Here is a 57671-nt window from a genome sequence, read left to right on the forward strand (position 1 = left end):
AAATTGAATCACTTGCGCAGTAAAAACTGGAAAGACAACATTTGATCCACCAGGAAGCTGCGGCTGTACAACAACTTGTTCAAAATAAGGATTATTTTCTAACGCCGCTTGAAATAAATGAGCAATTTCAAATGCATCTAGTGGACATGGAAGTGGATTTACAATGTTATTTTCATTATTAGTTACAATAACTGTTACACTTACATTCCCAAATTCTACAAAAGATTTTAGAAGCGTTGCTAACGCTATCGCTTTTTCATTACTTAACGCATGCACTAAAATAATATAATTCCCGCCAACTGGAATTAGCGGACCAACTGAAACAGTTGGATCAGCACCAATTGAATTTTTTAACTCATTGAAATATGTGATCCACGGTGGTGAAAGCTGAGCTTGTACATTTTCTTGCACTCTTTCATTACCTCCTAATACAATTCTTACTACTATAATATGTATCAAGGAAAAAAGTGTATTAGATAAATTACTTATTTTTTGCTTTTACCTATTATATCGATTAAACATTTTATAGAACATTCTCAGTTTCCTATGCATTTCCCACATTTTCACCACGGCATAAAACCCCATATTATTATCAACTCAACTAAAATTTCATATTATATTAATACGCCTTTATAATCTGAACGAAAAAGTGCAGAATAAGATGCTGCATATGAGGAGCTGATTTTATGAAAAAAAAACCTATCGTGGTTAAAGTTCCACCAAACTCAAAACTAAAAATCACATTTTTCGGTCCATGTAACGAGGTAATTACAAATGTTTCTATAATTAACCAACTTTCCACACCTAAGTGTCAAACTATTACGCAATATCCAAACTATAAGAAATACGGAACTGAAGTACGATCATTATCCAGTTGTTAATCCATTCTATTCACAATCCTTACAATTTGGTTAGCTCCGCGACGACGGGAATAGACCAAAATTACTCATTTCATGTTATTCCATTGATAATCTATTGATTTTTCACACGTTTTTATTAACCGAGCATATATTATCGTATGGAAATTATCCACTCATAAAACCTATCTTTCTTTAGAGCGTACTTTTTATGTATGCTCTTTTTTTTATTTATCTCTCATTCTGTAAACATAAACCTGCTCACTTTTATATTTCACGGGCGATCAACCTATCTGCTGCTTATAAACAATTTAATCAATGTGTAATCAACAATACTCCTTTATTTATTATACGTTCACTATTCTGTTAAATTAGTGTATTGATTGATTCAATCATCATTCATTAATATATTCCCCTTCTAAATTGACCAAATATGTATTAAAATTCTTTATATACTCAAGGAGGTCAAAAATGTTCAAGTTGCATCCCATACTACTCATCTTAGGATTTATTTTATTTTTATATAGTGTAATCGTCTTAATGTTTTTCCTTTCTATACAATAGCAATACCTACACAAACCTATGTTAAATATGTAATTTCTATATAGTAAAGAAAAAGCCCGTAATTATACGGCCTTTTATGTATTAATAAATTTAGATATCTTTTCTATTCCATAAGACTACTAGCAAATGTAATGCCTAAGAACTTTCACAACCATGTTACTTGTTTCGTTGTACTCTTTTTATTACCTGCAGAATATCTAATACTCATAATAAGCTAGCACTTTCAACCTTACATCCTAGCATGTAAAATTCTCCTGAAACAAACTATATTTAGCCTATTTACTTATATATTTTAGAAAAATAATAATAATCCCCCACCATTTGGTGTAGGGGATTAACTAAACCTACTGAAAAGTATTTTATTCTCTTCGTTATTTAATTGGAGAAGGAAATCTTGCAGCTTCAAAATGTGAGCCGTCTTCTGAAGGACTTAAAACTCCGTCTATGCTACTTTGTGCATAAACCTCAACTTGATCTCCTTCATTCAATTGAATAATCGTCGAAACACTTACTACATTTCCAAAACCTATTGGACCGAAAAAGTCATTATCTATAGCTATTGCTGCGTTTCCATTTACACGAATTTCTACACGAGCTCTATAATTTAAACTAGGATCGTTTGGAAAGAAACCAATCGTTCCAATAATAGAGTAAACTCCCCTAGTCTTCGGAATAAAAATAGACGTTACTGGATTATACTCATTTGCTAAATCAAATTGTTCATTTTGGAACAATACCTTTACAAAAGTATTGGCAGGAACCGTTTGATTCACCGTATTTCTAGCTCTAAATGCAGATGCCCTAACAAGCTTCTCCTCGTTGTCATTACACTTACTCGTGCTCTTACAACAATCATGCTGTTTCTTTTTATACTCTTTACAATACTTACAGTAGTAATAGCAAGACATGCTAGTTCCCCTTTCATGCTTATTACTACATATTATGTAAGGGGGATTCGCAATGTTTGGACGAGCTATTGTTTTAGCACTATACTTATCGCCTATTTATATACACTTGAGAGGAAAACATATTAATAAAAACACAACCTAGATGTATCGTGCAATCCATTCAAATTTAATGGATTCTTCACTTAGCTATTTCACTTTCAATACAAAAAAGAGCGAATCTACATTCGCTCTTTTTTTATGGCCCAAAGCTTATCATCCAACCTAACATAAATCCAAATACAGCAAACAACAGCATAAAAACAAATAAACTACATGCCCACAATGCATATTTTCGACTTTTGCTTTTTGTGATCATACCTACGACTGAGCACACCACGCCAATACCAACTATTTGCAGAAAACCTTTACCTATAAATGTTTCTTGAGTAAGCAATATAATGTTCAAATACAATAACGCTAGAAAGGCAATAATTAATGAAATAGTCCCCATCCACGTTTCCTGTTTATACATATGATTCTTTCTTTTTTTTAAGAATGCCAATTCCATAACCTCGCTTCACCTACTTTCAATTTTCTAACTTTTTCGTGGCTCATCAATTTTTCAACTTCTACTTTAGGCCCAGTTACAACTGCCCCGTATGTTTTCACCCCATTTTTTTCAAGGAAAGAAATACGCTTTGACAACTCTAATACTTTCGCTCTAGATAGCTTCACAGCTAAATCTTCATGCTTCTGTAATGACTTTAAAACATCAATAAATTGTTCCTCATGAGGTGAATCACTTTCAAAAGCACCACTTGGCCTTGAAATCATTTCTGCTGGAAAGCCAATCGGGGCTACATACATACCCTCTTCATTCGTTTGCTTCTCCTCTAATCCTGTATTAATGGCATACCACACAATATCAATAGTAGGAAACATATCCGTTACCTCTTGTACACTTAATAATTCTCTAAAAGATACAAATGCTTCTACAACAGATTCTTGCGGAAGACCCTTTAATACTTGCACTTCTTCGCTACTATTATAGGACGCATTATAATTATTAGGATGAGACAATACTTCGTTGTCTATATACGGGATTTTCGGAATTTTTTCATCTGTTGTATATTCACGGCTTACTTTCGTTGCTCTACTAAATACATAATCTGTTTTCTCTTCTCCTATTCGAATATCTTTCTTTCCTACTCTTTTATACAAATCAAAATGCAATTGCAAACTAAGCGGTATCAACGTTTGCTCCATGTCCCTATCTTTCAAAAATACATTTGGTTCTGTTACACTTAACGTTTGATTTACTACATTCCGTATCTCCATTGCGTTTGTAGGTGCCAATGTATAATATAAGAGTGTTGATATATATATAATAGGTTGAATAAGTAATAAAAAAGTAAATACAATTAAAACATTCGTAATACGTGCTCTTTTTTTACCTATTTTCAACAATTGCTCTTGTTTTCCATCAGATAGTGAAGCCGGTCTTTGATGAATAGCTTCTTGTAACAGTTCTTTATAATCATCTTGTTCAGAATGAGGTTTATCATTTGTCATTTTGACTCTTTTCCTCCTTTAACAATTCTTTTAATCTCTTTCTCCCGCGAAACATGTGACTTTTATACGTATTTAACTTTAAATCTAATACAGAAGCACCCTCTTCGTACGTTAATTGATGTACGTCACATAATAAAATAGCTTGTGCCTCTATTACCGGTAAAGTATGAATAATCTGAATTAACTTTTCATAACTATTTTTTGCGACTACATACTCTTCTGTAGATTCCTCCGCTTGTATTGTCTCTAATTCCTCCGTTCCTACAAAGGTTACTTTTTTCTCTTTCCTAACATAATCAATAAACGTATGATATGCCACTTTAAAAAGCCATGATTTTACCTTTTGATTTTCATAGTCTTCTAAATAAAGATACGCCGATAAAAAGTCTCTTGCATCAAGTCCTCCGCTACGTGATGGCTACGAGAAAGGGAAAATAAATACCGGTACACATCGTTTATATAAACCTTATATATTTCTTCAATCTCCATCCCCCTCCTCCTTTCATATATAACACGAATAAACAAATTCAAAAGTTGCATTATTTTTCCTTTTTTCTTTTTTATTTATAAAAAAACATCTTTTATACATTTTAATAACTATTTACAATTATAAACAAAATACTAGATATTATGGCTGTAAATATCTTTCAAAACCAGTAAAAAAACGATTCAGATGTTCTCCTACTTTTTGTAAGTTGATAGTTATATGACAATCATCCTGTACGATATACCCGCAGATAGGACTTCGTTGTTACATCTGAATCTGGTCCGCGTAAATAAATGTTCATGTATCCTTTCATACAGAGCCACTAACCATCATTTTTCATGATAAATTAATCCCCACTTTTTCTTTAATCGGTATCATCTCATCAAAAAACATTTGTAGTATGTACGGAGATTATCTCATCGGCTATTTACAAATTGTAGGTGAGGACTATTTGACGCTTACATATCCCCCTCTCCATTTGTGGGTAATAAGACTCCAAAAAAATTTCGGAACATGCAAGAAAGGTAGGTAGGAGCCAGATCGTCCGTATATGTCCAATTGGCGAGGACTAATAATCGGTTTGGGATACCTGCCCCCTACTGATTAAACTTTCAATTTATAGATTAAATACAGTTCCATATGGGATAGTAAGAAAAGAACTTCCATACGGTGTGATTTGATGCACTGGGTAAAAATACTCCATAGATGAATAATACGGCTGGATACCTTGTTGCTGCATTTGCATTTGTTGTTGCATTTGTAATGCTTGTTGAACAGCTTGAACTGTACTTTGTGCTCCACTAAACGTTATTGATGTACCATACGCTGGTCGCATACCAGCTTGAGTAGCAAAATAAGAATAAAACATTACTTTCATCTCACTTCCCTAAAAGTAATTACAAGTTATGTTATGATTCTTTATTTCAGTGGGTGCGGAGAGTTAATCTATTAGCTTTGATTAGGTTTAAAGATTTTTATTATCTGTTACACTTTCATATTTCATTTACAAGGTTCATCTACTAATACTAATTTAATTTTTGAAGGGGCATTTCATTAACAAGTTTCTGATAACTATTTTTTAAATTCGACTACTTTCAAAATTTTAGAAATGAATGTTTAAGATTACTAAAAATAGATTACTTATCTATACAACCTTCACAAAATAAAAACACCCTAAACGGATGCTTTATTTTTCACTACTTTTATTCATTAACAATAATTCAATTGTCCTCGTATTTCACCATTAGAATGTTGTACTGTATGAACATTAATATATATGTTTCCAGATATGATTTCATTTACAAGAGTACCTAATGTTTGACCCGCTAACGGCCCGACCAAATCTTCTTGAGTAATCATTCCCGTAAGAGTTGCACACTCTATTGAAACTGGATTTGTTATAGGTCCAAATAAAAAGCTACAACAGGACCGTTCGTTCCTTTTGACCCAAGATGCAGATGGGCAGCTACTACATCCTCTATATCGAATAAATCTAGCTTGAATTTTAAGCTAAGCTTGTCCGGGCTTAATTTAAAGAAAGCCTCTCCTCGAGCACCTGTTTCTACTGGTGGAACTTCATTCCTACCGCGTAACTTTGCAAAGAACATATTTACCACTCCTACGTTGTTATATACTCCTAATATATTCTTGTCCTTCATATATAGTGTTAATAAATCAGGTATTAGTCTACTTAATTTTTTTATACCATAGGTTAAATTATCAATTTCTATTAAATCCATTAATCCGACTATTACGTATTTGAATTTTATTCATATACTATATTAGATTACTCGGAAGGAGGCGAAAGTATGGAAAGCTGTGTTTTGTTCGTTAATGGACAACCTCTTTTAGTGGTCTCAGTCGCTGGAATCGAAATTGCTAGATTAGAACTTTCTCTTCAAGTAGCATTGACCTTAATAGCATTAGGAATTCCAATCTGTGCATAAACGTTAGGTATCTATTCAAAAGAGAGCTTAGGCTCTCTTTTTTATTTATATCTTTCCTTCACAACAAAAAAAGACACCACTAAAAGCACGGCATCGCGTAAAATAACTGCTATTTGTTTAATCATTTCTTCACTAGCAACCCTAATTCATGTAGAATTTCTGAGAACGAATAGCCATATGCAAAACCTACAATACGAATCCCTGGAATCCATCTATGTTCTAAATTTTCATTGTATGTTTTCTTATAATACTTTAATTTAGAGTCTATACTGTATTTGTCGTTAATAATTACTTCATCGCTATGAAATCCATCCGTTTCAATCTGAACAGCTACGTACTCTGCTCCCTCAATAAAGGCTTTGTTATAACACTTTTCTAATTCTTCTAATGTCACTCCCATTATTAACCTCCTTTCCAAATGGGTGTTTTGTTCAATAAAAAAAGAGCATCTAGATCAGTAGATGCGAAGATATATATAAGGTAAGCTCTTGGAGTATTTAATAGATTATAAACTGGTTGCTTGTCCTACAATATATTATATGATTTTCATATAAAAATGGTTCATCAAAAAACAAGGTGAAAATTACTCATTGTCATTTTAGAAAATAGTTACATTTTACTTTTTTAAACTAGTCTATCAATCGCTCCCTTCCAACTCCTCATTTTCTTCACGTATTTGTCCAATTAATGAAATTACGGAACCGACGGCCTGTATCCAACTTCCTGCAATTTCTATCAGCTGTCTTCCTTTATTTTTTCATTCGGTTCGCTATTTATTTGAGTGTTTAAATTTTTTCCATTTATATTACTTTTCCTATAAAACAAAGTAGTTTTTGCAAATAGATGATTTCTTCACTAAAACACTTAATAAATTACTCTTTTATGTTTTAAGTTAATAAAAATATATTTCCATTTTGTTTTCTAGCCTTACTTACACTTCTTGTTAATAACCAAGTATTAATTATACGTCCCATAAGAACGTCTTGATTTTCTAAACATATACTTAGAAGAAAAATATTCCTGAACATTACACAAATACTTACAAATCCTTTAAATGCAGAAGAAAATACAAACTCTTAAAGCATACTTAACGATGATAAAATTTTAAAAAGGAGGTAATTATGAAAAATAATCAAAACTCAAACGATCCGTGCAAAAAATTCCAATTTCCCTGTTTTATTTCTATATCCCCTTGTGATCAAAGTAATTGTTGTACACCTGTTTTTTTCTCATTTTCTCAGCAACAAGAATTATTGTCCCTAATTAACCAATTAAATCAAGCTATCCTTTCTTTCTTTACCACGCCAAATCCGACAACTATACAAATACTCCAATCATCATTACAAGCGTTAAATGATTTAATCATTGCAGTACAACCAAATACTCCAAATAAAAATTTAGTTATACGAACTATCACTCAATTAATCAATTCTTTGCCCACTGCATCTCTTACTCAAATCTCTGCGTTATTCCAATTTCTATTCCAAAATTTATCTTCGCTCATTAGTTGTTCCAATATATCGGACCCATTGTTACAACAAACATTCAACTTAATTTTGCAAGGAATATTGAATAGTTCTCTATTAAATATTATCGGAATACCCGGTCCTACTGGAGCGACAGGACCTAGAGGATTTTCAGGACCTAAAGGAGCTACTGGTCCTCAAGGTGTGCAAGGAATTCAAGGGCCAGAAGGACCAGAAGGAGCTACTGGTCCTCAAGGTGTGCAAGGGCTTCAAGGACCGGAAGGACTTGCAGGAGCTACTGGACCTCAAGGCGTGGAAGGGCTTCAAGGGCCAGAAGGACCGGAAGGACCGACTGGACCCCAAGGTGTGCAAGGGCTTCAAGGACCACCTGGACCACCTGGACCCACTGGCTCTGGGACTGGAATGGGAGTTCCTGGACCCCCAGGACCGACTGGACCTCAGGGAGTACAAGGAATTCAAGGGCCGGAAGGACCAGAAGGAGCTACTGGACCTCAAGGTGTGCAAGGCATTCAAGGGCCGGAAGGACTCGAAGGGCCGACTGGACCTCAAGGTGTGCAAGGTATTCAAGGACCGGAAGGACCAGAAGGGCCGACTGGACCTCAAGGTGTGCAAGGTATTCAAGGACCGGAAGGACCACCAGGACCGACTGGAGATTGTGAGTGTCCAACAGGACCTACGGGACCGACTGGGCCAACCGGCCCCACTGGACCTGCATGTAATTTCCTTGTTTATGTTACAAACGCAGGAGCCATAGACGATCCCACAGATGATACAGTATCTGTAATTAATACCGGAACAAATACAGTTGTTGCTACAATTACTGTAGATAATGCTCCTCTTGAAGTAACCGTTTCACCAAATGGGACTCGCGCTTATGTTACTAATATTTTTTCTGATACCGTATCCGTTATTAATACTTCTACAAATTCTGTTATCGCTACCATTCCTGTTGGAAGCGACCCGATTGGTGTAGCTGTTTCTCCAAATAATACAACTGTTTATGTTGGAAATCACGGTAATAATACTGTTTCTGTTATAAATGCTGCTACTAACACAGTTGTTGCTACCATTCCTGTTGGTAACGCTCCGCAAGGAATCACCGTTTCTCCAAATGGAACCTTTGCATATGTCGCAAACGAATTAAGCAACACAATTTCTGTTATTAATACTGCTACTAATACAGTTAGCGCTACTATCCCTGTTGGCATTCGTCCTAGAATAATCGTCTTTACACTAGATGGCACTCGTGCCTATGTCACAAATCAAAACAGCAATACTGTTTCTGTTATTGACACCGCTACTAATTCCGTAATTAATACAATTAACGTAGGTACTGAACCGGTTGGTATAGATATTACACCAGATGGCACACGTATTTACGTTGTAAATAAAGTTAGTAATAATGTATCAGTAATAAGCGTGGCGACAAATACTGTAATTAATACAATTCCTGTTGCCTTATCCCCGGATCAAGTAACCATCATACCAGATGGCACTCTCGCCTACGTTACAAACCAAGGTAGCAATACTGTTTCTGTTATCAATACTGCTACAAATATGGTTATAGATACTGTTCCAGTAGGCGTTGCTCCAACTGGTATAGCAACTGGAACTATTTGTGAATAAAAAAAACAGAGAGACAAAAATATATGTCTCTCTGTTTTTTTGCGTTCCTTAAAAACTTCATATTCAAAGTCCCCCTTTGTATGAAATGAAGTAACTGCTTAACTTTACGAACGTGAAAAACAGTCACAAATTATCTATATCACGCTCTAATCATATTTTCTAATCTTCTAAAATTCTTTTATAAAATAAAAAAGCAGCTGTTAAGCTACTTTACATTCGTTTTATCCCCAAGAGAAATGATATATATATTCTCCCGTTACACTTTGATTAATCCCATTAATTCTAGCAAACCGCATTAAGTCCGCTCCTTGAAGAAAATACATCGCAAGCATTACTGGCACTTGTGACCACATAAACTGATAAAGCTCCTCGGCTCTCAAGTTTGTCGAAACAATTAAATCATTTACAGGTCCTTGATTCCATACAGAAGTTCTAACTGAAATAAACGGAAGATCCTTTCCATTTACCACTATTCTTGCCATACTTTGAGTTATGTCCATATCAATGCCCTCCATCATTACAAAAATCGGACCTGTGTATTTACTCCTATGGTTATAAATATTCTTGACTTTCATAAATGACTAAGGCAAACCTCTATTTTTCGCTTCTATTCAAATAAATTTATTTATTACAGTAAAAAACAAATGAAATTTTAGTATTACTCTCCCTCAACTTCCGTATTATTTAAATATTCCATACCCTTGTTCGCTTTAAAAATCTGGTATGCAAAATTACATATCTTATTATCTCAATATCACTTTATTAACTACAATTTGATAGAAATTCATTTGAATCACCTGATAAATCAACATTTGTAATTTAATTCCTTATTTAAAATTCCACCTTATTATTCTTAAACACTATATTCAAATAATTATATTGGAATTTATTGTTGTATACACATCTATCTTTTTCATGTATTATATACGAGAAGAGTAAGGTAAGAGTTACTCTTTGCCATTTTAGGAAAGGTCCTGTTGGAAACAACAGGACCTTTCTTCATATAATTGCATTTCCGTTTATTTCCATAATATTATTTATCAAAAACACTATGCCCACGTAACAAATATCTGTAAATCCATGAATATGCATGCGCTTTATGAAAAAAATAAAAAAGCACGTTATTCGTCATTTTAACGATAGCGCGCTTCACTCATCTTCTTTATTTGCTTTCTTTGATTTTTCATTCTCTTCTTTCTGGGCTTTCTCCACTGCTTTTAAAAACCCTTCCAATGCTTTTTTCGGATTATTATCATTTAGTGGGTGTAGATCCATTCCAGTTTCCTCCTCTTAGAAAGTATTCCATGAATACCAAGCTCAATAAGAAATACAAAAGCCACAGCACTCACACACCGTGGCTGAATATATAAAATAAATTGGGATTTTCGTCATTTTTGCGAACCAGCTTTACAATTACCATTGTGTATGAACATCGGTTTTTCTAGCATCTAGTTCACCTCCTTAAAAATGCAGGATTTCCCTTTCCAATATTGAATTAGTAACATTTGGAAAGGAGGTGTAACATGGCGGAAATTAAAGTGGGACTTACACAATTTTTAGACTTCACACTGAAAAGTAGTGCAGCTAAAACAAATTTTGTAAAGAATTTAAAATCTCAACCTGAATATCACCCGGTTTTTGATTACTGGAAACAATTACGAGAAACTGTTATTAAATTTCATAAAAACGAACTACCTTTTGATTGTTTTGAAACATTAGTACAAACTGTTGATCAGAAGAAAAAGCAAAACTACATTGATGTTATAAAGCAGTACAAAAAATTTATTAAAAACAAAGAAGTCTCTTGGTTTGATCCAGGTAAATCACATTGGTTATCAGATAATTTAATCGTCCGCTCATCACCTGAACTCGGTTTGCTCATTAATGATGAGCCGCATCTTATTAAACTATTTTTCAAAGGAAAAAAAGAGCGAATTGATAAATATAACATCAACTCAACACTGACATTATTAAATGAATCAACATTTTCAAATAAATATAACGATGTGAATTATACTGTCCTTAACATCCAAAAGAACAGAATGTATACGAATAACTCTATTAATAATGATCATTTAATAGCTCTTGAATCAGAAGCCCACCAGCTTTGTTATTTATGGAATAAGATATAAAGGGTATAGGTATCTCTTTCAATACCTTGTTCATGCGTAATTTGGGCACAATTTTCACAAATCCAATTCGTTTCTTTTAATTGAAGCTCACCTTCTTGTTTCTCACAAACAATGCAAGGTGGGCGTTTTTGTTTCTTCACCCATTTCAACATCCTAATTCCCCTGACTTCTTAACCGCTAAATAATTCCTAAGATGTTCTTATGATCCCTTTCGCGTTCCACATCATGTTTTTTCTTTCACTCTATACAGTGCAGCAATTTCCCCTCTTGTTAGTCACGCTTCTTTCACCCATATTACTTTTTGGGGTTGTGATTATTGCTGGAACTCATATAACGCCGCCCTAATCTCTTCTCTCACAACTTCACGAATACGTTCTTATAACGATTCCTCTAAATTCATACATGCATCCCCTACATCTTTTTTTGAATTTCCTGCTTGTTGTTTAATTCACTCATAAAATTTATGAGTAATGATTATCCACCGTTTACCTTCTCTAAGTACCAGAAAGAGATTGCTTGTTTTATCCGACATTACATTTCAGTCGCTTCATAAGCATCTCATAAAAATATGTGAGGAAAAAAAGAACGTTATAGCAATGGCTATCATGAATACAATTTGAATTACCCTACTTATAATAGTAACCTTACAATTCAGAAGTTTGACACAACCCTAGAAAAAGCTTATAAAGAAAAGTGAGGTTCCTAATATTCGTTTCTAGTTTCTAAAGTATACATCCGAAGATCATTAGCGAACGTTTAGGACTTAACAGAGTAGGTATCACATTGGACAATTACTTCCATGTTGTACCAGGACTTCAAGAAACTGCGGTGGATCAATTTGCAAACGAATTATTCTGAAAGAAAAGCTCTCGTTTGAAGTTTTCATTTCACAGCAAATACACCAACTAAACAATCAAAAATATTGATAGTGAAAAAGGAGAAACAAAACATGAAAGAAATCAAATCTGAACAGGAATTCAAAGACATCATCGCAAGTGAGGAGCCAGTAGTTGTAAAGTTCTTTACTACATGGTGCCCAGATTGCGTTCGTATGGATAACTTTATCGGAGATGTAATGGAAGAGTTCAATAAGTTTGAATGGTATTCTATTAATAAAGATGAGTTCCCAAGTATCGCTGAAGAGTATCAAGTAATGGGTATTCCAAGTTTACTTGTATATCAAAATGGTGAGAAACTAGGCCACTTACATAGTGCTAACGCAAAAACTGAAGAGCAAGTTACTGAGTTTTTAGAAGCATACTAAGATTAAAACCCTCTGAAAAATAATTTCTAGAGGGTTTTAATCTTTTTTCACAATTATCTTTTGTAGTTGTTTCGTCATTTCTTCAGAAGTGTAGTATACAGTTTCTTCATGACCAATGTACATAATTACACTCCTTTCCCCTTCATCTCCAAGGCATAAATGGATACCCTTCGTATCACTATTTTCATATGTAATTAATATATCGTATTGTGGTGTTTCGCCTCTTCTCTTTTGTTTTTTCATACCATTAAACATATTATTAATCCCATTGATTATTTGTTTGTCTTCTATGTTTAGAAAATAATTTTCATTTAATCCACCGTAGCCATTAAAAGTAGATATGGATACTTTAGAAATATTATGTTCCTTCACATTTTCGATATTTGATGAATTACACCCAGTCATTATAAGAACAATACATAGTAAGAAAAATATTAGTTTTTTCATCCTCTTACCCTCCCACCTTTTAATTGTAAATAAACTCCAATTATTTTTATCCCCTAACTTTGCACTTTACAACATATTTTTCCTTCACGAAACTTTGTTATCCCCTTCTTAAAAACCTAAAAAACGTCAACAATGTTTGTATAGACCCACACGAGTTTCGTTTGGTACTCTATTTATAGAAAGAAATCCCTTGTAGAAAGGTGAGTGATYAWAATGRATACTCTTTCTMATAAAGAAGCTGATAAAGGWGCTATTGTCAGCATTATGGCCTACATATTTTTATCCTCTATGAAAATTATCATCAGTTATATTACCCTCTCTAGCGCATTACGTGCTGACGGTTTAAATAACTTAACGGATATCGGTGCTTCTTTAGCGATATTAATTGGTCTAAAAATCTCTCGTAAACCTCGTGACCCAGATCATCCTTATGGGCATTCACGCGCAGAACAAATTGCATCACTTGTTGCTTCTTTTATTATGGCAACGGTCGGATTAGAAGTTATTATTAGTGCTATTCAATCTTTTTTAAATCCGAAACAAGTAGCGCCTAATGTACTTGCTGCATGGGTAGCCTTATTTTCTGCTGTCGTTATGTACTTTGTGTATTTGTATACGAAAAAGATTGCAGCGCGCACAAAAAGCAAATCATTAGAAGCCGCTGCAAAGGATAATTTATCAGATGCTCTCGTAAGTATCGGTACAGTAGTAGGTATTGTCGGTTCGCAGTTCCAAATGCCTATTTTAGATCCTATTGCCGCTTTAATTGTCGGCCTTATTATTTGTAAAACTGCATGGGAGATTTTCGTAGAAGCTTCTCATATGTTAACGGATGGAATCGATCCAGATAAGATGGAAGAGTACGCTGGTGCTATTGAACATATTGGTGGCGTGGAAAACATCGTAGATATTCGCGCTCGTATGTACGGGAATCAAACGTACGTTGATATTACAATCGAAGTAGATGCTCGTATGGATGTTGGTGAAAGTCATTGTATTACTGATAACATCGAGGCTATGCTCCGGAAAAAGTTTGGCATTTACCATGCACACATTCATGTTGAACCAATGGAAAAAGAACCTATTATGACATAGGTTCTTTTTTAATGAACGCTTTATGAAATATAACACATAAAACGAGCCAGCTACCGCCAGCTGCCCATCCTGCTAATATGTCAGATGGATAGTGAACGCCAAGATATATTCGGCTAACTGAAATAGATAATACAACAAAGCTCGCTATAAAAATAATCAACAATTTTTTATGCAATGTAATACGTTCTTCAGTAATTGTGACGTATGCAATAAATCCTAAAAAAGCAGTAGCATTCATCGTATGACCGCTCGGAAAACTATATCCAGTTGCAGTAACAAGCTGCGTTACATCAGGTCTTGCTCGTTCGTACCATAGTTTAAGCATACTGTTTAAATAACGAGATCCATAATAATTAATTGTTAGAAGTAATGCACTAAGCAACTTTTTTCTAACGAGAAAATACATTACAAGAATGATGAGTAACGGAAAATATATTCTTTTGGAACCGATAAAAGATACCCAAGTAAAGTAGGCTGTCAAGTAATCGTTTCGAAAGCTTTGAATAAAATGCGCGACTATATTGTCAAATTTCTCAATACAAGCGGTATGATACGAAAGTGATAATACGACAAAACAAATGAGTAGCGTAAAACTTAACAAGTATAAATGTCGATATCGTTTCACATACATAACCTCACTATACAAAAAAATGGAGCGGTTGTTTTAGTTTTCCTCTCCATTTCTTTTTTATGCATAGTTTATTTAAAAATATAATTGTTAATTTTTTCTTGCATTGTTTGAATATCTTCATTCGTTACTGTAAAGCGAATCACTTTCTCGTCAAGATCAAGCGCTTCTGCAAATAAACCTGCTAATCCGCGAGATTTTCTGTCTACTTCCATAATAATCTCTAGGCGATCGTAAGCGCTTGGTAAGATTAATAATTCTAGTTCATCTAATTTCCCATAATACTCTCCGGAAACAGGAACAAACTCAAATTCTTGTGCAAACGGAACTTGCTTACGTAATCGATACGGTAATTCTTCACATTCTATATGACGCGCTTTAAAACCTAATTGATTTACACTCTCTAACACACTATTTAATAGTGCATTGGGCAACACTTGAATGTAATCACGATCACTTGGATCTATACTGCGTTTAATATCAAGACCTGTATGCACCCAAACTGTTTTCATTCCAAGTGTAAGCGGGGTTTCAACTGGCATTATAAATGAAAATGGAATTTCTATTTTTTCATTCGGCTCAACAGAAAAAGGTTCTGTTAAACGAACTCGCTCTAAATCATATGTTGCTGTTACTTTTTTATCATCCACTTCTCGTACATACGACGTCGATAATGTTAAGTAAATGCTTTCAATTTGTTGGCTAACTGAACCACCAGTTATATGAACCTTCCCTAGTATCTCTTCTCCAACAATATACTCATCTTTTTCAAGAACTGTATCTACTTTTGCATTACCAATACCAACACTTGCTAAAAACTTTTGAAACACGGAACCTCCATCCTTTCTAAAGCAAAAGCTATATCTTTTTTTAAATCTTGTACATTCTCATAGTACGGCGTTTTTATTTGTAACATTCGCATAAGCATTTCACGGTTATAATTTTCCAAAGTTAATTCGTCATACCATGGTTTTTCATGTTTTTCATTAGATTCATAGCCTGCATATAATAAAAATAACGAGAAATGACCAAGCGCATAAAAATCGCTACGAAAGTGAACTTCTCGCATCAAAGCTTGTTCACCTTCATAAGCTGTAGCTCGTTCATCACCCTCACCCTTCAATTTAGCTAATCCAAAATCAATAATACTAATTTGGTTTTCTTTCATTAATATGTTTGGAATGCGTAAATCTCGGTGAATTATACCTTTATTATGAAACACCGATACAATTTCTAATATTTCATATAAAATTTTTAAAACTTCACGTTCTGTATATACATGCCCATCTAAGAAAATATAATCTTCGAAATTTTTACCAGGCATATATTCCATCACGAAAAAGCTTTTTTTCTCCCATACGAAATGATCATATAAACTAGGAATTGCATGATGATTTAATGTTTGTAAAATCATTTTCTCTTGTTCAAATGATTTTCTACCTGACTCATACCTTTGTTTACTCTGTCTTAATTGTTTTAAGACTTTATTTCTATTTATTTGTAAATCATTAACGACATATGTAACCCCATAACTGCCCATTCCAATTACTGATTCAATTTTATAACGTTCTGCAACGATTGTATTTTTTCGCAGTGGTCTATCAAATAAAGCTAGTATACGACGCCATTTCATCAGCTACTTGAAAAGAAGCTACGACTTTTACGTTTTCTTTTATAATGCTGATGCCCATAACCAGATGAACGTCGTTTATAATCGCTACTTGAATAAGAGCGACCTCTATGGCGATAATCACTACTAGAATACGAACGATTTTTTTTCCTACCTAATAAAGAATCAATAATTTTTTTGAACATCCCTTCACCTCTTGAGTAAAATTTCCTTTTAATTATACCAATAATTTCCGAATATATTTGTGACAAGTTTGTAAAGAGTAAAAAACGACGAGTTAAGCCCGCCGTTACTTTCACTCATCCTCTTCATCAAAAACTTCATCAATCATACATTTCTCTAATAAATACTCAAATGTAATATCTGCGAGATCTTCAATTTCTTCTCGTTTTGGGACGTACCCTCTTTCAATTAGTTGCTCATAAAAAAACTCCGCAATCTCTTCCGTATCAATTACGACCTCAATTTCCTTCATGAGCATCACTCCTTTATTTCTGTTTTATGAAAAAATCTCAAAATTATGTATATGAGATTAGAAAAATAGTTTTTCTTTTTTTATAGGTCATATCCTTTGGACGAGATGCATACGATGGTAGTACAAGCTATCAAAAAGGGGGATTTAATTATGGAATACCAATATGAGGTAGAACAAGAAGTAGGGCAAACAAAAGAAGAGTTCATGCATGAAGATCAATGGGCAGACTCTCTTATTAAATGGCTTTTTATTTTTTTAATAATTGTAGGCATACCTTATACTGCATATGTTGTTGTTCAATTCATTCTCTCTTTCTAGTTAACTATTTTTTCTCTGTCAATTTAACTAAATAATTATGAACAACATCCATAACAATTTTGTATTCTTCATCTTTAAATGTATCGAATAACAATTGATAATCGTTATAAATATCAAGTAATCCATCAATGATCTCTTGACGATTTGTCTTAACACTCACTTTTTTTGAGTTGTTAATTGACTTTAATTTTCCTAAATCTAATTTATTCATACCAGCTTTATCTTGTTTCATTTTCTTCAAAATTGCATTTGCCGTTTGAGCATTAGCAAGTAACGTTAAATCTGACTCATCCGCTTCTAACCATTCACCATCCGTAATTCGTGACAATTCGTATATAGTATCTTCCCATGCGTCATTTTTATATCTCCATACTTCTGTACGAAAACCAACAATTCGAAACACATCTTTATCGTATCCTGTTACTTGCACGAGATCACCAAATGTGAAATTATAATTTAATTCAATCCACTCAGTTTCACCTTTTTTCATATCTTGCTCTGAAACGTGCTGCAACGTTTGCTCTACGTAAAACCCATCGTGATTATTGACTTCGTAAACGTAAACTCCATCTAAAACCTTCATATTTGTGATTTTACCAACGGTTCCATATAGCGTAATCACGACTATGTCCCCTACGTTATATTTAGGTTGCTTTTTTCTCGCCATCTATATCTCTCCTTTTTTTGACGTCGTGATTTTGATAACAGTATATGCAACCTACATAAAAACGCTTATCACAGAAGCGTATATTCATAAATTTTTTCAATAAAAAATATCACCGTATAAAAAAATTATTTACAACGTAAAAAAAAGCTAGCAAATAGACTAGCTTCACGTCAAAAAATTCATATAGTTCTTATCTCTCTTGTATGTATAAATCCCAAGCTTCATCAAATATAGACATACTTTCTAGCAATCCACTTAACTCTAAGTATGAACTAATTTCATCATAATCTTCAGATTGCTTTGGAAAGCTTAAATCATCATACATTGCTTCTGCTAAATTCGATACTTCATTACTAAATAAAGCTGCACGATGCTTCATCATATAGTGGTAAAATGTCTTTTTCAAAAATATTCCCTGCCTTTCTAACTTGGATACATTATACAAGGCAAAAAAGAAAAAAACCAGCATAAAAGCTGGTTAAAAGTCGAAATAATTTCTTTTTAATAGACGTGGTCTTCCCATTAATTCTTCATATGTTAGTTGTTTTGGTAGATCTTTCGTATAAATTAGAAACAATTGATCTTCTATTTCTTTCACTGTTTGATCTGCTTGATAGTCCATACCACATGAGGAACAAGAAATGCATGGTGTCTCTTGGATTTCAATGGCTTTCGTACCATCTGGTAATTCCCAATATACAGTATTCAAGCTTTCTTTCGCTTCTGTACTGTCACACCACATACAATTCATACTGCATCACCCTCATTTTTTTTGTCGTTTTCTTCTAATTTAGCCATTTGCGATTGATACTTTTTATCTTTAAGTTGATCACGCTTATCACGTTTATCTTTTAGTGATGCATGAGTGTCATTATCTTCATAGTCTTTACGACGGCTCATACGCTGTAAGTCGTCTGGAACAAGGTTAAATTTCTTATCACTCATAAGACCTGCGATACCAACATCTGAACGTTTTTCTTCGTAGTTTGGATAGATTTCTTTAAAGTACCCTTCTGCTCTTCCTGGGATATAGCTCTCTGGCTCTGGATACGTTGTAATAACACCTTCAAAGTTACGAAGCACAACTTTATCTGCACTTTGCGAAATTAAATAGTTTGGTTGAAGCGCAATTTTCCCGCCGCCTCCTGGTGCATCTACAACGAATGTTGGAACCGCATAACCAGATGTATGACCGCGTAAACCTTCAATAATTTCAAGACCTTTAGATACTGGTGCACGGAAATGACCAATACCTTCAGATAGATCACATTGATAAATGTAGTATGGACGTACACGGATTTTTACTAAGTCATGCATAAGTTTTTTCATAATTGGAACGCTGTCGTTAATACCAGCTAAAATTACTGCTTGGTTTCCGACTGGAACACCAGCATTCGCTAGCATTTCACATGCTTTTTTCGATTCCTCTGTAATTTCAATAGAAGTATTGAAATGTGTATTTAACCATACTGGATGGTATTTTTTAATAATGTTACATAAGTTTTCTGTAATACGCTGCGGGAATACTACCGGTGCTCTCGTTCCGATACGAATAATCTCGACATGCGGAATCTCTCGTAAATTTTTTAATACATATTCTAAAATTTTATCGTTAATAAGAAGACCGTCTCCACCAGAAATTAATACATCTCGTACTTGTGGTGTATCACGAATGTAACCAATTGCATCATCTAATTGTTTCTTCGGCACACCCATTCCAATTTGTCCACTAAAACGACGGCGTGTACAGTAACGACAATACATAGAACATTGATTCGTTACTAAGAACAATACGCGGTCTGGGTAACGATGTGTTAGACCTGGAACTGGTGAATCTTCATCTTCATGAAGCGGATCTTCTAAATCATATTTTGTTTTATATAACTCTTCCGAGATCGGTACAGATTGCATCCGAATCGGACAGCGTGGGTCATCAGGATTCATTAGCCAAGCATAGTACGGTGTAATATTTAACGGGATCGTTTTTGTTGAAATTTTAACGCCTTCTTCTTCTTCAGGTATTAAATTAATCACTTTCTTTAAGTCATCCAAAGTTTTGATCGTATTCGTTAATTGCCAAACCCAGTCATTCCATTGCTCTTCAGTAACATCCTTCCACAACTCGATATCCTTCCAGTGACGATTTGGTTTGTATACATCATGTAACATTGCTATTCCCCCTTTTTATACGCTCATCCTTTATATAAGCAATAGTTATGCCAACTTTACATTATTGATAAGTAAATGTACGGTGAACGCTATTACATAAACGAAAAAATATTTGTAAGCACTGTATAAAATCCATACATACTATCATATTCATTACTTTTTATATATGTAAACGCTCTTTTATTGGTGCAAACACACAAAAACCGCCAATTATTCGGCGGTTTTGTCGTACTTACTCAATTTATATTGAAGCGTTTGGCGAGGGATACCTAACATTTTTGCAGCTTGTAATATATTCCCTTCCGTTTCAATTAACGCTTGATCTATTAATTCCTTTTCTGTTTGATGAAGTGCTTCTCTAAGTGGCAATATGCTCTTCTTCTTTGGCAAATTCTCTTTCCGAAATGTACGCGGTAAACAATTGGCTGTTAGTGTATCCCCTTCTGCAATAATGACAGCATGTTCAATCGTATGTTTTAGCTCACGAACATTGCCAGGCCATTGATAAGCTTGTAGTCTTTCTTTCGCTTCCTTATCCATTTGAAGTACACCTTTTTTATAACTTTTATTATATTCGTTCAAAAAATAAGACGCTAATAATAAGACATCCTCAGTTCTTTCACGTAGCGGCGGAATATACAATGAAAAGACATTTAATCGATAATATAAATCAGTACGAATTTTATTCTCTCTTAAACATATTTCTGGTGGCTGATTCATTGCAGTAATAACGCGAACATCTACTTTTCTCGTCTTATTATCACCAATTCGACGAATAACACCATCTTCTAATACACGTAGCATTTTCGCTTGTAAATCGAGAGGCATTGAATTCAGTTCGTCTAAAAACAATGTCCCACCATCTACAAGTTCAAATAATCCCGCTCGTTCAATTGCCCCAGTATAGCTACCTTTCGTCGTTCCGAACAATAAACTTTCTAATAGCGACTCTGGCAAAGCTGCGCAGTTTTGTGCAATAAATGGCTTGTTCTTCCGTTTAGAAGCTTCATGAATCGCTTGTACAAATAACTCTTTCCCTGTTCCTGTTTCCCCATATATTAAAACATTTGCATCAGTTGGCGCTACTTTTTGTGCTAATTCTTTCGTCTGTTTAAATCGAGCATCATCCGTCACAATCGTCTCAAATGCAACATGCTTTTTAATTACTTTTTTTCTAGATGACCGCTTTATTTTTGACTGCAAATCTACAATTGTATCCGTAAGTTTTTGAACTGTGGAATAATCCTTTGCAATTTCAACAGCCCCAGCAATATTTCCATCTATAAAAATAGGTAACGTCGTATTTACTGTACAAATGTCTTCCCCATTTAAATTTTGATAATGCTGAACTTGATGAACGATTGGTTTTTTTGTATCTAACACTTTCATTAACGTACTCGTTTCCCTAGATAAAGAAGGAAACGCTTCTAACAAATGTTTTCCTAACACTTTTTCAATTTTTGACCCATCGTGTTTTGCAGCTACAGTATTATAGAAAATTGTAATACCATTTTCATCTACTGCGTGTATAGCCTCATCAATACTGCCCAAAATCGCTTCAATGACTTCTTGTGTCGAAACTGCTAGCAATGTCATCCCCCCTTTTGCCGAAAATCCAGCAATCACATGCCGAATTTCCGGCATACCTATATGCGATTATAAGCATGACGATTCCGTTCTATTTTTTATACCGTACTATTTAGACAAATCTTTCACCCATATATTCATATCTTCCAGCTTATCGAAAATGTAGCAGTTGTTCGCCAGTCTTCCTGTATACGTATAACCTAACTGATGAAAGGCCGCATTCATTCCGAAAGAAAGCGATCGAGCAATTGTATAGGAGCAGAAAATCGATTTTTCTTGCAGTTCTTCTTCTAACTTAATTAGTAAACTTTTCATAAACCCATGCTTACGATATTCGGGTAAAGTAGCACAATTCGTTAATTCTGCATTTCCTTCTTTTATATTCATTTCTGCAGATGCTGTACTAATTATTTCCCCCGCGAATTCGTACACATAGTATATTGTATCGTCTTCCTTCATCGTTTGTTTTACATAACTCGCTTCGTTTAAAGGAGTCGGATAAACTTCAAATACTTTTCCAAAGACAGCCGCTAATTCTTCCGCATCCTCTTCTGTCGCTTTTCTTAATAAAAATTTCTCTGGTACTATTTTTTCCTTTACTTCTTTTGCTTTAACACCGCTTAAAATGGTATCTTCCTCAGCCCAATGAATACTATTTCGTCTTTCATCATTAATAAATTTCACGAAGAAGTATGCATCGTGACCTTGAAAATAATGCGGTATTGTTGCTTCCAATAAAAAACCGAAAGAGAGCCATGTAGAAACATGCTCTCCCTTTCCTTTAATAATACATTTAGTGAAAGAATGCTTCTCTGCTAATTCGTCAATTGTTTGGATAATCCTCTGAATATTTCCTGTGTAGTGGTCTACTCGAATACGTTTATTAAAATAGTCTAAAACGCCTTCTACTGTATAGCCATTCGTCTGTTCTCTAAAAGATTCATAGTATTTCATTTTTTCACCTCACACCAATCTAGTAATGTACATGCAATAATTTTTGCGGCAGCTATCATTTTATCAACTTCTATATATTCGTTTGGATAATGTGCTACTTTCGTCTCTCCTGGACCAAATACTATCGTTGGTACACCTGAGATTTGTGTAAATAAACCTCCATCAGTCCCCCACGGAGATGCTTCAATAATCGGTTCATTCCCTTCGATTTCAACAAAATTATGCTCTAGTGTTGTAATTAACTCATGATTTTCTTCTAGTTCACCAGGAACCCATCTCGCTCCAAACCATTCTACTTCTACAGGATTTTCAACAAACCAATTGTCCACATTATTTAATTCAGCGATCCAATTCTCGAACTCTTCTTTTGCTGCCTCTATAGTCTCATTCGGCGCAATACCATATCTTCCTTCTAAATTTAATGAATCAGGAACAGAACTTGGCCAACTCCCACCTTCAATTTTCCCAATATTAATTGGAATTGGAATGGGGATTCCTTTAAATAACGGGTCTGTAATTCGGTCATTTCTCTTCACTTCCAATTTTCTCAAATGATCTACAACAAACATACTTTTTTCAATTGCACTTACTCCTTCATAACGCGTTCCACCGTGTGCTGCTTTGCCTTTCACATGTAGACGAAACCACATGGACCCTTGTTGTTTCGGGAAAAACTTCATATTTGTTGGTTCTGGAATAATGACACCATCTGCTTTATATCCTCGTAATATAGTCGCTAATGTTCCTGCCCCGCCACTTTCTTCTTCAATTACACTTTGGAAATAAATATCTCCTTTTAATTCAATACCAGATTCAATAATAGCTTCCATCGCAAGCATCAGTGCGACATTGCCGCCTTTCATATCCGTTGTTCCACGACCATATATACGATTCCCTATTTGCTCACCACTATAAGGGTGATGGTCCCACTGATTCACATCTCCTTCTGGTACGACATCAATATGTCCATTTAATATCATAGATTTCCCGTCGCCACTTCCTTTTAAAGTTGCCACTATGTTCGGGCTATCTGAAAAACTTGTACGCGGTGATACAAAATAAGGATGATCTTTCATTTTAGAAAATGAAGGTTCCCAAATATCAAGATCTAAACCTAGCTCACGTAATTTTTCAATCACAATTGCCTGCGCACCACTTTCATCACCAGATACGCTTTTTTCTTGAATTAATCGTTTTAAAAATTTTACGCTTTCCTCTTCATGACTCTCGATATAATCACAAATTTTCTTTTTTAATTGCTCCATATATTACATCTCCCCTCATTCGATTACTAGTAAGTTAGAGCCAATTTTGAAATCAGCTTCTGTATGTTGTTTTATATCTTCCACTGTGTATGGACTCATTAATTCTTGTAAAACGAGTCCACCCTGCGTCACTTCCATAACTGCCATATCCGTAATAATTAAATCTACACATTTCTTTGAAGTTAATGGTAATGTACACTCCGAAACAATCTTTGCATTTCCGTATTTATCGACATGATTCATCACAACAACGACCCGCTTCGCTTTTTGTGCCAAATCCATCGCTCCCCCAATACCTGGAACGCGTTTTCCTGGTACAATCCAGTTTGCTAAATCACCATTCTCACTTACTTGTAATGAACCAAGAATCGTTATGTCTAATAAACCTTTTCGAATCATCCCAAACGCTGTGCAACTATCAAAATAACTCGCTCCTGTAATTAGAGAAGTCGGTAAACCTGCTGCGTTACATAAATTTTCGTCTTCATTCCCTTTTCTTGGCGTAGGTCCCATACCTACAATTCCATTTTCCGCATGAAACATAACGTTTATATCGTCAGGAAGATGATTCGGTACAAGCGATGGTATACCAATACCTAAATTTACAATCATACCATTTTGTATTTCTTTCGCCGCACGCCTAGCAATCTTATCTCTCACTTCTACGCCCATACCCATTTCCAATTCACTCCTTCCGACGGTACGATATAATTTACAAATACTCCTGGGACAACAATTTCTTCTGGATCTAAACTTCCAAGTGGAACGATTTCTTCTGCTTCTACAATCGTTATATCCCCTGCCATAGCTACGTGAGGATTCATATTACGAGCACTTTTATCAAACACAAGATTACCAAACGGATCCGCTTTTTTCGCATATACAATCGCAACCTCAGCAGTTAATGCTGTTTCAACTAAATATGTCTTGCCATTCATTTCAACTGTACGTTTTCCCTCTTCTACAATCGTATCAACACCTACATCAACTAATACACCTCCAAGTCCTACACCACCAGCACGAATACGCTCTGCTAATGTTCCTTGAGGAGAAAACTCGATTTGTAACCTTCCTTCGTTTAGCTGTCTTCCTGCATTTGGATTTGAACCAATATGTGAAGTAATTAATGATTTTACTCTTTCATTCGTAACAAGACGACCGATTCCTACATCAGGAAATCCCGTGTCATTTCCTATTAAATTTAAATTTGTAACTCCTTTTTCTAAAATCGCCTGTATTAAAGATGGAGGGGATCCAATCCCCCCAAATCCTCCAAACATTAATGTCATATCATCGTGGAACAAAGAAATTACTTCCTCTATCTCTTTTAATTTATCGAATGTATTCGTAATAGTTGTCATGCGATACTATGCCCTCCTTTTTGCATCATTTCTTCTACACTTTTTGCAAAAATTGAAAGTAATTCATCTAACTCGGAATATGTAGTTGTCATCGGCGGTGCTACAAGCAGTGCACTATCTTCTTTTCCTGCTTGCCCTGAAACAGCTTGGTATAAAAGAAGACCATTTTTAGCTGCAACCGAAATAAGTTCCGACGCTTTTGTAAACGGTTGCAATTCTACACCAATCAGCAACCCTTTTCCGCGCACATCAGCAATGATTGTCGATTGTTGCTGAACTTTCTGTAGTCCTTTTATTAAATACTCTCCCTTTTCTGCTGTTTTTTCAGGTAGATTATGTTTCTCCATATATTCAATAACAGCTAGAGCTGTTGCTGCAGATAATGGATTTGCACTTAACGTATGCCCACTCATTACAGAACGCGATCCACGTAAAATTGGCTCCATAACACGGTCACTTACAATCGTCGCTGCCATCGGTGTATATCCAGCTCCTAAACCTTTACCAAGAGTCATAATATCCGGTTCTACACCCCAATGCTCCATCGCAAACCATGCGCCAGTACGACCAAGCCCTGTCATTACTTCATCAGCAATAAATAAAATATCGTAATGACTACAAATATCTTTAATGACTTTATAATATTCTTTCGGCGGAACGACTGCGCCTCCAGCTGCTCCTATAATCGGTTCAGCGATAAAAGCTGCGATATGTTCTGCACCAATTCTTTCAATTGATCTTTCTAGTTCAGTCGCACAAGCAAGCTGACAAGTTGGATATACCTTTTGCACCGGACATCTAAAACAATATGGAGCTGGAATAGTTGGATAATCTTCTAAAATTGACACGAAACGTTGTCTGCGCAGTGGATGCCCAGACATTGATAAGGCTCCCATCGTAATACCGTGATAACTCATCCATCGTGACAAAATTTTATGCTTCCCTTGAATACCTCGCTCTTGAAAATGCTGGATTGCAATTTTCATAGCTGTTTCATTTGCTTCCGTACCACTATTTACAAAAAAGCTCCAGTTCAAATCTCCTACACTTAAATCGCTTAATTTCTTCGCTAATTTTTCAGCTGGTTCACTCGTAAACTGTGATCTATAAACGAAAGCAATCTCCTCTGCTTGCTTTTTTATAACATCTGCAATCTCCTTTACGCCATGCCCAATACCTGCCGTAATTGCCCCTGACGAGCCATCAAAATATTTATTTCCGTTTTGATCATACAAATACACACCTTTTCCATGTGAAATCATTGGATACGGCTGACCAACAAGTGGTTTAATTAAGTAATCGCGCATAGCGCTCCCCCATTTCTCCAATTTGTATATATATATGAAGAAAATTGACGTTTCTTTCATAAAAAAGAACCCTCTGCGAAAGCAGTGATTTTATCAAAAAACTATTATAAAATATACAAATGAGTACTAAATATTAATTTAGAAAACAGAAAATTCAGAACTTAAAACGAAGACCAACCCTTATCTATACGCTCCAATAACCCTCCTTTATATAAAATAAACGCTTCACTACATATTTTCTTAACATAATATCAGCTTCCCTCAATTGCCGACATTGTGTAAACTTCGACGAAACTCCCTTTAAACTCCTTCCTATTCTCCTACTTTATATTGCATATTTTCAAACAAATATCGACAATTAATCCTACTAAATACATAGCAATTATTTTTATAGAAACCTATATTTTACATACATTCTCCTCAGTTTTATACAATAAAAAAAGAACCGATTAACCACATTAATCAGTTCGGCACGACGCTCTTTTATCGGTTAATACTGCCACTTGCTAACGTAAATAGAAAAAATAATGTTACAAATTCAAAATTCATCCTACATCGTAAAGCACAAAATCGTCCATAACTCCATTCACAATTCCTTTTTGGATATCCCCATCCCAATATTTTATTCCTTTCCTTATGTTTAAACTACCTTTCCTTTATAATTTATGTAGGACAATTATCACTTTGTATGTGTATTTGCCCATTATTAAAAAAATCCCTAGTTTCCTAAGGATTTTTGGACATGTTTTCGATATGTTACTTCATACGCTCTTAAGGTTTTTTATTTCGAAATATACATTGTAATCGGTACATCATCATCTAACATAGATGATATATTGCTGTATACTCTAGAAAATTATAAGGCTCTTTCGCCTAAAAAACACTTATCCTTAAGCAATACTCTTTATTAATTTTCAACTTTTCTCCTTCAAAAAACAATTTTTTCGCATAACCTCTTTCTTGTTAAGCATATAGTTTTAATGATGACAAAGGAGGAATATTCATGTCTCAATCTGAAATCGAAAAATATGGACAAGAAGCTGCACGTTACGAACAGCTCGCTCGTTACTATCAATTTAAAAATCCGAAAAAATATGTAGAACTATATATGAAATATTACGATGCGCTTACGAAACTTGTACAGGCGTATGAAAAAAGAGATTCACAAGAAGCTGCTTTACCGTCACACATACGTTTTTTTCACTCTGCTTCCAATACACCTGCGGTTGACATTTTAGTAAACGGGCAAAAGGTTATTAAAAATATTTCATTTAAACAATTTAGTCCCTATTTAACATTAGTGCAAGGTAAATACCGTATAGATATTGTCCCTGTTGGAGATGAAACTCCCATCTTTTCAGCTTTAGTACCAATAATGGGGAATCACACTTATACTTTTGCCGCAATAAATAGTGACAATCATCTACAATTACAACCTATGCTTGATAATACACATTTACCAGCTGGTCAAGCAAAAATACGCTTTGCACATTTTTCTCCAGATACCCCTGTTGTAAATGTAGATTTAAAAGGTGGAGATCATTTATTTGAAAATGTACTCTTTAAACAAATAACAGATTTTTTGGAAGTTAGTCCTGGTACAGCAGATATTGAAGTTTCACTCGCCGATAATCCCAGCGTCTTACTAACTATACCGAATTTCAAAGTCGAACCGAACATCATATATACAATTTCACTTTTAGGTTATTCAACTAAAGATCCTAAATTAGAAGCCGTTATACTTACGAATTAAAACAGTCTACACCATTCATTTGGTGTAGACTGTTTATTTTTGAAATACAATTTGAAATTCTGTCCATTCGTTATCTGAACGGCACATGATGGACCCATTATGTTTTTCTACAATTTGTTTACATACAAATAATCCAATACCAGTTCCTAACTTTTTAGTAGTTACAAATGGTTCGAAAATCATTTCTACACTTTCAGCTGGAATCATTGGCCCATTATTTTTTATCACAATTCGAATCGATTGATCTTCTTCAAATACATCAATGATAATTTTCCGTTCTTCTTTCATTGATTCTAGAGCGTCAATTGAGTTCATTAATATATTTAAAAATACTTGTCTCACTTCACTCCGATAGCCAACAAGTGGAATTGGATACGGTAAATTCTTTTCAATCGAAACATTTGCATTGACCAAACTCGGATATAAGAACTGTATAATATCTTGAAACAAATCATTAAGCCAAAATTGTTCTGATTTATTCCACATTTCTTTTTTCGATACGAGTAAAAATTGCGAAATACGAAAATTTAATTGGTCTAATTCATGCGAAATAATATCTAAATAAGATAAACTTGGATGATCTGCCTTTAATAATTTAACAAATCCCATAATTGAAGTGAGTGGGTTACGGAATTCATGTACAAAACTTGCTGACATTTGCCCTAAAATCGTCAGCCTTTCTTTATGTGTTTCGTTAATATATTGCTGTTTTTCCTCTAAATTTTTTGATATAATTTCCGAGTATTTTAAAACAGTATAATAAATTAATTTATCAAAACAAGTATGTATTTGGGCCATAATCGGTTTCAATTCACGTGCGCTAACATCTAATTCACACATCGCTTCGAAAAGTTCATTTCTTCCCACATTTGCATTATAAACAAAGTCTCCAATATTCGCATCTGCCCCTGCACGTTCAATAGCAATTTTCTCGCATAATGGCTGAAGATAATCTATATCTTTTTCTTCCATAGTAAGTTCGATAATTAACTCTAATAAATCCTCTCCATTTTGAACTGCTTCTAGTTTAAATGGATCTTTATCGGAAATTATCATTTTGTTTTTCCAGTTCTCAACGAATTGGTGCCTGTTGTTTTTCAAGTGCGAACAAAATACTTCTTTAATATCCTTATCGATTGGAAAAACCCCCATTCCCTCCATTTCCATGCGACGAACACCCTTTATATTTTGAATATTAACACAAAAAATGCGATTCGTTAATAGATTATTGTCACATTTTGTTAATATGTGTTGATAAAATTTTTAATGTCCTTATTAATTGTTTAGATTGATACATTCCATTTTCCTTCCTTTCATTCAAAATTTTTTACATTCGATGCGACTTTTTTTTGCATCCTGCTTCATTCTTTCGTACAATAGAAAATGAAAGGTGTGAAAAATATGGTAAATAAAAATGTGGAAGATTATCTCCAAGAAGGCATTTACGGCCAAAAGCAGAACAAACCAGAAGAACGTAATATGTATTTAACTACGTTACGTGAGCGTGTAGAAATCGCTTTAACTATCGGTCAAGTAATGCAAAGTAATGTATATTCTGAAGTAGCTAGTAGCATGCGCTCTTCTCAATCATTACAAATATTCCTAAATGGTGGCATTGCTTACCCACATTTATCAAAATACATTAAATTAGCAAATGAAAAAAATGTTCCTTTTACAATTGTTCAAAATAAAGGTATAGAAACACCAATCGGTTTAGTATTATCTCATAGCACTGCTGTTGACAAAGAACAAATTTATGTAGAAGATGCTATTTTCAAACAAGAAATGAAGTAAAAGGTACACTTGGTTAAATTAAATCGTTCCGAGAAACGTAAAACAAACAATAAAAAAACGAGTATGGAATCGTAAACATTTCCAGCTCGTTTTTTATTAGGATATTTAAGCTCGCTCTACTTTACTTTTTAATACACACTAATTTCATTTCTGTCATTTCTTCTATTGCATATTTAATTCCTTCACGCCCCGTACCACTTTCCTTAACACCACCGTAAGGCATATGATCTACCCTAAACGTTGGAATATCATTAATCATGACACCACCAACCTCTAGCTCATCAATTGCACGCATTGCTTTAAACAAATTATTTGTAAACACACCTGCTTGTAGACCGTAACGTGAATGATTTACTTGCTCAATTGCCTCATCAAATTCTTTAAATGTATTTACTGTCATGAGTGGACCAAATACTTCTTGGCACTGAACAGATACATACTCTGGAACATTTGTTAATACAGTTGGTTCAAAAATCCTTGCATCACGTTTCTTACCACCGTATAAAACAGTAGCACCTTCCTTAATAGCTTCCTGCACCCACATTTCTATTCGCTCTACATCTTTTTTCGAAATTAAAGCCGATACGTCCGTTTCTTCCAGCAATGGATCACCAACAATAACTGTTTCCATCGCTATCTTTAGCTTTGAAAGAAATTCATCCATTCTCTTTTCATGTACAAAAACACGTTGTACCGAAATACAAACTTGTCCATTGTTTACATATGCTCCCCATTTTACACGTTCAATTACTTCATCTGTTAATTCTACATCTTCATCAATAATAACAGCAGCATTTGATCCCAGTTCCAACGTAACTCGCTTTAACCCAGCCTTTGCCTTAATTCCAATTCCAACTTTCGGACTTCCCGTAAAAGTAATGGAAGCAACATCATCATTTGTAACTATCGCCTCACCTACAGTTGAACCGGGACCAGAAATAATATTTAAAGCTCCTTTTGGCAATCCTGCCTCTTCAAATAATTCAACTAATGCGTAAGACGATAATGGCGTTTGATCAGCTGGTTTTAACACAACTGTATTTCCGGCAGCAATTGCAGGGCCGACTTTATGTGCCACTAAATTTAATGGGAAATTAAATGGTGTAATAGCTCCTATAACCCCTATCGGTTTTCGTATTGTGTATGCAATACGCCCATCTGCACCAGGTGCTGCATCAAGTGGCAGTGTCTCGCCGTATATACGCTTCGCTTCTTCCGCTGCAAATTTGTATGTCTGAACGGTACGATCTACTTCTCCCCTCGCAGCACGAATTGGTTTTGCAGCCTCTTTTGCAATAATCTCTGCAAATTCTTCTCTTCTTTCATCCATTTTTTGTGCAACCTTCTCTAAAATAGTCGCACGATCATATGCAGATAATGTATTCATTTTTTTCATTGCATTTTTTGCAGCAGTAACAGCCTCTTGTACATCTTCTTCCGTTCCTTGTGCAATTTCCGCTAACGTTTCTTCAGAATATGGTGCGTATAATGGTTTATAAGTGTTTACAGACTTCCAATCTCCATTTATATATAAATGCTTTTTCATAAATCTTCTCCTTCCAAATATATGTATACAACAATATTTCACCTAGTGAAAGGTCTGGCTTATGCCATTGTATCATAGCCCTTATTCTGCCAAAAATATTATGCTCAAAAAAACCCTGCCATATAGCAGAGTCTACGAACTAATTTGTTCTTGAAATGGAATTTGTTTTTCATCTTCTAAAATAACAATTGATTCTACAGTTTTTGTAACTTCTAATCTCTTTATATAGTGTCCATCTAATTCTTTTACACAAAACTTATAATTTTCAATTTCAATGAAATCCTCTTCAGCAATTTCTATATTCTTCGTTAAAATCCAACCACCGATTGTATCAACACCATTATCATCAATTGTTAAACCTAATAACGTATTCACTTCACTAACAAGTACTTTTCCCTCTAGTATTGTTTTCGTTTCACTAACTTGTTGAATTTCTGGCTGTTCATCCGTATCAAACTCATCTTGAATATCTCCCACTATTTCTTCTAAAATATCTTCAACTGTAACAAGTCCAGACGTACCACCATATTCATCTATCAATATAGCAATATGCGTTCTTTCTTTTTGCATTTTTAAAAATAAGTCGTGTATTGGGATAGAGTCGATAACTAAAATGATTGGCCTAATATATTGCTCTACTTTCTTATTACTTACTGCATTATGCTGCACAAAATCTGTGAAAATATCTTTAAAGTTTACAAAGCCTATTACGTGATCTTTGTCCCCATCTACAACTGGATATCTCGTATATTTTTCCCGAGACATTTTTTGCAAAGCTTCTTCAGCAGGCATTTCTTTACTTATAATATGCATCTCAGTTCGGGGGACCATTATTTCTTTCGCTATACGATCATCAAATTCAAAAATTTTATTTACATATTTATATTCAGATTGATTAATCTCTCCATTTTTGTAACTTTCTGAAACTAACAACCGTAATTCTTCTTCTGAATGAACCTCATCATGCCCTTTCGGTGGTTTCAGCCCTAACAACTTCGTAATAATTCGAGCTGATCCATTTAGGATCCAAATAAATGGAAACGCCATACGATAAAAGAAAATTAACGGTTTAGCAACAAACAAACTCACTTGTTCAGCTTTTTGAATCGCGAATGTTTTTGGGGCCAATTCCCCTATTACAACATGTAAAAATGTAATAAACAAAAACACTAAAATTACAGCAAAAATGTCTGCTAGTTGAGTAGAAATGTTCAAATTTACAAAAAGCGTGTCAAACATTTGCTTTAACGCCGGTTTACCAAACCACCCAATCCCCAGAGCTGTAACTGTTATTCCTAGCTGACAAGCAGATAAATATTCGTCTAAGTTTGTAATGACTGTTTTGACAGATGTTGCGCGATTATTTCCTTCTGCAATTAAATAGTCAATTCGTGAACTTCGCACTTTAACAATTGCAAATTCTGCTGCGACGAAAAATGCCGTTAAGGCAATTAAAACAATCACTATACTTATACTATATATGTCCAAATACTTCTCCTTACTTACATTGTAAGCAAGGAAGCCACCTCCTACTTAATTTTATTCAAGTGAAGTAAGCATTCTAATACTCTAACAAAATTCTACATTAGCAACCACCTTTTTATATATTATATGCATACATAAAAAAGATATTTATCATTATGATAATCTAATTCATTTCCCTTAGTCAAATAGTTCTAAATCTTAAGATAAAATATTTTATATAAACGATATATTCTTCACAGGTTCATTTCGTGAAAAAACACTTTCTTTGCCGATTCCACACTTCTTTTGTCACACTAGAAGGGAACTTCCTTCATAGATCGAAATCATTCAACAGGATATATATAGGAGGGATTATTTTGGAATATAAAACACCATTTATCGCAAAAAAATTAGGTGTTAGCCCAAAGGCTGTTGTCCGGATTGCACAACAATTAAATCTTACGATAGAAAAAAATAAATATGGTCACTTTATTTTCACACAAGAAGATTTAGATCAAATGTTAGAATTCCATCTTTCACAAATAGAGCAGTCTCAAAACTCTCACCCTACTCAAAAAACATCATCAAATGATGTTGAAGAATTAAAAACTCAAGTAAATACAATCGTTCAAAACAAATCATCACATGAATTTGAGCAATTAGCAGCTCAATTAAACACTATTACGAGAAGGCTAGATCGAATGGAAGAACAAATGCAAGATAAGGCAAATGATGTTGTTACGTACCAACTTTTACAACATCGCCGTGAAATGGAGGAAATGTTAGAGCGAATTCAAAAGCTAGAAGCTTCCCTCAAGAAAGAAGAACCAATATATATTACTCCCGATTCAAAACCAACATATGAACGAGAAAAGAAGCCGAAGCGCCGCAAAATGATTTTTAGTATATTTGGATTATAATTTTTAGACCCTTATTAAAATAATAAGGGTCTTTTTTCATGAAGAATGACTTCATATTAAAATAGTATTCTCTTTATTATATATATTCATTTCGCCTTATTTTGTTAACATAATATTCTTACTGTATTCTGCGATTAATGCCTGTGCATGAGCATTCCCTTGAATCACATCTCGAAATTCTTTTAAAGAATACAAATGCGTAGCCCCTTTTCGGGCATGAATTCGCACTGGTACACCTTGTAAAGTATCATGAAACTGAAATGGCTTATCTACCGGTTCAATTGGGAAACCGAGTGTTAATAAATACATATACATTCTTTTTGTCACTGCTGCAATATACCATTCTGCTTTCGTTTCTAATGCATGCATAAATAAAATAGCTGTTAGTCTTTTGAAGTGTCCTCTCCCACGAGACGTTTTCGCAATACTCAACTTGCCTATTTCATACACATTTTTTAAATCTTTCACTAAATCATTTTTAGAAAACGGATAGAAAAACTCAGAATTCGATTGCTCTGGTTCCGTATACTTAATACATTCTACTGTACCAATATGATGTTCATCTTCTATTAATAAAAATCGTGATGGATTTAAATTACGTTCTACGAACATTAAGTTTCTTTCTTCACAAAAATCTCCCCATAGTTGCTCGAACCAAAAATGTTCTTCTTTTGTTTGAACACGCTGGAACATATTTACCCGCCTTTCCCATCGCCGCTCTGTTTTTGATAACGCTTTCACTATCTATCATATAAGAACAAATCTTCGTATGCAACTAAAAATATTTATGACTTATTATATTCTGCAAAACGAATTAAATTCCATCTTAATCGTCTTTTATCCCTCATGTACCGTTCTTCTAACAATATATTTATATTACTTTCAAATTCAAATCGTATAAAGCTGTCTTCCATACAGCATATATTTCTTCTTAATCTAAAAAAATCCTTTATAAAAAAGGATTTTTTTACTTCTTCATGCTTTTTAACCACTTCTCAAAAATTTGTACCATTCCATGTTTTCCGGCTAATTTCTCTTCCCCTTGTTTCGTTTTATATGGATATAATTGCAAGAACACACCACATCCAGACTCAATTTTTTTACTATGCATATGACTTCCTGGATATACACAAATAACTTCATAAATGGCCCTTCGATAATAGACTCTCTTTCCATCCTGTTCTTCTACATATTTTATAGACCAGTACTTATACATTTGCTCAGTTGCCTTCGTATTTCCAACGTGCTGAAAAATGTTGTACATTGGGCTATACTTCACTTCAATAATAATAGAAGATTGATATACGTATTTTCCTTCTTCCTTTACATAACAGTCTAAGCGAATGTCTGGCTTCTTCGTATCTTCTCCATTATAAAAATTACTCCCTTTACTTAATGCAATAAGGGGATGAGTTTCAATTAAATCATTAAATGCGACATGTACTCTAATATCATCTCGGTGTAAAACTACTGTCGTTCCATCCTGTAATCCATCTACATAAAAATGTTCTTGAATTTGTTCACGAATGGAATTTCTAGCCTCAAAACCAATTTGCTCTAACATGGAAATAACGATAAAAAAAGCGTAATATTCATACACTAAAAATGTTGGTTTATAAACAAATAATAAAGATGGAGATTGTTCTGTATATTGTGGAAGTACATCTAAATGCTGTAGTAGTTGTTGATGTGGTATCGGTAAATCATGTGAGTACATGTTACCTGTTTCGGAAACTTCTCTCCAAAATAGAGAATGCATTAAAGTTTGAAAGTATTGTACACTTTCATGTACAAAGTGCGCTAATATTTTATATTCTTGTATCTTCATAGAGCTTTTTCGCAAATCCGCCTCTTTTAGTAAATGAATATTTTTATATTTTTGTTTCTCTCTATCGGTCACTGATCCATTACGCTCAATTGTTTGTATAATCGTTTTTACAGCTTGAAATTCTTCTGATTTCTTCCTTTTTGCTCTTTCTAATATTTCAATTGTTTGTCGCAAAAAACTTTCAGCTTCAAGTAAATAGAAATAAAATTGCATCGCTTTAAATTTAAGAAATGCATTTTCCTTACTATTTTTTTGTTCTATAAACTTACGATTATAATATTTTGCATACGGTTTTCTTTCCGCCACTATGGCTCCTTTTCTCGTTGCTTTCCGCTCYTTTTCTTCCCATTTATATTCATGTATAAATTTTGAACTCGATTCTATTTTCTTAAAAATTTGCTTTATCTTTTTCATTTTTTGCGGCAACTTTCTAAGTAACACTAAATAAGAAGAATCTTCAATATCACTAAGTGCAGAGAAAGTCTTTTTATAATAACCTCTATCTAAAATCAACTCATTCAAAATTGACTTTACATAGTTTTGAATCATTTCAAATTGATCATCAAAAAAATTTTTGGGAACGATTTGAAATGCGCCATAATACGTTCTATCTTCTATATTCACTTCAAAATGATATAATCCACAACGCCATGGATAAAAGAATTCCGTTTTTCCATGTTCATATATTAATACCTTTTGTTTTTTTTCATTTATTTCATATTTTGACTCTTTTATATTTTTCTGTCCCTCATATACTTTATTCCATATAAAAGTAATATTCATTGGACTTTCATAATGGTAATGCAATCTAATTGGTTTTAATTCTTGTACTTTATAAATACATTGAACTAATGCTGTAGTAGATGTACAAAGACGATTTAATAAAATATATTCCCCCTTTGCCTCAGTTCCAATGATTAACTTTAATACAAAAGGGAGTGTTTCTTTCGTATCAACGATTTCTGTTTCATATCGCCCTTCATTTTGCATAGCCATACAGCTCCAGTTCTCTACGCTTTTCTCTTATATATGCTAAAGAGTGTTCAAATGTAGATACTCTGTTTGCAAGTGGCGATTGCAAAAGAGGTAGTAATGTCGCCCCCCTTTTTACGTCTTCAGAAAGTAAAGACCCAACCATCATTTCAGTACCTCTTATTTTCGTCAATACACGTTGCTTGATTTGTAAATCAAATCCCTCTTCTCTACTGATCATATAGGAATGATTATTTTGGAACGGTATATTTTGCAAGTAAGTAGCGATTGCGTTTGCACATCGAAATGAAATTCCCTTTGACATATCATGTGATGACAATACAACATGTAACTTATCTAATAGTTCTAACTCTTCTTCAGAAAACACCTCAATCATCGCTTTATTCCTGACCCAGCTTATACGAAATTCTCCTGCAGTTACTTTCAGAGGTGGTTGTAATACAATTTTCTCTTGTTCCATACACATCTCACAAAACGGAATCTTTTGTAACGTTATTAAATTCGTCCGATCTAATAATCGATCTGAGAGTTCTTTCGTTGTTTCATCAAAATTTACTGTACCTACAAATATAATATTTTCACCAATTTCAATTGTTGATGGAATTGGATTTTCTTTTTCTTGTACACCTTCATACAAATTTAGAATACGGTTTTGCTTTTCAAGTTGAAGAACAGATAGAAATGGAGTAAACCAATGCTCAATATGTGACATATTCATTTCATCAAAAACGATTATATATAGTTGATTTTGATTTTCTTTTGCCTTCATTAACGCCCTAACTAATTTTGTTTCACTTTCAATAAAAGTACCATTTGGGTGAAGGTAACCAAGTAAATCATGTGGTTCTTGATACGATGGTGAAATCGGAATCCAAACCAATTCTTCCCCATACTGTAATCCAAGTGCTTCTGCATAAGCTTGCACAAATCGGGATTTCCCAGCGCCTGGTATACCACCTAGAATCGTCAACATATTTGTTTTCGCACTTATATGGAAATTATAAATGTCCGTTTCATCCAAATATAGCCCTTTATTACGTACAAAACTTTTTACATACTGTAAAAAGACGGATTCACGCTCATCCCATTCCCATTCATCCTTGTGCACTTTTATTTCCTCTACTTCTACATGCTTACCTTCTTCAGTCATTCGTTTTTTTAATTGCTCATACATGTGATTGCTTACAAAATACAATTGATCTTCTACCGCTATTTCCACATACTTCATCCAGTCATTTAAGTCTATATACTTACATTCCCGCTGCTGTTCAAAATATGCGATTGAACTAATTGATGATGACTTTAAAGATATATTTCCATATAACCTTCCATCGTGCCACAATAATTCGGGAGGCTCAAAGTCTTTCGGATATTTTGGCATTAGAAATGACAAATAGCCATTTCCAAGTTTTCTTTCTAAAGACTCTCCTTTTTTGTATTCGGAAACTTTAGGTACTGGAATCATTTTATAGCCATTGGCCATTTCTCGTGGTTCTTCTGCACAAATTAACTCCACGTATATATGTCCTCTTTCATAATAGAGACGAAACATAACCAATTGCTTTTCTAATTTTCTTTTCTTTAATTCCGAAAAGACTTTTTCATTCTTTTTATTGCTACATAAACCTTCAAATACGTAGGGTTCATTTTTTAATTGCTCTTGTAACGTGAATGGTATTGGCGATAGGCATTGTACAAAGAAGTTCTCTCCATTCTTCTCTCTCTCTGCTTTTGTAAACTTTCCGATAAACCTCATATAGTACATTCTTTTTATAAAACTTGGCTGAAGAGCTTTATGTAATCTCACCTTCGTCACCTTCTTTTTTTCATACTATTCTTAGTGTATGAAAGAAACGAAAAACTAGAAACAAAAAACCTGACGTTATCCGCCAGGTTCAAAATTAAAACGTATATTAATGAGATGGAAATGCTTTTTTCTCTTGTAAAATGGCATTATGAGCAATTTTCATTTTAGCAAGTACATATCGTAATCGATCTTCAGCGTTTTCATCTGTATTTTGCTGTAATTCCGCCAAATTCTCTACAGCACTCGCTAAATTTTCAATTACTCCTCGTAGTTCAGGATGATGATTAAAAAAGGATTCTTGCACTAATACTTTCCTTACTTCACTCGCTAAATCAACAATTCTGGTTAACTGTTCTTTTTCTTCCATTTTCATCCCTCCTGAATATCTTATGTATTAAATATTCTCTAGACAAAGAAAAAAGCCCTTTATTTAAAAGGACTTTTACATTTTTATATTTCCAGTTAATAACATATAAAGTGATGTGATAGCTGCGATAACAATTGCCCACATTACATATCTCTCAATACCTTTAAAACAACGATTTCCTTTTTCTTTTCTTGCATACATGTAAACAATAATCCCAATTCCATACACGATTGAAACAAGTAATAAATTTTTCAAACCTGCTGCATATAGAAGCCATACAGAATAAGTAGAAGCAATTAAAGCTAACGAGCCGTTTTTTACTTTTGCATCTTTTAGTTCGTTTGTAATAACTAATTTAAATTGGAATAACGCTGATAATAAATATGGTACTAAAATTGATGTTGAAGCAATAAAATACATAATTTGATATGTTGATTCTGAAAACAGAACGATTATAAATATAATTTGGGCAACGCCATTTGAGATCCATAATGCCATATGTGGCGTTTGTTTTTTATTTGTTTTCGTAAAGACTTTCGGAAACACGCCATCTTTTCCTGCTACGTGGGAAATTTCAGAAACAAGTAAAAACCAGCCTATTAATGTACCTACTAGTGAAGCAACTAACCCAATGTTAATCGCAACGGCGCCCCATGTCCCAACAACATGTTCTAATACATGTCCCATTGACGGGGTTTCTAACACGGAAAGCTCTCCTCTTGTCATCGCTCCCATAGACAAGACAGAAATTAAAATATAAATAGACATTACTAAAATAAGTCCAAGTACTGTCGCTTTACCAACATCTCGGCTATTTTTCGCTCTACCAGATAATACAACCGCTCCTTCAACCCCAATGAAAACCCAAAGAGTTACAAGCATTGTATTTTTCACCTGACCAAGTATAGAGGAAATTGATATAGTTCCTTCTCCCCAAAAATCATGTGTAAATGTATCCCAGCGAAACGCCGTTACCATTACAACAATAAATAATACGATTGGAACTAATTTCCCTATCGTTGCAATAACATTCATAATAGATGCTTCACGAATTCCAAATAAAATTAGAAAATGAAGTGTCCATAATAAAAGTGATGCACCAACGATAGACGCAACATTATTTCCACCTTTAAAAATGGGGAAGAAATAACCTAATGTACTAAACAGTAACATGATTGTTGCAACGTTTCCTAAAATTCCTGCTAGCCAATATCCCCAAGCACTGTTAAATCCGATATATTCTCCGAAACCAGCACGTGCATAACTATAAATTCCGCCCTCAAGCTCCGGTTTTTGTCTTGCTAACGTTTGATATACGAGCGCGAGTGGAATCATTCCCATCGCTGTAATACACCAACCAATTATTATAGAGCCGCTATTTGCTCCTACTGCTAAATCATGCGGTAAACTAAAAACACCGCCACCAACCATCGTTCCGACTACTAATGCAATTAATGGAAAAAAACCTAACTTCTTTTCTATTTGTACCACCCCATCTGTCATTCTAGGTGTTATGTTCGTTCAACTATTAAAGTCACCTTTTTCTCTAATAGACGTTTCTCTTATATTTTTTCAGGAAAACATTACTTATTCTAAAAGAAAATGAAGAAAAATGGAATACTTTTTTGAAAAAATGTATAAGTATGCACAAAAAAACCGTTCATTTTGTAATGAACGGTCATTTCATACATATAAATTTGTATATTTCTTGTAAAATTAACGAAGTAAATTCTCTTTTTGTAAAAATTGTTTCGCAACTTCTTCACTACTTTTTCCATTCACATTTACTTCATAATTCATTTTTCGCATTTCTTCATCTGTAATCTTCCCAGATAATGTATTTAATACTTTTTCAAGTTCAGGATATTTCTGTAACGTCTCTTTTCTTAATAAAGGTGCACCTTGGTACGGTGGGAATAACCCTTTATCATCTTTTAGCACTTTCAGTCCATACTGCTCAAGTTCACTATCAGTTGAATATGCATCGATTACGTTAACATCCCCTGATTGAATTGCGCTATAACGTAGTTTCGGTTCCATCGTTTTCACATTTAAAAACTTATAGTTATATAATTTTTGCATTCCTTTATAACCGTCTTCACGATCAGCAAATTCTAATGTGAATCCTACTTTAGCATCCTGTGCCATTTTTCCTAAATCAGAAATTGTATTTATATTATTTTGATCTGCTATTTTTTTCGGCATAGCTAGTGCATATGTATTGTTATACTCCATCGGCTTCAACATAACCATATTATATTTCTTTTCCATTCCAATGCGAGCCTGCTCATATACTTCATCCCGATTTGTGCTTTTTGGCTCTTCTTTCACAAAAGTAGATAAAGCTGTTCCCGAAAACTCAGGGTATATATCTACTTCTCCTGATTTCAATGCTTCAAATACAAATGCTGTTTTTCCAAGACCTGGTTTTAATTCTACGTGTAAATCGGTATCCTGTTCAATAAGCTGCTTATACATTTGAATTAAAATTTCAGGTTCTGATCCAAGTTTTCCGGCAATAACAATATCTTTCTTTTGTGTGTTCCAAAGAAAGGGAGAAGCAATCATTATACAAGTAATACATATCGTCAATATAATACGCTTAGAAGAGCGTTTTGGACTCTCAAGCACTAGAAGTACTACATCAAAGAATAAAGCGAGTAACGCGGCTGGTACGGCCCCTAAAATGATAAGCGCATGATCATTTCGATCGATACCAAGTAATATGAGTTTTCCGAGCCCACCAGCACCTATAAGAGCTGCTAATGTAGCTGTTCCAACAATTAATACCATCGCCGTACGAATACCGGCCATAATAATTGGTAATGCAAGAGGAAGCTCTACCTTCCACAGTCTTCTCCAGCTATTCATCCCCATAGCTCTCGCTGCTTCGATTAAAGATTCATCTAACTCCCTTATTCCTGTATATGTGTTTCGTAAAATAGGTAATAGTGCATACACAACTAATGCAATAATGGCTGGGAGTTTTCCAATTCCTACTAACGGAATTAAAAGTCCGAGTAATGCAAGTGATGGCACTGTCTGCATAACCGCAGAAGTTCCTATTATAAATTCAGCCATTCGTTGTTTTCTCGTTAATAAAATGCCAAGTGGCACCGCAATAATTACTGCAAAAAATAGTGAAATAAGCGATATTTGTAAATGCTCACTTAATGCAGTTAGTAATTCTATTTTTCGCTCTTGGAACGTTTGTATAAAATCAGTCACTGTTTAGCCTCTTTCCTTCATTTGTTCAACAATGTAATTAACAATATGACGACTTGTTAAAGCTCCAACATATTGACCATTTTCTTCAACTGGAACGACTTCGTCAGCTCGTACACGAACTAATGCTTCTTGTAAAGAAGAATGCAATGATAATGCATCCCCTTCTACCCGTATACTTTCATCAAGTGGCAATACATCTTCTATACTTTTCCCCTCATACCAAGGTTGTCCACGATTTCCAATGAACTCTTCTACAAACTCATTTTTCGGATTATGTATAATACCTTCTGGTGTATCTAATTGAACTACTTTTCCTTCTTTCATAATACAAATACGATCTCCAAGTGATAATGCTTCTTGCATATCATGTGTTACGAATACAATTGTTTTTTGAATCTTCTTTTGCAATTGTACGATATCCTTTTGAAGCTGTTCCCTACTTAATGGATCTAACGCACTAAACGGTTCATCCATAAGAACGATTTTCGGGTTTGCGGCTAATGCTCTTACGACACCAACGCGCTGCTTTTGCCCTCCTGACAATTCATCAGGCATACGATCGCGATATACGTCTGGGTCTAGCCCGACCATCTGTAGCAACTCATCGACACGAGCTTTTATTTTTTCTTTGCTCCATTTTCTCATTTCAGGAACAACTGCAATATTTTCTGCAATTGTCATATGCGGAAACAAAGCGATTTGCTGCAATACGTATCCTATATTCCAACGCAATTCATTAATATTATATTGTTGAATATCTTTTCCATCGATTAAAATAGATCCTTCAGTCGTTTCAATTAAACGGTTAATCATTTTCATTGTCGTTGTTTTCCCGCAACCACTCGGACCAATGAGAACAAAAAATTCTCCCTTTTTAATTTCTAAATGCAATGAATCCACTGCTTTCATGCCATCTTCATACGCTTTTGACACATGATTAAATTGAATCACAAATACAACTCCTTTAATGTTGTTTCCTTTATTTTGATGGAATACGGCATTCATTTCAAATGATACGCTTTATAATTAAAAAAGAGCTCAAATTTGAGCTCTAACGGTCGAACAATATCGTTTTCATTATTGCAGCATATTCACGTACATACATTTTTTTCTTAGAGCGCATTGGTGTTTCAGCAGCTAGTGCCTCCATCTTCATGCCTAAACGCTTTGCAATTATTTTGGTCCTATACAAATGATACGTATTACTTACAACTACCGCATGTTTCACATCATATAAATCCATACTAAACTTTAAATTCTCATACGTATTTGTAGATTGATCTTCTATTAAAATACGACTCTCATCTATACCATGAACCATTAAATAGTTTCTCATACTATGAGCTTCCGGTATATCTTCATCTTCCCCTTGACCACCTGAAACAATTACTTTCGCTTCAGGATGGGAATGTAAATATTCCAACGCTACATCCAAACGGTTTTGAAGAGATAAAGACGGTCTATCTCCAAATAACTTTGCGCCTAAAATAAGAACGTACGGAGAGTGATTACTCAATTTTTCACGAGCAACTTTCTTCATTCGAAACGTCATATAAAGAATGTACAGTGGTGGAAATAATAAGATTATAAGCAAGATCCATTTGTTCATAAATAAGTTTGCACTCCGATACGATAAACTTAACTAAATCTATACAATTCAATCAAATTTACACGAGTTAGTGCTTCATCGTGTTCTCACAACCCCGAAGGGACGAGGGGTATAACACTCCACACGAGGCAGTATCGTTACCTCCTATTATCAAGCATTTATTTTACCCATCTTGATAAATTTATCGAAGCATTAAAATCTCTATCGTGGTGGCTATTGCACCCAACACAACGCCACTCACGTATTTTTAAACTCCACTGTCCTTCTGGTTGAACTGAATGGTCGTATTTTACTCCGCAACATGAGCAAATCTTGCTTGAGGCGAACCATTTATCAGCTTTTACATACTCAATACCATACTTCTCGCACTTGTATGATAAACATTGAAAGAAGAAGTGTAATTTTTGAAATGAAAATGCTTTCGATAGTTTTTTGTTTTTTAACAGGTTTGAGATAGGTAAGTCTTCCACAACGATCCTCATTGGTTTGTTTTTCACCAATTTAGCTGTTGCTTGATGGATATGGTTAATTCGGATATTCGTAATTTTCCTAGATAACCGCAGGTGCTCAGTTTTAGCTTTTTCATATCCGGCAGATTGAATTTTTACACCTTTTTTAAATCTCCTAGACATATCTCTTTGTGCTAACTTTTTCCTTTTCAAAAGTTTTTTAACCTTGGCATCTTTGTTTATATTTCGTTCTTTCGTACCATTAGAAGCTACAAACAGCTCTTTTAAACCAACATCCACACCAATCGACTCATTGGTTAGTTCTTGTGATTCAAAGTTTTCTTGGAACCCTACACTAATCCACCAGTGACGACCGTCAAATGTAACTCTTGGATTGGATGTTTTTTTGTTTCTTGGTAGTTGTTGGCTTGTTTTCACTTCTCCAATAGACTGAATATGAACTACTTTCTTTCCTATAATCAGTCTTTCATAATTGGCATAAAATCCTTGGATTAAATCTTTTTTTGGATTTATAAGAAGTGTGATAACCATTTTTGTACTTTTCGAACGAATTTTTCCTCGCCTTATCAAAATCTTTTGAAGCCTGTTTAGGAACTTGTGCGTTGATGTCATTTAACCACTCATATCTCTTTCGCTTCTTGATCTTTGTAAATCGTTTCTGTAAAGCTAACTGTGAAACAGATTTTCCAAATAGCTTATAATATCTATCACTCATTCTTTTACAATAGTTATAGGCGAATCTTGCAGCACCAGCATGGTTTCTAAGCACTTTTTCTTGTTCAGGCGTTGGAATCAGTCTAACTTTCTTCGCCAATATCATCAGAAGCCTACTCCTTTACTGTGCGATTATTCGAGCACTCACCTTTCAGATGATAAAAGATTGATTCTTCTGAATAGTAGCATGTTCCATCAGCATTCTCCTAAGACTACTAGGATACAAACCTGTTAATTCCGATACTTGACTAACTCGTAAAAACTCCATTATTATTCTCACCTCATTGAATTTACCATAATGCATAGATTCGGTAGATTCAATGAGACTTGATAGATTTAATTAAATTTATCTCGTTCAACTAAGGGCGCAATTCCTTAGCCAGTTCTCTTATGAACTTCTCATGCTTTCACATGAGCGCAGACTATATGTTTATCTACTTAGAGATAGAGGATTTTTCCACCACCATAGGCTTGTGGTGTACTCTCGTCAGTTATACGAGATAGTCGTTGAACGTTCATCTTATCCATTTTGACTTAGATGATTCGAGGCGGAAGACCCATTGTTCTAGTGTTTAGGATTTAACCTTGCACGATCTGATTGATTTTTTCTGCTTTCGCGACATTCACGCTCGCTATTTCTAGCCACGTTGTAGTTCAATCAGCTTTAGGGATTGCCCGCAGTTAACCCTCACTACTAGCCAATCACTTGACTAGCAGGGCTTACTGATATGTTTAATTAACTTTCGTTATAATTGGTTAAATAAATCGTAACAGTTAATTACCCTTTCTTTTTATTATATAGAAAAAGAAAGGAAGGCAGAAGTATTTTTTAAACGATCGATTTATTAGAAACACTCGCTTCGAATTTACGTTTTGAGATTACATATTTTATAGCAATTCCTAACGAAAGGATCAATATGAAACTTAGTAAATAAAACGGTACCATGACACCTACTTTAGATACACCAGCTGTAAACAGCATTAATAATACAATTCGTATTCCTGTACCAATTAATCGAAATAAGCTGTCTACACGTCCCATTACTTCATTTGGAATTTCCTCCATCATCAATACATTTCTTGCCACTCTTGTACCCGCATTTCCAATTGCATGAAAAATTGCAAGTCCATATAACAACATTACGGAAGGTTCAATAATCATTACGGTAATTGAAATTACATATATGAACATCGTCATGACGATTGAAACTTCTGTCTTTACATATTTCATCATAATTGGAATACTTATTCCCGCAAGAACCGCTCCGACACCGTACATCATACCTTCTATTGCGTATACAGAGGCACTGGCTTTTAATAGATCTGAGATATATACCGGGATTAAATAATTTGCCATCATGACACCGATAAACGGCATATAAGTCGCCAGTAAAAACCAAAAGAACTTCGGACGCTTTTGCATAAAGTGAATCCCTTCGAACAATTGCTTCTTAAATGTTACTTTTCTTTTTACTTCCTTTTTCTTTACATACGGTATACATAAGAAAAGGAAAAATGCTCCTGCAAAAGTTAACATATCTACTAACAAGATCCATTTTAAAGAAATGATTTCAATAAGGAAGCTAGCAGCCGCTCCTGAAATAACTTGAATTAACTGTCCTTGTATTTCCATTGTTCCACTTAAATTTTTATAATGTTCTGCTTGAAATATCTCTTGGTTAAACGCAAATATTGTAGGATAAAATAATAAATAGTAAAATGACCCTGCTATATATATTAGAATATAGTGAATAGAATGATAAGGTTGCCCAGTAAATCCCCATATAGCCATCATTCCAATAACGACTATCCCAATACCTTCATTACATAATAATAAAGATTTTCTTGAAAAACGATCAATACTCTGCCCGATAAACGGTGTTAATAAAAACATAATAAGAGTTGCGATGATGGATACATAACCAAACGTTGTCTCTCCTCCATTCTCTTTAATTAACAACCACGGAATCGTTATCATAACAATGCCGGAACCAATAGCTGATAGACTATTGGCCCCTAGAATGAAATACAAGCGTGAATCTTTATACAGAGATGGCATATCACTCAACTCCTAGTTGTTTTTTCACCTCTTTATATACGCTCATATATGCTTTTAATTCTTTAACTAGATCATGAATTAACGGTTTTGCATCTTCTCCCAGTTCACCGTCTTGTACATGAAGTCCATCAAGCACAACTTGTTTTGGGATTGCATTTGCGTACACCCCTCTAGCAACAATACGCATATTGTTTAATGCGTTAATGCCACCTTTACCGCCTCCAGCAACTGCAAGTAATGCGACAGGTTTATGAACAAATTCACTACTGCTTAAGTAATCTAACGAATTTTTCAACGCTCCACTCATTGCATTATGATATTCAGGTGTACATAGTACTACACCGTCTGCAGTTTTCACTAATGCCTTTAATTTTTTTACCGCTTCTAATTCACGTTGTGATTCTTCCCCGTTATATAAAGGCAGTTCCTCTACTGATAAATCGTATAACTCCCCTTCAAATTGATCAGCAATATATTTTGCCACCACACGAGTTCTACCGAATTTTCTTGGCGTACCGTTAATAACGACTAGTTTCATAATTATTTCTCTCCTTTGTTTTTCAGTTATACTTATATATTATCAGAAATTTCTATACAAAACACAATATAAAGAGGGAACTAGCTTGATAAAATAGTATGATAGACGAAAAAAAGAACTCATACGAAAGTAGGAGTTCTTCACAATTACTTTTCTTCCGCTTTATCGCTCAGTATGTCTATGCTTCTTTTTGCTTCAAAATGGTTATACGCTTTTTCTGCTAATTTAATACGTTCTTCTGGTAATTCTATATATTTCATAACGTTTTCTATTATTTTTTCATACGGAGTAAACACTATTCCTGGCCACTCTATCTCGTCCTCAGGATTACTATTTTCAGAGATAATAAATTTCTTATTTGCCACTGCATAAGAAACTCGAGGAGTTTCAAGAATACCCGATAAGTAAAAATGAATATTTAATATAATTTTAGACCTAGCAATCAACTCATTTCTAACAATTCCCCACGCATTATTTTTAAAAACAATATTTAAATTCGGGGCAACTACTTTTAATTGATTAAAAATAGCTTGTCGCCTTGGGTTAAGAGCACCTATAAACAGTATATCAATGTCTTCAGTTAACTCTTCATCAAATGCATCTTTTTTTATTTCTAGAGTTGGGGCATAGTTCATTTCCACATGTTTTATTTCTTTTCCTACTCCTTTTTGTTTTAACCATTCTATATTTTGTTTACTATAATCCCAAATTTCCTTATCTTTTAATAACATTAAATAAAGAGGATGCGCATAAGGACTTCCTTCATATAGCTGTTCTAAATTATAAACAATTGCATTTTTTGGTAGTAGATTCGGATTATGTGCGTACGTATGCGCTCCAAAAACAATTGTATTTTTCACATTTTCTAGTATTGTTTCTGAAATAATTGCTGTATTTCCCTCCTGCTCCAATCGCCATTTCAAAGCTCGCGCAACATCTATAAAACTACCATACGTCTTTGGGCATATAAAAAGACAATAATCATATTCTTTATTCAAATAAGCTTCCATTAGTCTTAAATTATTTTTATATAAATCCACATCCGGATATTTAATTAAAAGCTCACTTGCATGTTTTTTTGCTACTTTATACATTCCTGCATAATAAGCAGCAATGCACCTTCTTAATTCGATTTTTTGCCGATGCTCTTCTGCTACGTCCATGTCTATAAGGAGATTTGCGATACAATACGCTTTTAAATGATCACGATCATAATAATAATCTAGTAGTGGCATCAATTCTTCATACGTATTTCCATGCACGGATTCCCCTAGTTCTAGCGCCCATCGTATTAATTCCATGATTACTCCACTACTCCTTTAACCGACAATGTATTTAATAAAATTTCGCATTACTTTCTACCATATTTGCTATATGCAACGGTAGCTCTTCTTTTTTCGATTCCAAATATTTTTGTGATACTGCACCTAAATGTTTTTTATGCGGTATATAAAAAGCACTTATAGAAATCTCATAGTCAAATAAGTAATCATACACATGATAATCTACAAATAGCAGATCATTTTTCGGAAAAGGAATTTCCTTCCCTTGCAACGCATACATCAAAGCAATATTATTTTGAGATTTTAATCGATACATTCTTGCAAGTTGGTATAATGGCTCAGCCCGAGTTGGTCTATATTCCCACGCTTTTTGAAAATAAAGAATAGCTAATGCTGTATATTGCTCTTCTTGCGCCTTAGCATTTTCTTTTTCATCCACTTCTGTTACCTCATATTGTTTATTTGCTGAACGGTTTGCTAATTGTTCATAACAAAATCCTATTCGCAATAACGAATAGAACACCTCTTCAACCCATCCACCTGCTTCCACTCTTTTTTTGTACCATTTAATCGAATCTTCAAATTGACTTAAATGAAAATAAGTTTGGGCTAAGTAAAATAAATATCTTATATGCAAATCTGGCGTTGTTTCTGAATCACTCAATCCTTGTAACAACAACCGCTCATCTCTCTCAAATTTATCAGCTTTACTACCACCATCCCCAGGATCGTTAACGACAAGCGTCTCTAACCTAGCTACCCTCGTATTGTAATTCGCACCAACTTTGGAACGATCTATATCCCAATACTCATGAGTAACACCGACAGATTTCCATGGTAAAGAAGCTTTCAAAAGGCGTGTAAGCCAATACTTAATATGAATATCATATTGCATTGTAAGATAGTGGTCTTCCGTTAAACTAGTCTTATCAAACTCGGGATCAACTTCTAATATCATATCTGCATCTAATATTAATAAATAATCTGCTTCTGGATATGTTTTTTGTGCTAATGAAACTGCTAAACTTCTGTTATAGCCAAAATTTTGAAATGGTTCATGATGAACTGTTCCAGGGATTTCATTTTCTTCACACCAATTTTCAATAATTTCAGGTGTATTATCAGTTGATCCCGTATCACAAATAGAAACAAAATCTACAATTGATTTTGTAGCATTTAAACATCTTTCCATAATTCTAGACTCGTTTTTAACAATCATACAAAGACATAACTTTTTTTCTTCCCCTGCATTCTTCACTTGCTCATTTCCCATTTAACCACCTCATATTTTATTAACACGCTCTTTTCATATGTAACACCACTTCATAGCTACACTGATGACATAATCATCCTTTTACTATTTATGARAATTTCATTTTATTTATTCTTATTTTTATGTTGGGACATCTTTCATGCTTCACTATATATTTGATACAATCAGTACAAATAAACAATGATTGATTGATATTTTTAAATTAGAGATTTCTTACACTATAAAAAAAGAAACTTGCGCCTATGCACAAGTTTCTTTTTAAAAACAACCTTATTTTTTCACAACTTCATGTCCACCGAACTGATTACGAAGAGCTGAAACTACTTTTCCGTGGAATGTATCATCTTCTTGAGAACGGTAGCGCATAAATAATGACATTGCGATTACCGGTGCTGCCGCTTGAAGTTCAAGTGCCGTTTCCACAGTCCATTTCCCTTCTCCTGAAGAGTTCATCACACCTTTAATGCCATCAAGTTTAGGATCATCTGCAAATGCCTTTTCAGTTAAGTCCATTAACCAACCGCGGATAACTGATCCGTTTGCCCATACTTTAGCAACATCTTCATAATTGAAATCAAAATCACTTTTATCTAACACTTCAAAGCCTTCAGCGATTGCTTGCATCATTCCGTATTCAATACCGTTATGAACCATTTTTAAGAAATGACCACTTCCGACGCGGCCTGCATAAGAATACCCATTCTCTACTGCTAAATCTTTAAATAAAGGTTCTAATTGATCATAAATTTCTTTTTCTCCACCAACCATTAAGCAAGCACCGTATCTAGCTCCTTCTACACCGCCTGATGTACCGATATCTACGTAATGTAAACCAAAACTTTTCGCTTCTTCAGCACGGCGTAACGTATCTTTATAGAATGAATTCCCGCCTTCAATAACGATATCGCCTTCCTCTAATAATGGATATACATCTTTTAGTACCGATTCAACAACTTCTCCCGCAGGTACCATTACCCAAATTGTACGAGGAGCTTCTAGTTCAGCAATCATTTCTTTTAATGTATGACGAGCAGTAATCCCTATTGCCCCTGCCTTTTCAACAAGCTCTTTATTAACGTCATATACAACTACTTCATGCTTGTCTTCATATAAATGTTCTGCTAATGGGAATCCCATTTTTCCTAATCCAATTAAACCTAGTTTCATATTCATCAATCTCCCATTCTATACAAATATATTTAATAACGAAATTAGTCCAAGTGCTACAACAGATAATATCGTCTCCATTGCAGTCCATGTTAATAATGTTTCTTTCACAGTCATTCCAAAATACTCTTTAATCATCCAAAATCCAGAATCATTTACATGTGATAAAATTAATGACCCTGCACCTGTTGCAAGTGCTAGTAGTTCAACATTTACACCTGATGTACTTGCTGCAATCGGTGCTACAATTCCAGCTGCTGTCATCATAGAAACTGTAGCAGATCCAGTCGCAATTCGGATAAGTGCCGCAATTCCCCAACCTAATAATATCGGTGAAATATGAGATTCTTTCGCCATTTCTGCGATTGTCGTTCCAATTCCAGAATCTAATAATACTTTATTAAACGCACCGCCTGCACCGATAACTAACAGTATGTTCGCAATAGGCCCTAAACAATCATTTGTAAATTTTAATACTTTATCTTTTGAGAAACCTTTTGCATAACCAAGACTAAAGAAAGAATATATCGTTGCAATTAATAACGCGACTATTGGATCTCCAATGAAGTGCAATACTTGTGCAAGTTGACTTGTTTTGCTTAGCCCTACTTCCGCAATCGATGCACCTAGCATAAGAAATACTGGAAGTAAAATAGTAAACAATGTATTTCCGAAACTAGGAAGTTCCTTCTTCTTATCTCTTTCAATAAATTGCTCCGCTATATCTAATGGTACTTCTTTATGTATACGAGCACCGATCCATTTCCCGTAAAGCGGACCTGAAATGATTGCAGTTGGAAGTCCGACGATTAAAGCATATAAAATTGTCTTCCCTACATCTGCTTTAAAAATACCTACTGCTGCCATCGCCGCTGGATGCGGTGGCACGAGTCCGTGTACAACAGATAGTCCTGCTACTAGTGGAATACCGATTGTAATAAGTGATACCCCTGTTTCTAACGCAATTGTAAATACTAATGGAATTAGTAGTACAAATCCAACTTGGAAAAATACTGGAATCCCTACTAAAAATGCAACGAACATCATCGCCCAGTGAACACGTTTCTTCCCAAAACGATCTATTAATGTGGTAGCAATTCGTTCAGCACCGCCAGATTCGGCCATCATTTTTCCTAGCATGGTTCCTAATGCTAAAACTATCGCTAAAAACCCTAACGTATTACCAAGCCCTAGTTTAATAGAATCGATAATCCCTGGATCTTTTGGTGAAGTTCCAATCAATGGCATTCCCATTGCAAGTCCTACACCAATTGCTGTTAAAATTAACGCGACAAACGGATGCCATTTTACTACTGTAATAAGTAAAAGTAGTATGACAACTGCCGCTAGTACGATTCCAACTACCATTTCTCCCAATCCCCCTATTGTTTACGTTGGAAAGCAGCTATACAATCAAATTCTTCTTTCAAGCGATTGTAAAGTCGTTCATACATATAAAACATTTCTAAATATATAGCCGTATTTTCTTTATTCGGTACATGATGATGAACAATATCAATCCAATCCTTTACCTCTTCAAGAGAATCAATTTTTCCTACAGCATATAAAGCAACTGCCGCTGCCCCAAGCGCAGATGCTTCATGACTTTCAGGAACAAGCAATTCTTTTCCCATCATATCGGATAACATTTGTCTCCAAAATGCAGATTTCGCAAAACCTCCTGAAACGCGTATTTCAGTAAGTGGCCCTGTACAATCCCTGATTGCGAGTGCAACAGAATATACGCTCATACAAACACCTTCCATGACTGCACGTATAAAATGTTCTCGTTTATGCTGAAGGTTTATTCCAAAGAATGTACCACGAGCATTTGCATTCCAGTACGGTGCACGCTCTCCAGATAAAAACGGTAAAAATAGCAATCCACCCGCTCCAGCTGGTACACTTTCCGCATACTTAATTAATAAATCATACGGATCAATGCCAAGTTTTTTTGCTACTTCTTGCTCTGGGCTACCAAATTCATCACGTAACCATCTCAGTAATATTCCGCCGTTATTCGTTGGTCCGCCGATCACCCAGTGCTCGTCTGTTAATGCATAACAAAACGTTCTTCCTTTTTCATCTGTATTAACACTTGATGAAATTGTTCGAACCGCACCACTTGTACCAATTGTAATTGCAGCTGAGCCAGGCGATATTGCCCCAACGCCCACATTCGCAAGAACACCATCACTTGCACCAATAACAACTGGCGTATCTTCACGAATACCCATCTTTTGTGCTAATTCCGGTTTCATACCCGACAAAATATATGTAGTTGGCACTGGTGTTGATAATTGTTCTGGTGACATATGTAACAACGTTAAAACATCTTCATCCCAGTTTAATGTTTCTAAATTAAATAACCCAGTAGCTGATGCTATTGAATAATCCACTACGTAACGTGAAAACAATTGATACATAACATACTCTTTAATGGAAATAAATTTATATGCGCTCGCATATAATTCTGGCTCTTCCTCTTTCATCCACAATAATTTAGAAAGTGGCGACATCGGATGAATTGGTGTACCCGTTCGTCTATAAATTTCATGACCATTCATATGTTGTAATAATTTTTCTGACTGTTTCGTACTTCGATTATCTGCCCAAATGATAGAACGCGTTAATGGTGCACCGTTTTTATCTACTGCAATTAATGCGTGCATTGCTGTACTAATACCGATTGAAGAAATATCCTCTGGTAACACGTTACCCTTTCGGATGGCAACGCTTACAGTTTTATATACAGCAGCACATATTACATCAGGATCTTGCTCAGCCCATCCGACGTTCGGTTGAATAATTGGATAATCAACTGCATGTGATGCAACGACTTTTCCTTTTTCTGTAAATACAACCGTTTTTGTACTTGTGGTACCGATATCAATCCCGATTACTCTCCCCCTTGTTTCCATGCGGATCTTCCCTTCGTTTCTAGCAAAATACGATCTAGTAAACCGTTTACATGAATTAGTATATAAAATATTTTTTCATTAATCAAGTTTTAAAAAGAAAATTTTTTTCATAACAAAAAATATATCCCCATCATTCCATTTCACTTACATACTAAATTTAGATTTTCCCCGCGGTAAAGTTGCGTTATATTCGTTACGTTTCGCAACACACTCTCTTTTTCTTTCATTAACAACACATACATAGTCCTTCCTTACGTTCTACTCATTTGTATGAAAAAGGAGTTGTACAGCAACTACCTCCGCAATGGAAATTTTGTGCACTTTGCTCGTTTTTATTGTATTAAGTTCACTCGTCCTTTTATCTTAATAGTCTTAGAGTGCGGATCCTACTATCACTTTATTAACTTGTAAATATATGTTCCATACTATAAAATCTAATAGTATTTTTATTTTTCAGAAAAATAAAACAATATTTTAGACTTTATTGTATAATGTTGTAAAAAGATGTCGGAGGGATTTAATGTTACATAAAATATCTCAATTCACAATTAAGCTTTCATCAATTCTTTTATCACTGTTACTATTATTAAATTTACCTTATTTATTTATCACTCAACAAGGATTCACCTTTCAACCAATTTATTTTTTTAACCAGATCGTTACTATGTTAAAACAGGTTTTCTCACCTGAATCATTGTTGGTTATAGGATCAGACCCAAAGTTTGGTCATTTAAAAACAACACCATTATTTCCAACTGTTTTAGAACCTTACCTATATTCGTTTATTGTATTATTTGTGGCCTTTTTGCTTGCGCTCTTTATCTCATCTAGCATGGCATTTTTTTATTTTTTAGCAAAAGATTATATAAAAAAATGGATAAACCGAATTGTGTTCATATTAGAAGCTGTCCCTGATATGATGATGATGATTTGTTTGCAAATATTTTTCATTTGGGTACTTAAGAAATTTGGGGAAGCTCCTTTCACCATTATTTCTTTTAATGAAAATCGCGCTTATTTACTCCCTATTTTATCTTTAGCGGTCTTACCTACATTACAAATGTTTCGGATGATGGTGTTATACATACAAGAAGAACATGGAAAACATTACGTAGAGGTTGCATATGGAAAAGGTCTTTCATCAAGTTATATACTACGCATTCATTTATTCAAAAATATATCTATCCACTTCTTCTACCATTTAAAAACGATTTTTGTTTTCTTACTTTCTAACTTATTCATTTTAGAATTTGTTTTTAATATGCAAGGTATTATTCAATTTTTATTTAAGAAGGCGTTTATTTCACCTCCCGCTGCATTTATTATACTTGTCATGATTATTTTACCGTTTTATGCCATTTTTCAAATAATCTCTCTCATGATGAATAGATGGCAAAAACAATTGAAAGGAGTAGCTTTATGAAATCTATTTGGAAATCAAAACGCTTTTTAATCGGCTTTACTTATTTATTCATACTTGTTTCAGCTAGTTTTATTTATAGTTGGTTCTTTAAAGATAACATCCCAAAACCTCCTCAGTTACTTTACAATGACAATAACGAATTACTTGGAAAGGCCCCCTTTCCACCATCGTTAATACCGCCTTTTGGATCTGATCGTTTTGGAGAGTCTGTTTTCTTACAAATTATAGAAGGAGCAAAATTTACCATTTTATTAGCCGTGGCAATTAGCTTCTTTCGAATTTTATTCGGAACATGTATAGGAATCCTCTTAAGTTTATATGCTCCAAAATTCAAGAGATTTTACCAGTCATGCTCAGAAGTTTTTTATTACATTCCTACTTTATTTATCGCATTTATACTCATCACGCCCGTTAATATTGTAATCGTATCAAATGCTGATAGATTAGATCCAAATATTTCATTTGCTTTTTATCAAGTACTCGTACTTATTTTCGTCGCTCTGCCTACACTTTCTTTATATATATCCTCAGAGGTTGAGGAATTTATGAAACAAGATTACATTTTAAGTTCCCAATTGCTAGGGGCTAGCCGTTTTCATATTATCAAAAAACACTTACGAGTCTTATTACTTGATCGCTTATTTGTGTTATTCATGGAACATATCGTCCAAGCACTCATACTCGTTATCCATTTAGCGTTGCTTGATATTGTAATTGGCGGGATACAAATGCGTGAACTCTATGACGGAGTACTCAAACCTGTTTCTCTATCTAATGATTGGGCAGGCCTTATTGGATTAAATCGTTATGAAATGAATATTTCATGGTGGATTATTTTGTATACTCTCGTTTCATTCTTTATTACGATTCTATTTATAAAGCTTATGACAATCGGGATTCAAGATGCACTGAAAGCAAGAGATTCGCTAGTTGTAGCAATTCAAACCGTTCCAAATCATAAAAAATTTGTTAAAAGTAAAGATTCTTTTTCGTTTGTAGATAAAGTGAACCTTTAATCCTTTCTCGTTAGTCGACATTGATAGTAGTGGAATGCAAAGAAGATGATTCCTGTTGAATGCAGGGATCATCTTCTTTCTGCCGTCTAACTTTTTTACATGTCTTTAGCTAGACTCATGCTTTTTATATTTAAAATGAATTATTTGCAATCACAATTATGCTGTTTAAAATCGATTACCATACGTCCTTGAATTCTACCTTGTTCCATTTCTTCGAATACATTTTGTACTTTATCTAGAGAACAAGTTTGAACAACCGGCACTACTTTTCCTTCTGCACCGAACATGAATGCCTCTTCTAAGTCTTTACGAGTACCGACTAGAGAACCAACTACTTCAATTCCATCTAGTACAAGTCGCGGAATGTTTAAATCCATCGTTTCTACTGGTAAACCTACTGCAACGACTTTACCACAAGCACGTACTGCATCAACTGCTGAATTGAACGCTACTTTAGAAACGGCTGTTACTACAGCAGCATAAGCACCACCAAACTCATCTTGAACAATCTTATCAGCAGGACCTTGAGAAATTGGATTGATAGTCATATCCGCACCAACCTCTTTTGCTAATGCTAATTTATCGTCATTAATATCTACTGCAATTACCTTTGCACCAAATACGTTTTTAGCATATTGGATAGCTAGGTTACCTAATCCACCACACCCATAGATGACGATAGGTTGACCAGGTTTAATGTCTGATACTTTTATTGCTTTATATGTAGTTACGCCCGCACATGTGATTGATGATGCTTGAGCAGGATCTAATCC

58 protein-coding genes and 3 pseudogenes (2 of these 61 cut by a window edge) are annotated in these 57671 nt (G+C 34.4%); 12 read left to right on the forward strand and 49 right to left on the reverse strand.

The window, feature by feature from the left end:
• Positions 1-411: the 5' portion of a hypothetical protein gene (locus AC1DMU_RS19400; RefSeq protein ID WP_088063288.1), read on the reverse strand. It extends 180 nt beyond the left edge of the window; 411 of the gene's 591 nt are visible here — the first part of the coding sequence; it begins with the start codon at positions 409-411; its stop codon lies beyond the left edge, outside the window.
• A 275-nt stretch (positions 412-686) separates the two neighbouring features.
• On the opposite strand from AC1DMU_RS19400, the gene AC1DMU_RS19405 reads away from it, so the two are divergent.
• Positions 687-881 carry a hypothetical protein gene (locus AC1DMU_RS19405; protein WP_088063287.1) on the forward strand — a complete coding sequence of 65 codons (195 nt, stop codon included), beginning with the start codon at positions 687-689 and terminating at the stop codon, positions 879-881.
• Between the two features lie 911 nt (positions 882-1792).
• Here AC1DMU_RS19405 and AC1DMU_RS19410 read toward each other — a convergent pair.
• The 6 genes and pseudogenes from AC1DMU_RS19410 to AC1DMU_RS19435 form a co-directional block, all read right to left on the reverse strand.
• A complete protein-coding gene (locus AC1DMU_RS19410) occupies positions 1793-2329 on the reverse strand; it encodes a C1q-like domain-containing protein (RefSeq protein ID WP_001278094.1) in 537 nt (178 codons plus the stop codon).
• Positions 2330-2564: 235 nt separating this feature from the next.
• Entirely contained in the window at positions 2565-2876 is a 312-nt protein-coding gene (locus AC1DMU_RS19415) for a hypothetical protein (protein ID WP_088063285.1), read from the reverse strand.
• Entirely contained in the window at positions 2858-3880 is a 1023-nt protein-coding gene (locus AC1DMU_RS19420) for an anti-sigma factor (RefSeq protein WP_088063284.1), read from the reverse strand. The genes AC1DMU_RS19415 and AC1DMU_RS19420 overlap by 19 nt, the downstream gene beginning before the upstream one ends.
• Positions 3870-4369 (reverse strand): annotated as a pseudogene (locus tag AC1DMU_RS19425) (sigma-70 family RNA polymerase sigma factor). Before AC1DMU_RS19425 ends, AC1DMU_RS19420 begins: the two are co-directional and overlap by 11 nt.
• A 614-nt stretch (positions 4370-4983) precedes the next feature.
• Complete coding sequence (locus AC1DMU_RS19430; protein WP_033656336.1) at positions 4984-5235, reverse strand: DUF3947 family protein; 252 nt, start codon at positions 5233-5235, stop codon at positions 4984-4986.
• A 341-nt stretch (positions 5236-5576) separates the two neighbouring features.
• Positions 5577-5974 (reverse strand): annotated as a pseudogene (locus tag AC1DMU_RS19435) (CHRD domain-containing protein).
• A 201-nt stretch (positions 5975-6175) separates the two neighbouring features.
• Between AC1DMU_RS19435 and AC1DMU_RS19440 the strand changes: the two are divergent.
• A complete protein-coding gene (locus AC1DMU_RS19440) occupies positions 6176-6313 on the forward strand; it encodes a DUF3956 family protein (RefSeq protein ID WP_000443219.1) in 138 nt (45 codons plus the stop codon).
• Between the two features lie 121 nt (positions 6314-6434).
• Here AC1DMU_RS19440 and AC1DMU_RS19445 read toward each other — a convergent pair whose 3' ends face one another.
• Together AC1DMU_RS19445 and AC1DMU_RS19450 are read right to left on the reverse strand one after the other, a co-directional pair.
• The gene (locus tag AC1DMU_RS19445) at positions 6435-6713 is read right to left on the reverse strand and encodes a hypothetical protein (RefSeq protein ID WP_088063283.1); all 279 of its coding nucleotides are present in this window, start codon (positions 6711-6713) and stop codon (positions 6435-6437) included.
• 237 nt (positions 6714-6950) lie between these two features.
• Positions 6951-7120 (reverse strand): annotated as a pseudogene (locus tag AC1DMU_RS19450) (DUF6944 family repetitive protein); the annotation flags it as partial.
• A gap of 314 nt (positions 7121-7434) precedes the next feature.
• Here AC1DMU_RS19450 and AC1DMU_RS19455 point away from each other — a divergent pair.
• Positions 7435-9426 carry a collagen-like repeat preface domain-containing protein gene (locus tag AC1DMU_RS19455; RefSeq protein ID WP_088609399.1) on the forward strand — a complete coding sequence of 664 codons (1992 nt, stop codon included), beginning with the start codon at positions 7435-7437 and terminating at the stop codon, positions 9424-9426.
• A gap of 221 nt (positions 9427-9647) precedes the next feature.
• On the opposite strand, the gene AC1DMU_RS19460 is transcribed toward AC1DMU_RS19455, so the two are convergent.
• Together AC1DMU_RS19460 and AC1DMU_RS19465 are read right to left on the reverse strand one after the other, a co-directional pair.
• Positions 9648-10001, reverse strand: coding sequence for a hypothetical protein (locus tag AC1DMU_RS19460; RefSeq protein WP_088063282.1), 354 nt, complete (start codon positions 9999-10001; stop codon positions 9648-9650).
• A 574-nt stretch (positions 10002-10575) separates the two neighbouring features.
• A complete protein-coding gene (locus AC1DMU_RS19465; RefSeq protein ID WP_255288454.1) occupies positions 10576-10701 on the reverse strand; it encodes a hypothetical protein in 126 nt (41 codons plus the stop codon).
• A gap of 248 nt (positions 10702-10949) precedes the next feature.
• Between AC1DMU_RS19465 and AC1DMU_RS19470 the strand changes: the two genes are divergently transcribed.
• Entirely contained in the window at positions 10950-11558 is a 609-nt protein-coding gene (locus AC1DMU_RS19470; RefSeq protein ID WP_088063281.1) for a hypothetical protein, read from the forward strand.
• On the opposite strand, the gene AC1DMU_RS19475 is transcribed toward AC1DMU_RS19470, so the two are convergent.
• Positions 11537-11710, reverse strand: a complete 174-nt coding sequence (locus AC1DMU_RS19475) for a hypothetical protein (RefSeq protein WP_170968428.1) — start codon at positions 11708-11710, stop codon at positions 11537-11539. The genes AC1DMU_RS19470 and AC1DMU_RS19475 overlap by 22 nt on opposite strands.
• A gap of 797 nt (positions 11711-12507) precedes the next feature.
• On the opposite strand from AC1DMU_RS19475, the gene AC1DMU_RS19480 reads away from it, so the two are divergent.
• Positions 12508-12822, forward strand: coding sequence for a thioredoxin family protein (locus tag AC1DMU_RS19480; RefSeq protein ID WP_000658777.1), 315 nt, complete (start codon positions 12508-12510; stop codon positions 12820-12822).
• A 36-nt stretch (positions 12823-12858) separates the two neighbouring features.
• On the opposite strand, the gene AC1DMU_RS19485 is transcribed toward AC1DMU_RS19480, so the two are convergent.
• Entirely contained in the window at positions 12859-13269 is a 411-nt protein-coding gene (locus AC1DMU_RS19485; RefSeq protein WP_088063280.1) for a YhfM domain-containing protein, read from the reverse strand.
• A gap of 213 nt (positions 13270-13482) precedes the next feature.
• Between AC1DMU_RS19485 and AC1DMU_RS19490 the strand changes: the two genes are divergently transcribed.
• Positions 13483-14364: a cation diffusion facilitator family transporter gene (locus tag AC1DMU_RS19490; protein ID WP_476941548.1), complete on the forward strand. Its 882-nt coding sequence runs from the start codon at positions 13483-13485 to the stop codon at positions 14362-14364.
• On the opposite strand, the gene AC1DMU_RS19495 is transcribed toward AC1DMU_RS19490, so the two are convergent.
• From AC1DMU_RS19495 to AC1DMU_RS19515, 5 genes are all read right to left on the reverse strand, one after another.
• Entirely contained in the window at positions 14354-14989 is a 636-nt protein-coding gene (locus AC1DMU_RS19495) for a phosphatase PAP2 family protein (RefSeq protein WP_000833364.1), read from the reverse strand. The genes AC1DMU_RS19490 and AC1DMU_RS19495 overlap by 11 nt on opposite strands.
• 74 nt (positions 14990-15063) lie before the next feature.
• Positions 15064-15822 carry a sporulation protein gene (locus tag AC1DMU_RS19500; protein WP_088063278.1) on the reverse strand — a complete coding sequence of 253 codons (759 nt, stop codon included), beginning with the start codon at positions 15820-15822 and terminating at the stop codon, positions 15064-15066.
• A complete protein-coding gene (locus AC1DMU_RS19505) occupies positions 15804-16625 on the reverse strand; it encodes a serine/threonine protein kinase (protein ID WP_088063277.1) in 822 nt (273 codons plus the stop codon). The genes AC1DMU_RS19500 and AC1DMU_RS19505 overlap by 19 nt, the downstream gene beginning before the upstream one ends.
• Positions 16625-16807, reverse strand: a complete 183-nt coding sequence (locus AC1DMU_RS19510) for a hypothetical protein (protein ID WP_000473373.1) — start codon at positions 16805-16807, stop codon at positions 16625-16627. Before AC1DMU_RS19510 ends, AC1DMU_RS19505 begins: the two co-directional genes overlap by 1 nt.
• Before the next feature lie 110 nt (positions 16808-16917).
• Positions 16918-17097 carry a YozD family protein gene (locus tag AC1DMU_RS19515; protein ID WP_000658451.1) on the reverse strand — a complete coding sequence of 60 codons (180 nt, stop codon included), beginning with the start codon at positions 17095-17097 and terminating at the stop codon, positions 16918-16920.
• Between the two features lie 150 nt (positions 17098-17247).
• Here AC1DMU_RS19515 and AC1DMU_RS19520 point away from each other — a divergent pair, with 150 nt between their 5' ends.
• Positions 17248-17415: a DUF3930 family protein gene (locus AC1DMU_RS19520; protein ID WP_000456535.1), complete on the forward strand. Its 168-nt coding sequence runs from the start codon at positions 17248-17250 to the stop codon at positions 17413-17415.
• A 4-nt stretch (positions 17416-17419) separates the two neighbouring features.
• On the opposite strand, the gene AC1DMU_RS19525 is transcribed toward AC1DMU_RS19520, so the two are convergent.
• The 10 genes from AC1DMU_RS19525 to AC1DMU_RS19570 form a co-directional block, all read right to left on the reverse strand.
• Complete coding sequence (locus AC1DMU_RS19525; protein ID WP_000101496.1) at positions 17420-18082, reverse strand: hypothetical protein; 663 nt, start codon at positions 18080-18082, stop codon at positions 17420-17422.
• 190 nt (positions 18083-18272) lie between these two features.
• Complete coding sequence (locus tag AC1DMU_RS19530) at positions 18273-18488, reverse strand: YozE family protein (RefSeq protein ID WP_000750728.1); 216 nt, start codon at positions 18486-18488, stop codon at positions 18273-18275.
• A 72-nt stretch (positions 18489-18560) separates the two neighbouring features.
• Entirely contained in the window at positions 18561-18833 is a 273-nt protein-coding gene (locus AC1DMU_RS19535) for a YokU family protein (RefSeq protein ID WP_000995761.1), read from the reverse strand.
• Positions 18830-20251 carry a lysine 2,3-aminomutase gene (gene kamA, locus AC1DMU_RS19540; protein ID WP_000902134.1) on the reverse strand — a complete coding sequence of 474 codons (1422 nt, stop codon included), beginning with the start codon at positions 20249-20251 and terminating at the stop codon, positions 18830-18832. The genes AC1DMU_RS19535 and kamA overlap by 4 nt, the downstream gene beginning before the upstream one ends.
• Positions 20252-20461: 210 nt before the next feature.
• Positions 20462-21847: an arginine utilization transcriptional regulator RocR gene (rocR, locus tag AC1DMU_RS19545; protein ID WP_087982480.1), complete on the reverse strand. Its 1386-nt coding sequence runs from the start codon at positions 21845-21847 to the stop codon at positions 20462-20464.
• Between the two features lie 99 nt (positions 21848-21946).
• Positions 21947-22792 (reverse strand): putative beta-lysine N-acetyltransferase, encoded by an 846-nt coding sequence (ablB, locus tag AC1DMU_RS19550; protein WP_088063275.1) that lies wholly within the window; start codon positions 22790-22792, stop codon positions 21947-21949.
• Positions 22789-24057: a peptidase gene (locus AC1DMU_RS19555; RefSeq protein WP_088063274.1), complete on the reverse strand. Its 1269-nt coding sequence runs from the start codon at positions 24055-24057 to the stop codon at positions 22789-22791. Before AC1DMU_RS19555 ends, ablB begins: the two co-directional genes overlap by 4 nt.
• Positions 24058-24072: 15 nt before the next feature.
• The gene (locus AC1DMU_RS19560) at positions 24073-24735 is read right to left on the reverse strand and encodes a CoA transferase subunit B (protein WP_000525267.1); all 663 of its coding nucleotides are present in this window, start codon (positions 24733-24735) and stop codon (positions 24073-24075) included.
• Positions 24720-25418, reverse strand: coding sequence for an acetate CoA-transferase subunit alpha (atoD, locus tag AC1DMU_RS19565; protein WP_000208097.1), 699 nt, complete (start codon positions 25416-25418; stop codon positions 24720-24722). The genes AC1DMU_RS19560 and atoD overlap by 16 nt, the downstream gene beginning before the upstream one ends.
• Positions 25415-26725 carry an aspartate aminotransferase family protein gene (locus AC1DMU_RS19570; RefSeq protein WP_001205889.1) on the reverse strand — a complete coding sequence of 437 codons (1311 nt, stop codon included), beginning with the start codon at positions 26723-26725 and terminating at the stop codon, positions 25415-25417. The genes atoD and AC1DMU_RS19570 overlap by 4 nt, the downstream gene beginning before the upstream one ends.
• A 1003-nt stretch (positions 26726-27728) precedes the next feature.
• On the opposite strand from AC1DMU_RS19570, the gene AC1DMU_RS19575 reads away from it, so the two are divergent.
• Positions 27729-28478, forward strand: a complete 750-nt coding sequence (locus AC1DMU_RS19575; RefSeq protein ID WP_088063273.1) for a DUF4397 domain-containing protein — start codon at positions 27729-27731, stop codon at positions 28476-28478.
• 33 nt (positions 28479-28511) lie between these two features.
• On the opposite strand, the gene AC1DMU_RS19580 is transcribed toward AC1DMU_RS19575, so the two are convergent.
• Positions 28512-29645 (reverse strand): BA2291 family sporulation histidine kinase, encoded by a 1134-nt coding sequence (locus tag AC1DMU_RS19580; RefSeq protein ID WP_000425101.1) that lies wholly within the window; start codon positions 29643-29645, stop codon positions 28512-28514.
• A gap of 234 nt (positions 29646-29879) precedes the next feature.
• On the opposite strand from AC1DMU_RS19580, the gene AC1DMU_RS19585 reads away from it, so the two are divergent.
• Positions 29880-30272: a YueI family protein gene (locus AC1DMU_RS19585; RefSeq protein ID WP_000247570.1), complete on the forward strand. Its 393-nt coding sequence runs from the start codon at positions 29880-29882 to the stop codon at positions 30270-30272.
• 121 nt (positions 30273-30393) lie between these two features.
• On the opposite strand, the gene AC1DMU_RS19590 is transcribed toward AC1DMU_RS19585, so the two are convergent.
• Both AC1DMU_RS19590 and AC1DMU_RS19595 read right to left on the reverse strand, forming a co-directional pair.
• The gene (locus AC1DMU_RS19590) at positions 30394-31818 is read right to left on the reverse strand and encodes an aldehyde dehydrogenase family protein (protein WP_048546594.1); all 1425 of its coding nucleotides are present in this window, start codon (positions 31816-31818) and stop codon (positions 30394-30396) included.
• A 132-nt stretch (positions 31819-31950) separates the two neighbouring features.
• Positions 31951-33306: a hemolysin family protein gene (locus AC1DMU_RS19595; RefSeq protein ID WP_002108356.1), complete on the reverse strand. Its 1356-nt coding sequence runs from the start codon at positions 33304-33306 to the stop codon at positions 31951-31953.
• Between the two features lie 353 nt (positions 33307-33659).
• Between AC1DMU_RS19595 and racA the strand changes: the two genes are divergently transcribed.
• The gene (gene racA / locus AC1DMU_RS19600) at positions 33660-34202 is read left to right on the forward strand and encodes a chromosome-anchoring protein RacA (protein ID WP_088063272.1); all 543 of its coding nucleotides are present in this window, start codon (positions 33660-33662) and stop codon (positions 34200-34202) included.
• A 96-nt stretch (positions 34203-34298) separates the two neighbouring features.
• On the opposite strand, the gene AC1DMU_RS19605 is transcribed toward racA, so the two are convergent.
• The 17 genes from AC1DMU_RS19605 to gntK form a co-directional block, all read right to left on the reverse strand.
• Complete coding sequence (locus tag AC1DMU_RS19605) at positions 34299-34895, reverse strand: hypothetical protein (RefSeq protein ID WP_000487799.1); 597 nt, start codon at positions 34893-34895, stop codon at positions 34299-34301.
• Positions 34896-35169: 274 nt separating this feature from the next.
• Positions 35170-37020: a hypothetical protein gene (locus AC1DMU_RS19610; RefSeq protein ID WP_088063271.1), complete on the reverse strand. Its 1851-nt coding sequence runs from the start codon at positions 37018-37020 to the stop codon at positions 35170-35172.
• Positions 37010-38830 carry an AAA family ATPase gene (locus AC1DMU_RS19615; RefSeq protein WP_001236571.1) on the reverse strand — a complete coding sequence of 607 codons (1821 nt, stop codon included), beginning with the start codon at positions 38828-38830 and terminating at the stop codon, positions 37010-37012. Before AC1DMU_RS19615 ends, AC1DMU_RS19610 begins: the two co-directional genes overlap by 11 nt.
• Before the next feature lie 106 nt (positions 38831-38936).
• The gene (locus tag AC1DMU_RS19620; protein ID WP_000391452.1) at positions 38937-39197 is read right to left on the reverse strand and encodes a hypothetical protein; all 261 of its coding nucleotides are present in this window, start codon (positions 39195-39197) and stop codon (positions 38937-38939) included.
• Between the two features lie 75 nt (positions 39198-39272).
• Positions 39273-40700 (reverse strand): basic amino acid/polyamine antiporter, encoded by a 1428-nt coding sequence (locus tag AC1DMU_RS19625; protein WP_088063270.1) that lies wholly within the window; start codon positions 40698-40700, stop codon positions 39273-39275.
• Between the two features lie 213 nt (positions 40701-40913).
• Positions 40914-42425 (reverse strand): ABC transporter permease/substrate-binding protein, encoded by a 1512-nt coding sequence (locus tag AC1DMU_RS19630; protein WP_088063269.1) that lies wholly within the window; start codon positions 42423-42425, stop codon positions 40914-40916.
• A gap of 3 nt (positions 42426-42428) precedes the next feature.
• Positions 42429-43376, reverse strand: coding sequence for an ABC transporter ATP-binding protein (locus AC1DMU_RS19635; RefSeq protein ID WP_048546583.1), 948 nt, complete (start codon positions 43374-43376; stop codon positions 42429-42431).
• Between the two features lie 100 nt (positions 43377-43476).
• Positions 43477-44034: a YdcF family protein gene (locus AC1DMU_RS19640; protein WP_088063268.1), complete on the reverse strand. Its 558-nt coding sequence runs from the start codon at positions 44032-44034 to the stop codon at positions 43477-43479.
• Positions 44035-44192: 158 nt separating this feature from the next.
• On the reverse strand, positions 44193-45074 hold the full coding sequence (locus AC1DMU_RS19645; RefSeq protein WP_252196028.1) for an RNA-guided endonuclease InsQ/TnpB family protein: 882 nt from the start codon (positions 45072-45074) through the stop codon (positions 44193-44195).
• A complete protein-coding gene (locus AC1DMU_RS19650) occupies positions 44971-45324 on the reverse strand; it encodes a helix-turn-helix domain-containing protein (protein WP_252196027.1) in 354 nt (117 codons plus the stop codon). Before AC1DMU_RS19650 ends, AC1DMU_RS19645 begins: the two co-directional genes overlap by 104 nt.
• A 723-nt stretch (positions 45325-46047) precedes the next feature.
• Complete coding sequence (locus AC1DMU_RS19655) at positions 46048-47277, reverse strand: MFS transporter (RefSeq protein WP_088063267.1); 1230 nt, start codon at positions 47275-47277, stop codon at positions 46048-46050.
• A gap of 1 nt (position 47278) precedes the next feature.
• The gene (locus AC1DMU_RS19660) at positions 47279-47815 is read right to left on the reverse strand and encodes an NADPH-dependent FMN reductase (protein ID WP_046955699.1); all 537 of its coding nucleotides are present in this window, start codon (positions 47813-47815) and stop codon (positions 47279-47281) included.
• Positions 47816-47961: 146 nt separating this feature from the next.
• Positions 47962-49116, reverse strand: a complete 1155-nt coding sequence (locus tag AC1DMU_RS19665) for a CgeB family protein (protein ID WP_088063266.1) — start codon at positions 49114-49116, stop codon at positions 47962-47964.
• Between the two features lie 34 nt (positions 49117-49150).
• The gene (locus AC1DMU_RS19670) at positions 49151-50371 is read right to left on the reverse strand and encodes a tetratricopeptide repeat-containing glycosyltransferase (RefSeq protein ID WP_060488647.1); all 1221 of its coding nucleotides are present in this window, start codon (positions 50369-50371) and stop codon (positions 49151-49153) included.
• Positions 50372-50641: 270 nt separating this feature from the next.
• Positions 50642-51538 (reverse strand): phosphogluconate dehydrogenase (NAD(+)-dependent, decarboxylating), encoded by an 897-nt coding sequence (gnd, locus tag AC1DMU_RS19675; protein ID WP_060488646.1) that lies wholly within the window; start codon positions 51536-51538, stop codon positions 50642-50644.
• Between the two features lie 18 nt (positions 51539-51556).
• Entirely contained in the window at positions 51557-52906 is a 1350-nt protein-coding gene (locus tag AC1DMU_RS19680) for a GntP family permease (protein ID WP_142291725.1), read from the reverse strand.
• Between the two features lie 14 nt (positions 52907-52920).
• A complete protein-coding gene (gene gntK, locus AC1DMU_RS19685) occupies positions 52921-54459 on the reverse strand; it encodes a gluconokinase (RefSeq protein ID WP_088063264.1) in 1539 nt (512 codons plus the stop codon).
• Between the two features lie 520 nt (positions 54460-54979).
• On the opposite strand from gntK, the gene AC1DMU_RS19690 reads away from it, so the two are divergent.
• Both AC1DMU_RS19690 and AC1DMU_RS19695 read left to right on the forward strand, forming a co-directional pair.
• Positions 54980-55882 (forward strand): ABC transporter permease subunit, encoded by a 903-nt coding sequence (locus AC1DMU_RS19690; RefSeq protein ID WP_064470577.1) that lies wholly within the window; start codon positions 54980-54982, stop codon positions 55880-55882.
• Entirely contained in the window at positions 55879-56898 is a 1020-nt protein-coding gene (locus AC1DMU_RS19695) for an ABC transporter permease (RefSeq protein WP_142291724.1), read from the forward strand. Before AC1DMU_RS19690 ends, AC1DMU_RS19695 begins: the two co-directional genes overlap by 4 nt.
• 140 nt (positions 56899-57038) lie before the next feature.
• Here the strand turns inward: AC1DMU_RS19695 and adhP are convergent, their stop codons facing one another.
• Positions 57039-57671, reverse strand: the 3' portion of a protein-coding gene (gene adhP, locus AC1DMU_RS19700) for an alcohol dehydrogenase AdhP (RefSeq protein WP_000649116.1). 405 nt of this gene lie beyond the right edge of the window; the window shows 633 of its 1038 coding nt (coding positions 406-1038); its start codon lies off the right edge, out of view; it ends in the stop codon at positions 57039-57041.

It is taken from the genome of Bacillus sp. 01N45, assembly GCF_056399205.1.

Bases quoted from the DNA above. Each gene is read 5' to 3' on its own strand.
- AC1DMU_RS19640 (WP_088063268.1), bottom strand. From the start codon at position 44,034: ATGAACAAATGGATCTTGCTTATAATCTTATTATTTCCACCACTGTAC.
- AC1DMU_RS19590 (WP_048546594.1), bottom strand. From the start codon at position 31,818: ATGAAAAAGCATTTATATATAAATGGAGATTGGAAGTCTGTAAACACT.
- AC1DMU_RS19555 (WP_088063274.1), bottom strand. From the start codon at position 24,057: ATGGAGCAATTAAAAAAGAAAATTTGTGATTATATCGAGAGTCATGAA.
- AC1DMU_RS19475 (WP_170968428.1), bottom strand. From the start codon at position 11,710: ATGTTGAAATGGGTGAAGAAACAAAAACGCCCACCTTGCATTGTTTGT.
- AC1DMU_RS19470 (WP_088063281.1), top strand. From the start codon at position 10,950: ATGGCGGAAATTAAAGTGGGACTTACACAATTTTTAGACTTCACACTG.
- AC1DMU_RS19670 (WP_060488647.1), bottom strand. From the start codon at position 50,371: ATGGGAAATGAGCAAGTGAAGAATGCAGGGGAAGAAAAAAAGTTATGT.
- AC1DMU_RS19625 (WP_088063270.1), bottom strand. From the start codon at position 40,700: ATGACAGATGGGGTGGTACAAATAGAAAAGAAGTTAGGTTTTTTTCCA.
- AC1DMU_RS19620 (WP_000391452.1), bottom strand. From the start codon at position 39,197: ATGGAAGAAAAAGAACAGTTAACCAGAATTGTTGATTTAGCGAGTGAA.
- gntK (WP_088063264.1), bottom strand. From the start codon at position 54,459: ATGGAAACAAGGGGGAGAGTAATCGGGATTGATATCGGTACCACAAGT.
- AC1DMU_RS19695 (WP_142291724.1), top strand. From the start codon at position 55,879: ATGAAATCTATTTGGAAATCAAAACGCTTTTTAATCGGCTTTACTTAT.
- AC1DMU_RS19505 (WP_088063277.1), bottom strand. From the start codon at position 16,625: ATGAAATGGCGTCGTATACTAGCTTTATTTGATAGACCACTGCGAAAA.
- AC1DMU_RS19575 (WP_088063273.1), top strand. From the start codon at position 27,729: ATGTCTCAATCTGAAATCGAAAAATATGGACAAGAAGCTGCACGTTAC.
- AC1DMU_RS19510 (WP_000473373.1), bottom strand. From the start codon at position 16,807: ATGTTCAAAAAAATTATTGATTCTTTATTAGGTAGGAAAAAAAATCGT.
- AC1DMU_RS19605 (WP_000487799.1), bottom strand. From the start codon at position 34,895: ATGTTCCAGCGTGTTCAAACAAAAGAAGAACATTTTTGGTTCGAGCAA.
- AC1DMU_RS19485 (WP_088063280.1), bottom strand. From the start codon at position 13,269: ATGAAAAAACTAATATTTTTCTTACTATGTATTGTTCTTATAATGACT.
- AC1DMU_RS19410 (WP_001278094.1), bottom strand. From the start codon at position 2,329: ATGTCTTGCTATTACTACTGTAAGTATTGTAAAGAGTATAAAAAGAAA.
- AC1DMU_RS19650 (WP_252196027.1), bottom strand. From the start codon at position 45,324: ATGATATTGGCGAAGAAAGTTAGACTGATTCCAACGCCTGAACAAGAA.
- AC1DMU_RS19535 (WP_000995761.1), bottom strand. From the start codon at position 18,833: ATGAATTGTATGTGGTGTGACAGTACAGAAGCGAAAGAAAGCTTGAAT.
- gnd (WP_060488646.1), bottom strand. From the start codon at position 51,538: ATGAAACTAGGTTTAATTGGATTAGGAAAAATGGGATTCCCATTAGCA.
- AC1DMU_RS19655 (WP_088063267.1), bottom strand. From the start codon at position 47,277: ATGCCATCTCTGTATAAAGATTCACGCTTGTATTTCATTCTAGGGGCC.
- AC1DMU_RS19455 (WP_088609399.1), top strand. From the start codon at position 7,435: ATGAAAAATAATCAAAACTCAAACGATCCGTGCAAAAAATTCCAATTT.
- ablB (WP_088063275.1), bottom strand. From the start codon at position 22,792: ATGAAATACTATGAATCTTTTAGAGAACAGACGAATGGCTATACAGTA.
- AC1DMU_RS19660 (WP_046955699.1), bottom strand. From the start codon at position 47,815: ATGAAACTAGTCGTTATTAACGGTACGCCAAGAAAATTCGGTAGAACT.
- AC1DMU_RS19445 (WP_088063283.1), bottom strand. From the start codon at position 6,713: ATGGGAGTGACATTAGAAGAATTAGAAAAGTGTTATAACAAAGCCTTT.
- kamA (WP_000902134.1), bottom strand. From the start codon at position 20,251: ATGTTACATGATGTATACAAACCAAATCGTCACTGGAAGGATATCGAG.
- AC1DMU_RS19665 (WP_088063266.1), bottom strand. From the start codon at position 49,116: ATGGAATTAATACGATGGGCGCTAGAACTAGGGGAATCCGTGCATGGA.
- AC1DMU_RS19525 (WP_000101496.1), bottom strand. From the start codon at position 18,082: ATGGCGAGAAAAAAGCAACCTAAATATAACGTAGGGGACATAGTCGTG.
- AC1DMU_RS19690 (WP_064470577.1), top strand. From the start codon at position 54,980: ATGTTACATAAAATATCTCAATTCACAATTAAGCTTTCATCAATTCTT.
- AC1DMU_RS19520 (WP_000456535.1), top strand. From the start codon at position 17,248: ATGGAATACCAATATGAGGTAGAACAAGAAGTAGGGCAAACAAAAGAA.
- AC1DMU_RS19415 (WP_088063285.1), bottom strand. From the start codon at position 2,876: ATGGAATTGGCATTCTTAAAAAAAAGAAAGAATCATATGTATAAACAG.
- AC1DMU_RS19515 (WP_000658451.1), bottom strand. From the start codon at position 17,097: ATGAAGGAAATTGAGGTCGTAATTGATACGGAAGAGATTGCGGAGTTT.
- AC1DMU_RS19460 (WP_088063282.1), bottom strand. From the start codon at position 10,001: ATGAAAGTCAAGAATATTTATAACCATAGGAGTAAATACACAGGTCCG.
- AC1DMU_RS19405 (WP_088063287.1), top strand. From the start codon at position 687: ATGAAAAAAAAACCTATCGTGGTTAAAGTTCCACCAAACTCAAAACTA.
- AC1DMU_RS19420 (WP_088063284.1), bottom strand. From the start codon at position 3,880: ATGACAAATGATAAACCTCATTCTGAACAAGATGATTATAAAGAACTG.
- AC1DMU_RS19480 (WP_000658777.1), top strand. From the start codon at position 12,508: ATGAAAGAAATCAAATCTGAACAGGAATTCAAAGACATCATCGCAAGT.
- atoD (WP_000208097.1), bottom strand. From the start codon at position 25,418: ATGACAACTATTACGAATACATTCGATAAATTAAAAGAGATAGAGGAA.
- rocR (WP_087982480.1), bottom strand. From the start codon at position 21,847: ATGACATTGCTAGCAGTTTCGACACAAGAAGTCATTGAAGCGATTTTG.
- AC1DMU_RS19430 (WP_033656336.1), bottom strand. From the start codon at position 5,235: ATGTTTTATTCTTATTTTGCTACTCAAGCTGGTATGCGACCAGCGTAT.
- AC1DMU_RS19560 (WP_000525267.1), bottom strand. From the start codon at position 24,735: ATGGGTATGGGCGTAGAAGTGAGAGATAAGATTGCTAGGCGTGCGGCG.
- AC1DMU_RS19580 (WP_000425101.1), bottom strand. From the start codon at position 29,645: ATGGAAATGGAGGGAATGGGGGTTTTTCCAATCGATAAGGATATTAAA.
- AC1DMU_RS19440 (WP_000443219.1), top strand. From the start codon at position 6,176: ATGGAAAGCTGTGTTTTGTTCGTTAATGGACAACCTCTTTTAGTGGTC.
- AC1DMU_RS19585 (WP_000247570.1), top strand. From the start codon at position 29,880: ATGGTAAATAAAAATGTGGAAGATTATCTCCAAGAAGGCATTTACGGC.
- AC1DMU_RS19680 (WP_142291725.1), bottom strand. From the start codon at position 52,906: ATGGTAGTTGGAATCGTACTAGCGGCAGTTGTCATACTACTTTTACTT.
- AC1DMU_RS19570 (WP_001205889.1), bottom strand. From the start codon at position 26,725: ATGCGCGATTACTTAATTAAACCACTTGTTGGTCAGCCGTATCCAATG.
- AC1DMU_RS19465 (WP_255288454.1), bottom strand. From the start codon at position 10,701: ATGGATCTACACCCACTAAATGATAATAATCCGAAAAAAGCATTGGAA.